Raw genomic sequence first — 53681 nt, forward strand, 5'->3', positions numbered from 1 at the left:
CAAAGAGCAAACGCGGACATGATCACGGCAAAGAAGAAGAACATTACCAGGATGAGCGGAATTGGGTGCTGGCCAAACCACACCACGATGCCCGTTCCGAACATGCTGCTTCCTCTCGGGCCTGCACTGACACTGGAAGGTAAGGTCCCCGGCACGATAGGTCGAATTCACCGCCGGGTGAGGCCGGTCACTGACGCGGGATGGGCACCAGGCGGCGCTCCCGGGCGGCCGATGAGACGCCAAGCTCTGCCGCCTGCTTCGGCGAAAGGTTGACCAGCTCGGTTCCATCCTTGGTCTGACACACGAGTAGGACGCGCTTCGGCGGCTCTGACAGGGGGTCGAACACTTCTTCAACTCTGAGAATGCAGCAGAGATTGACCTGCGTTTCGCTCGGCATGCCGCACAGTTCTTCAACTCTGAGTTGTATGTAAATCAACAATCATGATCAGGTACTGCGCAGACGGTCGTTACCTAACTGAGTGTGTTCCCGGCGCAATACCCGAGCGCGCTGCTAGCGCGGTCCCGCTGAGCGCCGCCTGCGTCTAGGACGGCGGGATCTCTACCAGCCGCCCCGGGCACCAGGCGGTGAGCAGGTCAAGATCTCGGGCACGCTCCGGGGTGACCAGAACCAGCTGGTCGCCCGATGCGGTCTCATACTGCACAGCGGTCCATACTGGCCCTTCCTCTCTCGGGTCGAGCAGCTGGTCCAGGTACAGGATGCGAGCCTTATAGGCCGGTCGTGTGCTGGTCATGGGGCGGCGCGTCTAACGGCGCTGAGCCGGTCAGAAATTATCTCAGGATAAAATCCGTCGTCTGGCGGCCCTGATTTTCCTCATAAATCGGAGAACAAGGATGGACTGGACCCCCGTGGCCCAGGCGGCTGCTGGTGTGCTGGCGCTCGCCATCACCACGGCCGGCGGCCTGCTTATCCCGCTGGCCCGCGCCTGGCTGAAGGAGAAGATCCTGGCCAGCCAAAACGCCCGTCTGGCGGCTGCGGCCGAGACCGTGGCAGCCGAGCTGGAACGCGGCCTGATCCTCACCATGGACCAGGCCGTGGTGAACCTCCAGAACCGCCTGCCGGACACGATCGAAGACCTCGGTGGCGTCTCGGCTGACGTCCTGCGCGCCCTGATCACCAAGGGCCGGGAGAAGCTGGCGGCGGCCAAGGTCAGGCCCGCTAGCGCCGCGTGACCGGCATCCTCGTCCGCTGGGGCGCCGTCGCGCTGACCGTCCTCGGTCTGACGACGTGGGCGATCTGGGAGCGCGGCGAACGGGCGTGGGCCCAAGCCGACGCAGCTTCGGCCCGGATAGCCCTGGCTGCGAACGAGAAGGCCCTGGCCGAGCTGAAGGCCAACGCCGCGCGCAACGAGGAAGCCCTGCGCGCGGACGCCCAGGCCGCCCGCGAGCGCGCCGATGCCATCGCCGCCACCAGGAAGGTCATCTATGCGAGCCCGCCCTCTACGGCGTGCAGCACCAGCCCTGCTGTTGCTGCTGCTGTCCGCAGCTTGCGCCGCGCCCGTGACGCAGGTGCGGGTGCAGCCTCTCTCCCTGCCGGCCGGCCTGCTGGCCTGCCTGCCGCAGCCGGAACCCCCGCCCGATAGCGCCGACGACGCGGACCTCGCGAGTTGGGTGCTCGACCTCGCCGAGGCCGGGGCGGACTGCCGCGCGAAGCTCGATCGCGTGCGCGACCTGGTCGCGGCTCAGGCCGCGCCGACCAACCCTGACCACGTGATGGAGACAATGGAATGACCACTCCCCAGCTTCCCGACCTCGACATTTACGACCACTTTTTCGGCTATGCGCGCGGCACGACGGGCGGGGAGGGTGGCCGCATGGTCACCTGCAAGACGGCCGCCGAGGTGAATGCCCTGCTGAAGGACAAGCCGGCGGACGAGCCGGTCATCGTCTATCTGCCCGGCGCCATCTCCGCCGGCGGCGCGGACGAGATCGAGATCAAGGACACGACCAACGTCACGATCATGGGCGACGGCGCTTCCAAGACTATGGAAGGCTTCGGCGTGAAGATGATGCGCGCGAAGAACATCATCCTCTTCAACCTCTCCATCGGCAAAGTAAACCTCGGGCCGAAGGATGCCATCGGCATGGAGACCGATTGCGAGCGCATCGTCGCGCTACACTGCGACCTCTACGGCGATATGGCGAAGAGCAAAGACTACTATGACGGCTGCTTTGACGGTAAGCGCGGCACCGAGAAATATGCCATCGTCCTCTGCAACACCCACGACCATCACAAGGCCTGGTTGCAAGGGTATTCTGATTCGGACGTCACGCCAGATGCCAAGCGCGAGTTCACCGCGGCGCTGAACTTGGTGAAGAACGTCGGCTCGCGCTGCCCCTCCGTCCGCTACGGCGTGGCCCATGTCTGGGGCAACGTCTTTGAGGACGTCGAGACCAGCGTGGTGAATGCTCGCATGGGGGCTGAGATCGCGGTGGAGAAGAATACCTTCATCCGCTGCAAGAACCCCGTCATGGGCGACATGAGCAAGACGGTCGGGAAGTGGAACCTGATCGACAACCTCATGCAGGACTGCACCTGGGGCAAGGACGAGAACGGCCAGGACAGCGACAACGCGCAGGATGGCAAGTCCACGACGGACTACTACCCGCCCTATCGCATGCCCAACTGGACCCGCGAGCAGTGCGCCGCCTTCGCGCGCGAGTTCGCCGGCCTGCTTCCGCCCGGCAAGGCGGTGACGATGCCCGACGCCTCAGACCAGCCCATCCCCGAGCAGCCGCAGCAGCCGGTGGAAGAGCAGCCCGATCCGGTGGAGCAGCCCAGCGACCCCGAGACGCCGGCCGAGCCTGAGCAGCCCGAGACGGAGCAGCCTGTCGACGCCGGGGAGTTGCTCGACCGGGCCGTGGCATCCCTCCAGGCCCTGCGCCCGTTCCTGACGCCCGCACCGGGCGAGCAGGACCAAGCCCCGGCGGGTGGTGACGCCGATATTCTGGTCACCTTCGACGCCCTCGCCGCTGCCGTGGAGCAGGCGCCGGACAGCAAGAACGGGAACAAGAAGGAGGTCCTCTCCTACCTGAAGCGCGGCCGCGAGCAGGCGGTGAAGATGCTGGGCGGCGGCTGATGACCCCGGCCCTTCTTCTGCGCCTCACGGTCAACCCGACGCTGTCCTGGCTGGAGGAAATGGGGGTGCGGTCAGACGACCGCGCCCGCGTCATGCTGCTTGCCATCGCCGGCCAGGAGAGCGGCTTCACCGCCCGTGTCCAGGCCAACAACGGGCCAGCGCATTCCTTCTGGCAGGGCGAGAAGGGCGGGGGGATGGTGACGGGTTGCCTGACCCATGAGCGGCTCCGACCCCTCATGCTGGGCATCTGCAAGGAGCTGGTGGTGCCGCCGAACACAGGTGACGTGTGGCAGGCGATCACCTGGAACGACCACCTGGCCTGCGCGGCCGCGCGCCTGCTGCTGTGGTCGGATCCGCTGCCGCTGCCAGCGGTGGATCGGCCGGAGCTGGGCTGGGCGCTCTATCTCAGGACCTGGCGCCCGGGAAAGCCGCACTCGGAGAGGTGGGCCAAGCTCTGGAGTGCGGCAGTGGCGGCGGTGGCGGGTGCGGGGGCGTCGTTCAGCACCAACACCCTGGGCAGGGCCATAGCGCCCGAAATAACCTGATCGTGTCTCTTCCGGTTCGAACCTTTGTCATAGGCTTGCTAAAGGTTGCCCGTGGCGGGCCTGGAGGTAGGCCCCGCAAGCCTGTCCCCTTGGGGTTGCTCCCCTGCACGACACGACCACGGCAGCCTCATCGCCCTTTGGGCTGCGAATGTCGAATTCATCAGCGCAGTGGCGGGGGACCCGGTGTGCGCTTGCGGAACCCAGTAGCTTGGAGCCTGCTCGATGCCGCGCAGGTCGGGATTTATTAGGCTGGACCGAGCGGGGTTCCCCAAGGCTAGTCGGAAAATGAGTGATAACCCCAACGATCCACCAGGATGGTTCCAGGAAGCGAAGGGCGTCTGGACCAAGCTGTAGCTTGGCCGGGGCACTGGACTTGAATTGCGCCTCCGCATTTGGGCGGATCCTACGCTTCCAATCCAGCCGTGGACCTGGGAGGTCGTAGAGAGTTCCGAGGACGCACCGACCGAATTCGAAGTGGAGGTGGGTGGCGCCGAAAGCCGGGACGCGGCCGCGGAGGCCGCCATCGCGCGGACGGCAGCCTATCTGGAGAAGGGGGAGTGAGTGGGGCGTGGGAGTCCATCGTGGAGAGGGGGGGCGGGAGTTCGGTAGCGTGATCGCTTCGCTCAACAGAGCTCTAGCCCGAAGGCGCCTCACGCAGGCGTGAAGTCTCTCTGGAAATGCACGTGACGGTTGTGTAAAAGCGCAATGCTCCGGCCCTGATGGAGGCCGGAAAAGACTGTCGGCAGAGCGGTAGTCTTGCCGGCCGAGCTTGACCTTGCCGTAGCAACCAGGGGCAGAGAAATGCTCGAACGCTCTCTTGAGCGAGCACACATTGAGATGGCGGAGGCTGAAGCGCGAGTAGCTCGTCAAAAGCGCTTGCTGTTCGAGTTGATACGTGCTGGCGCTTCTGAAACCGACGCTGCCCGGCGAGCCCGGGAACTCTTGGAGGTCATGGAGCGGGCTCTCACCGCTTCGCGTGAGCGCGTCCAGGTGGAGCAGAAGTGGCTCGGGCAGTAACCGCATCGGAGGGACATCCCCGGAAAAAGCGGGATGGCGCGCATTCCGGAATGAACGGAACGTGTCTATGAGGCGCTGAGGTTTAACGTAAGTTAAGTGCGGAAGCTGTGGCGGGCCTGGAGGCAGGCTCCGCAAGCCTGTCCCCTTGGGGTTGCTCCCCTGTACGACACGGCCACGGCGGCCGCCTCAGCAACGGCTGAGCGCGAACCGTGGATGGTCCAAGGAGCCGCCCGTGACGCCGGAACAATGTCGCCGAGCGAGAGAACTGCTTGATTGGAAGCCGGAGCGGCTAGCTGCGCAGTCGTCAGTCAGTGGTTCGTCGGTAAGAAGGTTCGAAGGCCGCCGCGGGTTAATGCGTCCGTCTACGATCGCCGCCATCCGCGCCGCTTTGGAAGCCGCGGGAGTGATCTTCGGCGAAGAGGCGACCGAAGGCCCCGGCGTGTGCCGGCGGGAGGCTGTCCTGTCGGAAGCCCCTTGTGGGTAGGAGAGAGGTGGCGCTTGCGGATGCAAGGCGCCGGTTGCAGAAAGCAGAAGCCCGCTCGGCTGAGTTAGAACGGCAACTCCAGTCTGTGGACTGGGGCATCGTTTCAGTCGAGAGCGCCTCGTCTCTTCTTTTGCTTAAGAGCCCCCGAGGTGCTCTCGCGATGTCGCGGGAGCACTGCGACATGTTGGAAGAGGAGGGCGCTGAGTGAGCCTGCAGAACCCAGCAGCATAAACCCTGCCGAAAGCCCCCTAGAGCAGGCAGAACGACACGTCCGCGACGGAGAGGCACGGATGGAGCGGCAGGCCGAGATCGTGGTCCAGCTAATTCGGAATGGTCATGCAGATGTCGCCGAACTGGCGAACGATCTGCTGTAGCTCATGGAGAAGATCCTGGCCCTGGCTCGCGAGCATCTGCGGCTGGCGTAGCAGAATTCTGTGTGATGGTGGCGAGGTCAAAACTTGTCCCGGTGGGCAGGGATAGGGCTGGATGCGCTGACTGACGCGCATTTTGGGCTAGCTCCACGGAACAGAGGCTCTGACGGTGGCGTTAAGGCTACCCGTACTGAGGCCGAGAGCAATGATCCTGGACGAGGCGCGGAAGCTTCGCGAGGAAGCAGCTATGTGTTTGAGGGTGGCGGACCAGATCAGCCTACCTTCAGACCAGGAAATGTTGAAGGACATGGCCCGACGCTGCCTCGAACAGGCTGAGCGCATCGAACACTCTTACAAGGTTCCGGGGCAGGCATCCCCTAAGGAAAGCAGTGGGCCAAGGTGAGACGCCAGAGGCCGGCTCTGGGGTGAACCTGCGGCCGGCGGCGCGGTAGTAGAACGGGGCTGTCCCCCAACTCACGGTTGTGTTATCTCGCGGGCATGGCAACGGAACTATACAGGGACGTACGCCGGGCCCGGCGGGAGGTCCTAATCGCGTGCGCCGTTACTGCGTTGATCGGGTCAGCATTGGCTTTCGCGGCGATATGGCTGTTCGCCCACGTGGTGCCTTAGGACGACCTGGGGCGCTCAGCCAGAGGGATGGACGCGCTACTCCTGCTCCGGGGGGCAAAGCGGGTGAGTGCCCTGCTGTAGCGAGACAACTACGTCCGGCCGGCCAGCGAATGAGGCCAACGCACCCGGAGCAGGCTCTGAAGGCAGCCGATCGAAGATGGAGAGCGCCGCGGGGCATGCGCGCGGTCCAACCCTTGAAAGCTCCTCGATCTGTCGCTTCGTCCGCGTAGCGATGTAGTTCCGGAAGTCCTCGGCCGAGCCGAAGTGCTGGATGCTGAGCTGCTTCGTAGCGCGTATCTCCGGCATATGCGGCGCGAGGGCCACGGGCAGCCGGCCCGGTTCGTTGCAGAACATCGCGATGTTCATCAGGTATGCCCGGAGCAGGCTGACCTTCAGAGCCTCCCTTTCCTCCCGCTGGGCACAGTGGGCCCAAGCCGGGGCTGAGCTAGCCAGGAGGCAGGCGATCAGAATGGCAGCCGGAGCTAGACGTCGCGGCAGCATCGCCGGGTCCTCTGTTCTCACGAAATCGTGGGCGAGTGTAATCGGGCCGTATAGGGCGATCAACCTTGCGGCTTGGCGTCGGAGACAGCCGGGACCGAGGTCCGTCCGCGGGTCAACCTCATCGGTCCGAGGTCGGTCCCAACCAGCTGCGGGGCAGCCCGCAAGAGCTCGTCAGACGCCCGCAAGACGGAGCGCGCTGCGTCTTCAAGGTCCGACCGATAGAAGGCGGGATCGCACCTGAAATATTCGCCGCCTGTTTGCCTGGCCATATGCATCAGGCCTCCCGCTAGCGTATTCAGTGCCTCGGCCTGCGACACGGCGAGCTCCGCGACGATCCCCTTTATGCGTTCAACCTCGCTGGGCTTCTCAATTTCGCTCACCTCTCCTCCTCCGTCATCGCCCTGACCAGCGCCAGAACACGAGCGTGCTGTTCCGGGCTTTGCTTCTTCCACCAAGCCGCCAACTCCGGCGCCAAGGTGCCGCTTCCCTTGGCCAAGGACCGGACGAAGAACATGACCATCTCTCGTTCGTCGGGGCTCAGGCTGTCCCATAGGTCCAGCAGCTCGGCGCGTTCGTTCAGGCTAGGGCGCTGACTGGACGCGCGGGGATGGAGGGTCACCGCCACTCCCCCTCCACGATCGCCTTAACCAGCTTCAACACCAGGCTCCGTCTGTTCGCTGGCAACCGCTCCCAGAGGGCTAGAAGGTTCTGCACCTCCACGACGGCAGGGACGATCCTGGTTTCGATCTCTAGATCGGCGACGGGAGGGCTTGTCATTGCTCCGGCTCTGTTACGGCCCCGGATCAGCGCCATCATTCCCGCCACTTGGCCTCGTCCATCTCCCGTGCCAGGAGCAGCAGTTCCCTCCGGCGGTGTTCCGGCAGGCGCCACCAGTGGCGAAGCAGTTCAAGCACCCCGAGCAGGCCGCCTCTCGGTGGGTGGGCCATCGGTCGGCTCCATGCCGCCATGCGGGCTCGGCGCATTCGTTCCGCCTGGGACGTGCCGGTGTATCCGGTCACCACTACCCCTCCGACATCGCCCTAACCAGCGCCAGCACCACACGCCGCTTCTCCGGCTGCAGGTTCGTCCAGAGAGCCATAATCTGCTCCCCCTCAATTACGACCGAGAGCGGGTCCGGATCTCCTTGAGGCGGGGCTGGCTGAGGCTTGGCCGCATTTGAAGCCTCCTTGTCCAGCATCCTAAGTAGCGCCGAAGCCATAGTCCGCTCCTCGGGTGTCAGCTGTTCCCACATGCCTAGCAGACGCCGAACCTCCTTCAGGATGGCTGCCGTCGTGCTGGATCCAAGCGAGCGAGGAGGCCGGGTCACCCTTGCGCTCGCCGGTTCATTCGCCACGCCACCTGGGCCCGCGCTGGATCGCTTCTGTCCATGCGCGGCGGACCATTATCCGACCTGCTCTAAAGATCAGGTTGCGCGGCGGTCATTGGGAGCCGGAGCCGCCCTGGCCGGATGGGTTCGCGATGCCGGGCTCGCCAGCTTGCGGGTTTGGCGGGCCGCCAGCCGTGCCGCGAGGCGCCGCTGGCACGGCGGTGGCACCGGGCGAGCCGGCGCCGCGGTCGGTGGTCACACCACTGGGATGCTGTGGCGTCGGAGCGGTGGTGACGGCACCTGGTGCATTGGGAGATTGGGCAAGTGCGGGGCCTGCGATCAGGCCGGCGGTGAGGGCAAGGGCGAGACAGGCCTTCATCGTGCATCTCCTAAGCGGGGAGTACCAGCGGGAGGCGAACGCGGCGCTCTATCCGGTGTTGCGCCGAGTAAACCATCTTTAACCGGCTGACTGGTTCTAGGGTTCAGGCTTTAGTTGCTCGCCCTGCGGCCGGGAGCAAAGCGGATGAGAGCCGATCCTCAAAGGGGTGCTCTCTCCTACACGTGTGGCGAGGGCCGCCAGCACCTCCGGGCCAGGCGTCGCAGGCAGTTCAGAGAAGACGGAGAGCCTCTTGGGACAGTCGCCCGGCCCATGCCTCATTAGCTCCTCGATTTGAATTATCGTCAGCCGGGCCATGTAGCTTCGGAAGGCATCATGCGAATGCATGTACTCGATGACCGTTCGTTCGGCGGTTCGGATCTCAGCCCCATGCGGCGCGATGGCTTGGGCGAACCTGTCCGGTTCGCCGCAGAATGTTGCGATGCTCATCAGGTAACTCCGAAGGCCGCAGACGTTGAGGGCGTCCAGTTGGTCCTGCCGTGCACAGGGGGCCTGCGCGATGGCCGAAACAGCGAGCAGAAAGGGCGCCAGAGCAGCGGCCGGAACGAGGCGCCAGAGCGGCATTTCGGTCTCCAGTAAACCTCCGCCCAGAGTGTGAGCGACGGCTATCTGGCACAACGCCGCGCGAGAAACGAGAAGGCCGGCGAGCCTTGAAGCGTTTCAATTCTTGCAACACCCCTCCAGATCGGAGCGCAGCTGCGCGAACCCGACCCCGGAGCGGTTCGAGTGGGGGCAGGTCAAGCGGGCACTGGGCTCGGCGGACCTCGTCTCGTGAACCCCTGGCGCCGGCCGCGTGGGTCGGGGATTGTAAGGGATGAACGAGGCTCCTCTCGAAGACGAAGCCCTCCAGCTTCGGAACCTTTATCTTGGCAGCGACTTCCCAGAGGTCCCATGGCAGGACGCTCCCGAGAGTGAGCGAGCTGCCTGGATCCAGGTGGCGCGCCTTCAGGCCTTGGTAAAGGCTGCCTACGAGGAAGGTGTAAGCTTTGGCCTTTCTGCGTCTGGACCCTTTGGGCCGCGCGATGGGTGGAAGGAAAGCAAAGCCTTCAATACGCTGAATGAAGGTCGCTATGCCTGACCTCCTCCCCGAGCCCACCCGCCACGAGCCGCGTTTCACCGACCAGCAGGGTAAGTTCGGCGGCACGAACTGAGCGGGCCAGCGTTACAGCTTCATGCCCCGTTTTCTCTTCGATATCCATGATGGCGTGCGCCTCACCCGGGACGACGAAGGGTCGGAACTGCCTGACCGGGAAGCGGCAAGGAAAGAAGCTCTCTCAGTCCTTCCCGACATCGCCCGAGACCGATCGCCAGACGGCGACCGGCGTGACTTCATTGTGGACGTGCGGGACGAGACTGGACGGGTGATCTACACCGCGACCCTGTCGCTGGTTGGGAGGTGGATCGACTAGGGCGCCCACCTTCTTCCCAGCCGGCCGAGAGATGCCGAAAATGTGGGGTGACGGGTGTTCCTGGCCGGCACAAGCTCATTGCACTGCGGGATCGTCCGGGGCGCTGCAACGTGTTCTGCCTGCAAGACTGAGCGGCCGGCGGGTGAGGTGTCTCCTCAGCCCCGGCCGCTTTTTTGTGCCTGGGCATTGGAGCTAAGATCCACGGGCCGATGGTCGGTGCCTACATCTAGGCTTAACCGGCTGGGCATGGCGGCTGGTGGGTGAGGAGGCCTATTCCTCATCGCCGGCCGCTTTTTGCGTTTTCAGCCGCCAGTCGGCGCTCATCGCGGATGCTGGTTGGCGGCTTTTCGGCGGATGAAACACGTTACACAAAGCTTCAACTGGAGTGCATTGCGTGCAGCGCACAATCAATCTTAGGTTGAATGCATCCTAAGTCTTCCGATCGAACTAGGCCCCGCCAGGATCATCCGGCGGGGTTCTTTTTATCGTGCCTACGCCAGGCGAAGGCGCCGATTGCCCCAGGACCAGCCTCGCGTGTGGTCCGTGTCGCTCATCAGACGGCCAGTGGAGTGCGGCGGCGTCGGCGGTCCCACCATCACGTGGAAATTCGCCCGGGCTAGGTGGGCCACGATGTGCTGGACCATCCACTCAGCGTCTTCCCGGATCTTCTTCCCGTGCGGCTTGCCGTTCAGGCCGAAGCGCAGGGCGTAGTGCACGGCGCCGGCCAGGTCAGCGGGGTCGGCCGGGGCCAGCTCGTCCGGTGGCGGGGTCATGCGCGCCGATCCTCGGGCCGCGGCACTCGGCCGGTGACCTCGGCGACGGCGCGCGCCTGGGCAAGCAGCATCCTGTGTCCCTCCCGATCCAGGCCATCCTAGATGGAGGCCAACTCGGTGCGGCCCTTCTCGGCCGTGACGGGATCTGGTGGGGAGGGGCGCAGAGTGAGCATCAGGGCGTCACCCCTCTCCTACGTGCACATCGAGGCCGAACGCCTCGGCAATGCCGAGCAGCGCGACAACCTCATCATCGCAGCCGTCCGCGACCTCCGGGGCCCCGTGCCTCCGGAGACTGGCAGCGAAGGCTATCGTGGCCTCGATGTCGCGCTGGATGGCTCGGGTCAGCAAGTAGCGGTGCTGCTCGGTCAGGACGAAGAGGGGAGCTTCGTCGGTCTGAGACGGCACTGACAGGGTCACGCCGCCACCGGCGCGGCCAGATGTCGGGCAAAGGCATCGCGGCAGGCCGCCATAGCGCGAGCTGCATTCTCGGCCGCGCGGCGGGCGGCCTTCTCGGTGCTCTCCACCTCGTCCACGGCCTCCAGCGCGGCCTCGGCGCTCTCGGCGAACCCGTCGCGCATTTCCTCCAGCCAATCCTGGACCTGCTCTGGGTCACCCTGTTCGCGCAGGGTGACCACTACGGCCTCGACCTGTCGGACCATGCGGTCGGGCGTCGCGCCCCGGGCCATGGTCTCCATCAGCCGGGTCATGGCCTGGCGCTGGGGGGAGGGCGGTCGCTTCTGGGCCATCTGAAATCCTCGGTTGCTGCCGGGGAGGGTCGCCGGGGGAGCGCCGGGATTATGGCCGATGTTCCCTCGATGTTCTAGTTCTTCCGCAAGCAGCAGGGGAGGGGAGCCGGCCCAGCGGCATTCCTGCCAGAGAGTACGTGCCCTAACTTAGGGAGTGCTCCCTTGGGCAATCCTCACTCCTGACGCGGAAAACCTAGAACACAGCGGCAACGTGCGGAGGTTTTCTCTTGAGCGCAGCGAAGTAAAACAACGTGTTGGATAGGGTGCACTCCCTTGGTAAGGGAGAGGTCGAGAGTTCAATCCTCTCTGGCAGCACCATCTTTTGTCCACTGAAGACAAAGATCCGGCCGCGAAGCAGTCGCCTGGGCTGGTTTCCTTCATCTCGCTGCTACACCGGAAATGGCGTGCCTGTTCTGTGGCCGCCATCGCTGCTGGGTCCTTCGGTGAAGGACGCCCGATGGCATCCGGACACTTTTCTGGATCTGCTACCGGTTTCTCTACCCGGCCCGGTGCCGGGGCCGCAGCAGCCGGATCGCGACCGCAGCAACGCAAGCCCCACTCGCCCCATGCAGCAGGAGGTAGCCCGGGGAGGACAGGCCATGCCACGCCAGGATCAACAGGAGATCCCCGGCCGGAATCACCAACGTGGCGGCGAGAACGATTCCGATGGCGCGACGGGAGGAGAAGCGGAGCAACCCGAGAAGGTAAAGCCCAAGCGCCAGGTCGCGGAGAGCCAGCGCCCGCACATAATCGAGGCCGCCGGCCTCCTCGGTCGGGATGCCGAACACGGCCGCTCCCAGCTTCGGCGCGAAAAGAAACACCGCCGCGATCAGGAGAAAGATCCCGGCCAGCACCAGGACTGCAGCCGCGCCGGCGCCACGCAGCGCCTCTTCCGGAGAAGCGGCCCGGGTCACCTGCGTCACGCTCTTCGACACTCCCGATAATGACCAATTCGCGAGATCGGTTCCACGCTGCGTGTCCCGTGGTGGCACTGGCTTGATAGGCGAATCACGCGGCCCAAGCTGCTCTGGCGGCAACGGCGCCAGCGGAGGGGGCTCTCTTGGGTCCAAGGACGAACAGCGATATGCCGCCCGATGACGATGAGCGGCGTTGGACTGAGGGCATAGCAATTGCCCTATGGAAGGCGGTTGAGCGCGTCGAGGCGGAAGGCCCTGCGCTGCAAGAACTCTGGGGCGGGTTGCCGGCCGACCATCAGGCCTTTTGGCATGCCCGGGCGAAGGAGGCGGTCAGCGCCTGGCAGGAGTTGCGGGGGCGCGGCTAGGCCCTCATGTCGCCAAAGCCCCGCCCCCGCTTAGGCATCGAACGCTGCGTTACACGGTCCGGCGGCCGGCGACCATGCGGTAGATGGCCAGCACGATAATCGCGCCAACCACCGCGCCGATGAAGCCTGCGCCTTCGCCGGCCCGGTACCAGCCGATCGCCTGGCCGAGATAGGTGGCGACCAGCGCGCCGATGATGCCGAGGATGGTGGTGATGATGAAGCCACCGGGATCGCGGCCGGGCATGAGAAACTTGGCCACGATGCCTGCCAGCAGGCCGATAATGATGGTCCAGATAATGCCCATGGGGCGTGCTCCCGAAAGGTGTGACAAGGGAGCGCCGGGCTTCGTTGAGGGTTTCATACGAAAGGCGGGGGTAACTGACCGGAACGACATGCGGGATATGCCGTGTTGCCGCCGGTCAACAATCTGTCCCGGTGCTCGGGGCATGTGACTCCAGGACGGACGATCAACCGGGAATCGCATCACGAATCTGTCATTGAGGAAGCGTGGATACCTTCATGGGCTGCCGCAGTTACACGCCCGTCGAAACCTACAAAGGAGGTTACGCATGAAGGTACTTCCCATTCTGGCGGCCGTGGCTGCGTCTTTTGGCCTGGCTGCCTGCACGCTGAACACGGCCCCGCAGAATCCGCCCCCGCCGCAGACGGTGGTCACGCCCGCGCCAACCGTCATGACGCCCGCTCCTTCGAGCCCCGCCGTCATCGTGCGTTGATCTGACCCGGCGGGCGGCTTCGCCACCGGGCGGAAGCCGCCTCCTAGGCTGCCAGGGCCGTGGGGGGGGGGGGGGGGGGGCCCCCCCCCCCCCCACGGCCTTTTGCCATATGGCCCATTCCGCCTGTGATGAGTTCCGGCCCGGCCGGCAGGCCGTGATGGGCCGAACCAGCGGGACGAGTGCTCCGGGCTGACCACCACTCCATCGCAATGCTACGCCGGTCCGATGGACAGATTGCCCGAATCCACCATGTGGTCCGCGCTTCGCCCGCCCTTGGCGCATTGCTGAGGCCCCGGCATGACCCGAAACGGCCGACCGGTGCTGGCCTGGGCCCTCTATGATTGGGCCAATAGCGCCTTCCCCACCATCGTCTCCACCTTTGTCATCGCCGCCTATTTCGCGCGGGGTGTTGCGCCGGATCCGGCGACGGGCCAGGCCCAGTGGGGCTGGATGCAGGCGGCGGCAGGGCTCGCCATTGCCATTCTCTCGCCAGTGCTCGGCGCGATCGCGGATGCCGGGGGGCGGCGGCGGCTGATGCTCGCCCTTTTCACCGTGCTTGCGGCGGCGCTGACGGCGCTGGTCTGGTTCGCGCGGCCCGATCCGGCCAACACCCTGTTCCTGCTGGCCTGCGTCGGCGCAGCGACCGTGGCCTACGAGATTGCCACCGTCTTCTACAACGCCATGCTTCCGCAGGTGGCGCCGCCGGAGAAGATCGGGCGGGTATCCGGCCTGGGCTGGGGGCTCGGCTATGCCGGTGGCCTGACCTGCCTCGCCCTCTGCCTCCTGCTGCTGATCAGGCCAGACCCATCGCCGCTCGGGCTGGATCGCGCTTCGGCCGAGCATGTGCGTGCCACCGCGGTGCTGGCCGCTCTGTGGATGATGGTCTTCGCGCTGCCTCTCCTGCTTGCTCTGCCGGACCCGCGCGGCCCGCGTCCTGGCTGGGGTGAGAGTGCAGCGCGCGGCCTGGCCGAGATCGCGGGGCTGCTGCGTGCGCTGCCCCGCGCCCCGCGTCTTGGCCGCTTCTTGCTGGCGCGGCTTTTCTATACCGACGGGCTGAACACGCTCTTTGCCTTCGGCGCCATCTATGCGGCCGGCGCCTTCGGCATGGGCCTCGACCAGATCCTGATTTTTGGCATCGCCATGAACGTCACGGCGGGTCTTGGCGCCGCCGGCTTCGCGCTGGTGGAGGACCGCATCGGTTCCCGCACCACCGTCCTCCTGGCACTGGCCGCCATGGTGGTGCTGGGTGCGGCGCTGCTGCTGGCGGAAAGCGTGACCTGGTTCTGGATCTTCGCCCTGACGCTTGGCCTGTTTTTCGGTCCGGCCCAGGCAGCCAGCCGTGCCTTCATGGCCCGCATCGCGCCGCCCGGGGAACTCGCGGCGCATTTCGGACTGTTCGCCGTGTCCGGCCGGATTACCGGCTTCATCGGCCCCGCCGCGCTGGCGGCCGTGACGGCGGCCACCGGCAGCCAGCGCGCGGGCATGGCAACGATCCTGGTCTTCCTGGCCGTTGGCGCGCTGATCTTCGCGACGGTGCGGGAGGCGGAGCCGGAATAGCGCTGCAATGCCCTGCCGGCATCAATGCGTGGCGGTGCCTTCCGGCAGCCAGGCCCAGGGGCGATGTGCCTGATCAGCCCGGGCAAAGGCATCAATGGCCTCAGCATGGCTGAGGGTCAGATCCACATCGCTCCAGCCGTTCAGCAGCTTGGTCCGCCACACCGGATCGATGCTGAACGCCCAGCGCAGTTCCCCGGCCGAGACGCTGCACGCCTCCAGATCGACCGTGACCTGCTGGCCGCCCGCTTCCAGCCAGGCGAGCAACGCCTCGATGGCGTCCTCCTCCAGCCGTGCCGGCAACAGCCCGTTATTGATGGCGTTGCTGCTGAAGATGTCGCCGAAGCTCGGCGCCAGCACGCAGCGGATGCCGTGATCCACCAGCGCATAGGCCGCCGCTTCCCGCGACGAGCCGCTGCCGAAATTGCGGCGTGCCACCAGGATGCCGCTGCCCGCCCGCTCCGGCCGGTTCAGGGGGAAATCCGGCCGCGGCGCGCCGTCCGGGCCGAAGCGCAGGTCATGCAGCAGGAAATCGCCATAGCCGGCGCTGCGCGGGCGGCTCATGAATCGTGCGGGGATGAGCTGATCCGTGTCCACATTGGCCATGGGCAGCGGACAGGCGGTGGCGGTCAGGATACGGAAGGGTTGCATCAGGCGCGGCCCTCCAGCAGCGGGCGCACATCGGTCAGATGGCCGGTGACCGCCGCGGCGGCGACCATGGCGGGGGACATCAGATGCGTCCGCGCGCCCTTGCCCTGGCGGCCCTTGAAGTTGCGGTTGGTGGTGGAGGCGCAGCGCTCGCCCGCCGCGACGAGATCGCCATTCATGCCGACGCACATGGAGCAGCCGGATTCCGCCCATTCCAGTCCGGCCTCGCGGAAGATGCGGTCCAGCCCTTCTTCCTCCGCCTGGCGCTTCACCGGTGTCGATCCCGGGGAAACAAGGCCGGGCACCCGCGCGCGGCGCCCCGCCAGCACGGCGGCGGCGGCGCGCAGATCCTCGATCCGGCTGTTGGTGCAGGAACCGATGAAGACGCGGTCCACCGGGATGTCGGAGAGCTTCTGCCCGGGGCGCAGGCCCATATAGTCCAGCCCGTCCCGGATCTGCGCGGCGCGCGCGGGATCGGCGGCACGGTCGGGATCGGGCAGGGTGGCGGTGACGGGCAGCGCGTCCTCCGGGCTCACGCCCCAGGTGACGACCGGCACGATCTCGGAGGCGTCCAGTGTCACCTCGCGGTCGAATGCCGCATCGGGATCGCCGGGCAGCTCAAGCCAAGCCTCCGCCGCGCGGTCGAAATCAGCGCCCTTCGGCGCGAAGGAACGGCCGCGCAGGAAATCCAGCGTCGTCGAATCGGGCGCCACCATGCCGCAACGCGCGCCGCATTCGATGGAGAGATTGCACAGCGTCAGCCGCCCCTCCATCGAAAGGACGCGCACGGCGGAACCCGCATATTCCACCGCATGCCCCTGTGCGCCACCGGCGCCGATCCGCGCGATGATAGAGAGCGCCATATCCTTCGCGCCGATCCCGGCGCCAAGCGCGCCTTCCACCGACACGCGCATACGGCGTGGCCGACGCTGCCAGATCGTCTGGGTCATCAGCACATGCGCGACCTCGGAGGCGCCAATGCCGAAGGCGAGGGCACCGAAGGCCCCGTGTGTGGAAGTGTGGCTGTCGCCGCAGACAATGGTCAGCCCCGGCAGGGTCAGGCCCTGTTCAGGCCCCACCACATGCACAATGCCCTGGCCCGGATCGTCCAGCCCGAACAGCCGCAGCCCGTGCTGCGCGGCATTGTCGGAGAGCTGGTCCACCATGCGCCGCAGCGTCTCGTCGGCGATCGGGGCGCCGCGGCCGCGCGTCGGCACATAGTGGTCGGCCACGCCGATATTGAGGTTGGGTCGTGCCACGCCCGCGCGCCGCGCGCGGAGCTGGTTGAAGGCATGGTGCGAGCCTTCATGGAAGAAATGCCGGTCGATCCACAGCAGGGCCTGCCCATCCTCGCGCGTCAGGATGACGTGCCCGTCCCAGATCTTGTCGAACAGCGTGCGCGGCGCCTGCCCGGCCATCTGCCATTCCTCCCGATACGGCCGGAACGATAAGCGTGGGACAGGCCTGTTGCAATCTTCCTGTTCTATATCCTAGACAGGAAGCTGTCTGATACGATGAACAGGTGGGGCAGGGAGGGGACGGTTGAGCGCGTCGGTCGAACCCTTCAAGGCGCGCCGGATCTATCTCGTACTGCGCGACCGGATCGCGGCTGGCACCCTTCCGGCCGGTGCCCGCCTGCCGGGTGAGCCTGACCTGGCTGCGGAGCACGGTGTGGCTCGCGTGACCATGCGCCGTGCCCTGGACCAGTTGGCGCAGGATGGGCTGGTGGAGCGCCGCCCCGGGGTGGGCACCTTCGTGCGTGGCACATCGGCGTTGCCGCCCACCGTCGTCGACCTCTCCGATGTCCTCTCGCATCTGAAGGAAATGGGACGCCGTACAGAGGTGCGTCTTCTCTCCTTCAGCTACGTCACCCCGCCGCCCGCCGTGGCGGAGACACTGCACCTGCCGCCCGGCGAGGCGGCACAGCGGGCCGTGCGCGTGCGCCGCATGGCCGAGGGCCCTTTCTCTCATCTCACGACCTATGTCCCCGCCCGGATCGGCCGCACCTATTCGGAGGCGGATCTGGCGAGCCAGCCCTTGCTGGTGCTGCTGGAACGCTCCGGCCTGCGCATGGGACGCGCGCGGCAAAGCATTGGCGCGACCCTTGCCGGGCCTGAACTGGCGGAAGCGCTGGAGGTCGAAATCGGCGCGCCGCTGATCGAGCTCACCCGCCTCGTGCAGGATGAACAGGGCCGTCCTGTCGAGCATCTGCGTGCCCTGTACCGTCCCGATCGCTTCTCCTTCGAGATGCATCTCCAGCGCATCGGCGCGGATGGTGACCGCCGTTGGAGCCCTATGGCCCCCAGCGAGGCAATCCCGGCCAGTGAGGAGCAAGAATGAGCATGGCATCCCTGAAGCGGCGCCTCGCCGAACCGCGTGCCGTCACCGCCCCCGGTGTCTATGACGCGCTGACCGCGAGCCTGGCCGAGGCGGCGGGCTTCGAGGCGGCCTATGTCTCCGGCGCCGCCGTCGCTTACACGCGCCTCGGCCGTCCTGATATCGGGCTGGTTTCCATGACCGAGATGGCCGAGACCGTCGCGCTGATCCGCGACCGCGTGTCGCTGCCCCTGGTGGTGGATGCCGATAACGGCCACGGCAACGCGCTGAACGTGCAGCGCACTATCCGCATGTTCGAGCGCGCGGGCGCCACCGCCCTGCAACTCGAGGACCAGACCCTGCCCAAGCGCTGCGGCCATCTGCAGGGCAAGTCGATCGTCCCGGTTGGCGAAATGGTGGGCAAGATCAGGGCCGCCGTCGATGCGCGCGCGAGCGATGAGACGGTGATCATCGCCCGCACGGATGCTGTGGCGACGGATGGCTTCCAGGCCGCGTTGGACCGCGCCGCGCTTTATGCCGAAGCGGGCGCCGACGTGCTCTTCATCGAGGCACCACGTGACCTCGCGCAGATGCAGAAGATCGTCGAGGCCCTGGGCGCAACGCGCCCGTTAATGGCGAATATGGTGGAGGGTGGCGACACGCCCATTTCGACCTCCGCGGAGTTGAGCGAGTTGGGCTTCCGTCTGGTGATTTTCCCAGGTGGCATCGTGCGTGCCATCGCCCATACAGCGCAGGACTATTACCGCTCCCTGGCAGCCAACGGGTCCAACAAGCCCTTTGCCAGCCGCATGTTTGATTTCGGTGCGCTGAATGCACTGATCGGCACGCCGGAGATGCTGGAGCTGGGCCGCCGGTACGAGCATCGGGAAGCTGCGGAGTAGCGCCCAGGCCAAAAGCGATGCGGGCCGGAAGGAACGCCTCTTCCCTGGGCTTCCTCTCCTTCTTCCAGCGACGCTGATCTCCTGATCCGCTCTCGGCCCGCAGCGCCGTCGCGAACAGAAGGATGACTCAGTCGTCCTGCTCCGCATACAGAAGGGCCAGAAGATCCGTCAGCACCTCGTCAGCCTGGTAGAGGCCATAGGCGCGCACGTGATCGGCCAGTTCGCTGATGGCGGAGATGACGTCCGAGTGCGGCCGCCTCGGTCGCCCGGTTGGGGGCGGTGATGGCAGGCCGGGGACGGAAAGACCTCTCTCGGTCATGTCGTCTTCCATGGAACGTGGAGCACAGCGTCTCGGTGAATGCCGAAGACCCGGTCCGGACAGCAGATTAGCGCGCTGAAAACCGGAACGGGAGAGAAAACAACGCATGAGCGCCAGGAAGGACGCAATATTCTCACGCATGTGGAAGCTTGTTCGAAAGAGTGTGGAACTCCTGACATTGGCAATTGCCGTATGGTAGGCTCAGGATGTCACGTCGTGCCGGGAGCGGTGACAGGCCACGCCGTGGCGGCGACGTTCACGCCGAGGTCATAAGCAAGGCGGCCTGGAGGAATGACGCTTTGGAATCCTTGTCTTCCACGCAGTCTGCTGACGCGGATGATGTCCTGGAGCACGCCGTGACGGAGGCGTTGGACCGAATCCTGTCTCGTATGCCGGCCGAGATGCGGGCGGCTGCGTTGCGGTCCCTGCGCATGGAGCTGGAACGTTGCCTGGCCGAGGCGCCCATCAGCGGTTCGCCGCTGGATGCTGTCCGGGTGCGTGCCCGTCTCTCCGCTGCGGTGGCGGCGTTTGGGCCAAAATAGGCGCCCTCTGATTCTTTAGAAGTTCCTTCGGGAGGTTTTGACAGGGCGCTTGCCATTCGGCGTTCTGGAAAGAACATTTGGCGAACAATGCCCCCCGATTCGGTCCGTTCCGCCCTGCCTCGGATTCGCCTTTGCTCCGGAAGGGGGCAGCGGTGAGGCGGCGTTTCTGTCGGCCGCCCCGGTTGCGGGAAGCCTTTCCGCCCATCCGGCCCGCGCCGGAGCAGCGGGCTGAATTCTTCAATTCCACGGGGAACCCCACGGGCACCCGGATCCTCGCCCTGCACCTGCCTGGGCTCGCGACGGAGATCCTGCGCGTTCCCGGTCCCGTCCTGACCTGGCGCATGGAGAGAAACCGCCGGGTAGTGGCCGCGGCTGATATACAGGCCATGGCCCTGGGGGTGCGGCCCGGCCAGGCCCTGGCGGACGCCCAGGCGCTTGCGCCACAGGTCGCTGTGCATTCCGACGCGCCGGAGACGTCCGCATCGCGCCTTACGGCGCTGGCCCTCTGGGCCCTGCGGCTGGCCCCGCTGGTGGCGCCCGACCCGCCGGACGGGATTCTCGTGAACATCACCGGCACCGGGCACCTGTCCGGCGGCGAGGAGGCCATGATGCGGCGGGTGCTGGCGGGGCTGGCCCGGCTGGGGCACACGGCCTACGCCGCCGTGGCAGGCACGGCTGGCGCTGCCATGGCCCTGGCCCGCTGCGGCGGGTCATTCCCCGTGCCACCGGGTGGCGAGGCGGTAGCCATCGCCACCCTACCCATCAGCGTCCTGCGACTGGAGGCGGAGGTGACGACCGGGCTGCGGCGGCTCGGCCTGCACCAGATTGGCGATCTGCTGGCGCAGCCGCGCGCCCCGCTGGTACGGCGCTTCGGGGCGGGGCTTTCCCTGATGCTGGACCGGGCGACGGGCGATACCGCCGAGCCCTTCCGCAGCATCCGCCCCGTGCCGGAGTGGAGCGTCGCGCTGGATTTCGAGGAGCCGCTCATCACCCGCGCCGCCATTGACGGAGTGGTGGAGCGACTGCTGACGCAGCTCTGTACGCAGCTGGCCAAGGAGGGGCAGGGGCTTCGCCGCCTGGTCCTACGCGCGCACTGCGTGGACGGCGGTGTGCAGGAGGCCGAGACCGGCCTCGGCCTGGCCAGCCGCGACCCGCATCACCTGGCACGGCTGCTCGCCCCGAAGCTGGAGAAATTGGCACCGGGTTTTGGCTTCGACCGCATCGCGCTTCTGGCAGAGCGGATGGAGCCGCTCGCCGCCGCGCAGGCCGGGCTGGTGGAGGAGGATGAGCGGCTCGCGCTCTCGGCCCTGCTGGACCGCGTGGCGCAACGCCTGCCCGCCTGGCGCCTGCGCCCGCGTGAGAGCCACTGGCCCGAGCGCGCGGTGGAGCGGGCCGATCCCCTCTCACCCGCGCCGGTTCCAGAGGGCTGGGCCGCGCGCGACCATCCCTTGCGCCTGCTGCGCCGTCCGGAACGGCTGGAGGCCGTGGCGGTGCTGCCGGATGCGCCACCCTTCCGCATCCGATGGCGGGGCCAATGGGTTCTCGTGCGCGCGGCGGAGGGACCGGAACGGCTGGAGCCGGAATGGTGGCGCGACCGCGCTGATCGTCCGGTACGCGACTACTACCGCGTGGAGATGCCGGATGGCCGCCGCCTCTGGGTCTGCCGTTCCGGCGGCCCCGGATCGCCGCGCTGGTTCCTGCATGGATTGCTTCCGTGACCGTCCATGCCGGACCCGGCTTCGCCGAGTTGGGCGCGATGTCGAACTTCACCTTTCTGGAAGGTGCGTCGCATCCATGGGAACTGGTGCTGGCGGCTCGGTTGCTGGGCCATGCCGCCATCGGCATCGCGGACCGCAATTCCTTCGCTGGCCTGGTGCGCGGCATGGCGGCGGCGGAGGATGAGGAACTGGGTGGGGGCATCCGTTTCGTCCCGGGCTGCCGCGTGGCGCTGGAGGACGGACAGGAATACCTGGTCTGGCCCACGGATCGCGCGGCCTATTCGCGGCTGGCCTCCATGCTCTCGGCCGCGCGGATGGTGGGAGAGAAGGAAGAGTGCCGGATCACCCGTGATGCCCTGATCGCCGCGGCGGAGGGACAGGTGATGGCGATCCTGCCGCCGGATGCGCCGGGTGATGATTTCGCGCGTCGCCTGCGCCGCGATGCCGAGGCGATGCGTCGCATGCTGGCGTTGCCTCTCTTTATTGCCGCGCATCACCGCTTCAGGGGCGATGACCGGCGGCGCTTGCGCGTACTCTCGACCATGGCGGGCTCGGCCCGGGCGGGGCTGCTGGCAGCAGGCGGGGTGCGGATGCATGCGGCGTCACGCCGGCGGTTGGCAGATGTGGTGACGGCGATCCGCCTGGGCGTGACGGTGGACAGGCTGGGCTTCCATGCTGCCGCGAATGCCGAGGCGCATCTGAAGCCACCCGCCGAGATGCTGCGCCTCTTCGCTGGGCATGAGGAGGCGGTGGAGGCGACACTGCGCGTGGCAGAGGCCTGCCGCTTCAGCCTGCGCGACCTTTCCTATGAATATCCGGACGAGATTCTGGAACCCGGCCTGACCGCGCAGGAGACGCTGGCACGACGCGTGGCGGAGGCGGTGCGGGAGAGATGGCCGGAAGGCCCGCCGCCGAAGGTAGCCGCGCAGATCGCCGAGGAGATGGCACTGATTGCGCGCCGGGATTACGCGCCCTATTTCCTGACCGTGCATGAAATCGTGCGCTACGCGCGATCGAAAGGAATACTCTGCCAAGGGCGCGGCTCGGCGGCGAATTCGGCGGTATGCTATGTGCTCCGCATCACCTCTGTCGATCCATCCAAGCATCGGCTTCTCTTCGCCCGCTTTCTCAGCGATGCGAGGGGTGAGCCGCCGGATATCGACATCGATTTCGAGCATGAGCGGCGCGAGGAGGTGATTCAGCACATCTACAAGCGCTATGGCCGCGACCGCGCAGCGCTGACCGCGACGCTGATCCGCTATCGTACCCGAAGCGCGGTGCGGGAGGTGGGGAAGGTTCTGGGGCTGTCGGAGGATATCACCGCGCGATTGGCCAAGGCCTCCTGGCATGACGGCGCGGAGACGCTGCGCGACGTGGCACGCAGCGAGGGGCTGGATCCCGAGGCGGATCCGCGCCTCGGCATGGCAATGGATCTGGCAGATGAACTGCACGGATTTCCGCGCCATCTGGCCACGCATGTCGGCGGGTTCGTCATCACGCGCGGAAAGCTGACAGAACTGGCTGTCGTAACAAAAGCGGCGATGGAGAACCGCCATACCGTCGAATGGGACAAGGACGATATCGGCGATCTTCAGATGCTGAAGGTGGATGTGCTGGGCCTGGGGATGCTCTCCTGCCTCAAGCGCGCCTTCGACCTGCTGCGGCGGTACGAGGGTTTGAACCACGATCTGCAATCAGTGCCGCAGGATGACGCGGACACCTATGCGATGCTGTCGAAAGGCGATTCCCTCGGCGTCTTCCAGGTGGAAAGCCGCGCACAGATGAACATGCTGCCGCGCATGCGGCCCAGCAAATATTATGACCTGGTGATCCAGGTTGCGATCGTGCGGCCGGGCCCGATCCAGGGTGACATGGTCAACCCCTATCTCCAGCGGCGCATGGATCCGGACAAGGTGGAATATGCGAAGCCGGAGCTGAAGGCCGTTCTGGAGAAAACACTCGGAGTGCCGCTTTTCCAGGAACAGGCGATGGAGATGGCGATTGTCGCGGCCGGCTTCACGCCCTCCCGCGCGGATGAGCTGCGCCGCTCCATGGCTTCCTTCAAGCACGATGGAAAGCTCGACACGTTTCGTGGCGAGTTCGTGGGGGGCATGATCGCGCGCGGCTATGCGCCGGACTTCGCGGAACGCTGCTTCCGGCAGATCCAGGGCTTCGGCGGCTATGGATTTCCCGAAAGCCACGCGGCCTCCTTCGCGCAACTCGTCTACATCTCCGCCTGGATCAAGTGCCATCACCCCGCCGTCTTCGCGGCGGCGCTGCTGAACAGCCAACCCATGGGCTTTTACGCGCCGGCACAGATCGTGCGTGACGCGCAGGCGCATGGCGTGACCGTGCGCCCGCCCGATGTGACTGCCAGCGACTGGGATTGCACGCTGGAGCGGGACGGGGCGGGATGGGCGCTGCGGCTGGGGCTGCGTCTCGTCTCAGGCCTGCCAAAGGAGGAGGGGGAGCGCATCCCCGCGCTGCGCCCGGATGTCTCCCCGGCCGCCCTGGTGAAGGCTGGGCTTGGCCGCCGCGCGCTGGATGCCCTGTCGCAGGCCGATGCCTTCCGCGGCCTCGGCCTGGATCGCCGCCGCGCCCTGTGGGAAGCGGCGGCGGTGGAGCGCGCGGCGCCACCCCCGCTGCCCCTCTTCGTCGCGGCTGAGGCCGCCCCGCGCTTGCCCGGGGAAACACGCGGCGAGGAAACGGTACTGGATTACAGCGCCACGGGCCTGACGCTCCGCACGCATCCGGTTGCACTGCTGCGGGATGCATTGCGGCAACTCGGCGCTCGGGACAGCCGCGCGGTGGCGGCAGCGCGCCAGGGGCAGCGTCTTCGCGTGGCGGGGCTGGTGCTCGTGCGGCAGCGGCCGGGCACCGCGAAAGGCATCGTCTTCTTCACGCTGGAGGATGAGTTCGGCACGATGAACCTGGTGCTGCATCCGCAGGTGATCGAAACGAACCGCGCAGCCGTGGTCGCGGCGCGGCTGCTTCTCGTGGAAGGACGGGTGGAGCGGTATGACGGTGGCGCAGTGCCGGTCGTGCATCTCGTCGGCGAGCGGCTGTCGGACCGCTCCGCCCTGCTGGACAGCTTGCACCGGATGGGCGAGGTCCGCGTGCCGACGGCCCGCGCAGACGAAGTGACGCGCGGCACCGACCATCGGCCCGATACGCGCGCTTCCTCCTTCCCGGGCAGCCGCGACTGGCGGTAGGCCGCCAGTGGCGGGAGTTTTCCCGCCACTGGCATGGATCAGCTGGGGTTCACCACCAGGCTTTCGGCCGCCACCGTCACCGTTCCCGCACCGGTCATCGAGACGGGCGCGTTGAGCGGGGAAACGAGCAGTGGATTCCCACCTGAGGCCGCGTCATACAGCCCCACATGCGTCAGCGTGCCGGCAGAGGCGGCGAAGACGAAGCGAAGTGCCTCGGCATTGCGCTGGGCACCGGTGCCCGTGAAGGTCACACGCTGCCGTGCATAGCCAAGGCCCGCCGGCTCTCCCGTCAACCCAGCGGTGGCGCTGCCACCCGTGCCGAGCGCAGCATAGACGGTGGTGGGCAGGCTGGGCCCCCGGCCGCAGACGGCGCGGGCCAGCAGGTTGCGAGCGTAATCGGTCAGGTCGGACATGGGATCTCCTGTCGGGAAGGGGAAAGGTCCGCGGGGCTTGTCAGGCGAAGACGCCAAGGATGAGACGGGACAGCTGCGGCCCCGTCTCCGTCAGCTCCTCGGGTACGGGGCGCAGCACATGCTCGCGCCGGAGCACATAGGCCACCTCGTCAAGCAGGATTGGCCCCACCTGTCCCTCGGGCACGGGCAGGGCCGCGAGCGCGGCATCCATCGCCTCCGCCGGCCCGTGCCAGCGCATGTCGACATATTCGGGCATGGTCTGATCCTCAGAGGGAAGTGGTGAGCGCCTGCAGGGCGGCGTCCGGCAGGCGAGCCCCGTGCAGATCGAGCGGGCCGACTTCGCCGAACATGGCGCGCTGGCCGAATACGTCATTGCCGATGCGCAGACGGTCCATCGGTGGTAGGCCAGCGATCCAGGACACAGCGCCGCCAGCTGCGCAGAATGCGACGCCTGAAGCGTCCCATGCGATAGCGGCCTTGAATGGCACTCCAGGCGTTACCGTCGTCAGGACCGGCGTGTTGGTCGTGGTTCCACCGGTGATCGTAAGGCCACGGACCGTGCTGCCATTCGAGTTGTTCTGGATGGATATCCGGTTATTGCCGTTTCCGGGATCCATCGATAGCAGAGCCTGCACGTCCGCTGCGGCAGCCTGGGGAATCATGAAGGTGCCCACCAGCGTTCCCCGCTGCTGCTGGGCTGCGGTAAGCATGAGGGTCGCCGCATCGGCGGCGCGGCTGGCCGCAGCCAGGCTGCCCGCTGGGGGCAGGATCGGCGTCGATGCGAAGCTTCCCAGTTCGGCCTGCGGCACGGCAAGCCGGATCACCTCGTTGCAGACCGTGCCCTGCGCCACGCTGAGCCGGAGGTTGGGCGTGAGATTCGCCGTCGCCGCCTGGTTCATCGTCGCCGACATGACGAAGCGGGTCATCATGCCTGGCAGCATGATGGTGTCGCCGTAGAAACCGGTACCGTTGACGTCGTTATTCGACGCGTCGCGCGGTCGGATGTTCAATGTCGTGACGTAATTGGTCGCGCTGCCAGACATGAGGGCCAGGAACAGGCTGAAGGCCCAGCTCTGGCCGCTGCTCGCCACGATGCCGGCACTCTCGAAGCTGAGCGTCAGCACCGTGGCGGTTGCCGCCGTGCCGGTGATGGCAAGGTCGATATAGGGCAGGCCGCGCCAGTTGCCCGAGCCCAGGATCGTGCGGGTCAGACCATTCCCCGTGCCGCCGAACCCGGTCATGTAGGTCGGCGAGGCGCCACCCTCGAAGCCCGGGTTCCGGATGGCGTTGGTGCGCGCACCTTCGATGAGCAGGCGCCGTGCAGTGCCGGTATGGCGCGGCACGTCCGGCGCCGTCGATGACCAGGACTGGCCATCTGCGCCCAGGCTCATGGCAGAGGAGGCGCGCTGGAAGCTGGCCGAGGCGAGGAGGCCACCCGGGGAGACCAGGCGCAGCGGCCCACCTTCCAGCGTGTGGATGGCCGGTGTCGTGCCCAGCATCAGGGAGCCCCCGCGCCGGTGAGCTGGCAGAGCTTCGTCGTCCCTCCATCCGGGGAGTAGACGAGGAGGCTGGCCACGCCGCCCGCCCGCAGCTTCGTGTAGCCATCCGGATTGACAAGGGGCGAGGAGAAGCCAGTGAGGGTAACCGTCAGATCCGCCCCGCTGCGGTTTACCACCATGCAGGAGAAGCCGCTGCCGGTGGCCGCCCAATCCAGGGACAGCGTCGTGCCGGCACTGGCCACCAGCATCCGTGCGTTATGGGCGGCGAAGGTCAGCGCCGTGGCTGCGGCGACTCCCACCACCGGTATGGTGCGCTGGGTGAAGCTGTTGTCCACGTAGTTGCGCGTGGCCGCCTGCATGGCGGTGCTCGGGTCGGCCGCCAGGGTCAGCGGGCCGGTCAGCGTCACAGCGCCGGAGGCGGCGATCCGCAGCCGTTCCGCCAAGGTGCCGGCCGAGCGGGTTTCGACGATGATCGCGCCCGATTCCGCACCGGCGGCCACGCCTTCGGCCAGGGCTGCAATCCGGCCGAAGGTGACCTCGGATGAAGCGCTATTGTTGCCATTTGCCTCCAGCACGAAAATCCGGTCATTCGCCGCCGGCGTGGTGGAGAGGCGACGCAGGCGCAGGGTGAGGGGCTGCGTCATCCCCGTGCCGCCGAAGGCGAAGGCGGCGTTCGGGTTCAGTGTGGAATCGCCGGCCAGGGCCAGATCGGTGCCGTTGATGCTGATGGAGGCCGCCGCCGTGTCGCCGCTTCCATGCAGACGCAGCATCGCGCCCGCGCTGGCGTTCCGGCGGTGCAGCGCGACGATGCCGTCGCTGCGTGCCGAGACGCGCGTCTCAATCGCGCCGGCCGAGGAGATGGCCGCCAGTTCCGACTGCCCGCCGATGGAGCGGGCGATGCCGACTGCGGAGGCCATGCGGCTGCCGGAGATCTGCAGCTTCTGCAACGCCGCGCTGCTCTGCCCGGTGAAGCTTGCGGTCTTCAGATCGCAGCCGAGGACCTGCAGGCTGTCCGCGCCGTCGGCCAGGTGGATGGCGCCATAGATGTCGCAGCCCAGAAGTACCAGGCCACCATCCACCAGTTCCACGGAGCGGCCCGCGCCAACAGGCAGCATGACACCCGCGATGGTGTTCTGATCGGCTGCCTGCACATTCACGACCAGCGCGCGGCCCTTGCTGGACCAGAAGCCGCCATACCACTTGTTGCGATTGGCCAGGCCCGAGATTTGCACGCCGATCGTGGTGGGGTCCACGATACCACCATCAAGGCCGCAATTCACGAACTGGCCGGAATGCGTCTGGTCATCCAGGTGCCAGCCAATGTCGTGGCCATATTCGAAGCAGTTGACGAAATTCGGCATATCGGCGTCGTAGATGTGGAAGGCCTTGCCGCGGCGGTGGTTGACCACGGGATCGACTGAGCCGCCGCTGGTATAGGTGCCGGAGAAGGCGCTGCCGGCCAGATCGAGCGTCGTCGTGCCGGGCACGGCGGCCACGGTGAAGCGTCCGTTCGCAGCCGTGACGCCACCCACGCCGCTGACCACCACCACATCGCCCGCCTTCAGCACATGCGCGGTGCTGGTGGTGAGGCGGATGAGGCCGGAGCCGTTATTGGCGCAGCCGCTGACGGTGTAGGTCGTGCCGGTGAAGCTGCGGCTCGTGGTGGCCAGCGGGTGCCAATTGATGCGCTCGTTATGCGCGATGTCGTAGGACTTGCCGAGATAGAGGCCGTTGGTGCAATCCCCGAGCACGTCACGGATGCGCGTGCGGCTGGACCCGTCGCTGCGGATGCCCCAGGCGAAGCCGATGATCAGCAACCCGCGCACGGAAGCATCAGTGGCATTGGTGCTGCTGCTGCCAGTGGTGCCGTCGCCGATGCTGACTGCAGTGCCGGCGAAAGCGGCGGCGGCATCCAGCGCCTGGCGCAGCGTGGCGGGCGTGGTGAAGCCCTTGCGCAGGATGGCCATCTGCTCCAGCGCCGCATTGCGCCGCAGCCGGATGGTGCGGGCGGAATTCAGTAACAGGCAGTAGGGCAGGGCAGCGAAATTGCCGTCCACGCGCCAGCCGCCCGGATCGCTACCGCCCTGGAGCGTGACATTGGCGGGGATCACCAGATCGGCGCTGTCGATGAGGTAGCGGCGCGGGCCGACCAGCACCACGCCACCCCCCGCCGAGGCTGCGGCGTTCAGCGCGGCCTGGATGGCGGCGGTATCGTCGGTCGTGCCATTGCCCACTGCGCCGTAGTCGCGGACATGCAGCGGCCGGTCAGCCATGATGCTGGTGCGGATCTGGCCATAGGTGGTCCGCCGCGTCTCCGCAGCTCCCCCTATCCCCTGCACGAAGGGCGCAATATCGGTGTCGGAGAGGGAGGAGGCGGGCGGAAGATCGCTGATCTTGCTGTCGGGCATCGGCGCGGGCAGCTCCGTTGAGGGGGGGGCGGAAGGCGTTGGGGCGGGGAGGGGGCGCTACAGGATCAGGCGGCCGCCAGCTTCCAGCAGGAGGCTCATCCCGCTCTCGATCAGCAGCGCGAAGGCGGCGAGCACGACGAAGCTGGGAGAGATCTGCACGACCAGCGGATCGGCCTCGTCCTCGACCTTCAGCCGGTAGCCGTTGCCGGGGATGGGGGCGGTGAAGGTCGCGCTGGCGCTGCCTGCGGAAACGGCGGCGCTGGTTGGGCCGAGCACGACGGTGCCCGCCGCATCCAGCACGCTGAATTTGAGGCTGGTGACGGCGCCAGACGCCGCGGCCTGGACGGTGAATGTCTCGCCCTGGTTCACCCCAGCGGGGATCGCGCCAAGGGCGACGCTGCGTGCCACGGCGGTTGCGGTCAGGTCCGCGTCGAAATCGAGCGACCCCGCCCCGGTCAGGCGCAGTGGTGAGGAGGTGGCATCGATGACGATGCCGTTGCCGACCTCCGCGTTGCTGCGCACGGGCAGTATGGCGGTGGCGTCGGCCGCCTGCAGCACGATCATGTGACCCGGCAGCAGGCGGTTGCCGGCCGCGGCGAAATAGCCGGCCGAAAGCACGGTGGCCCGCGTATCGGTGGTCTTGTAGAGCCAGAGGGTGAAGCTGTCCGCCGCGATCAGCGGAAGCAGGTTGCTGGCGATGTAGGGCATGCGGGCATGGCTCCTGCAGAACGGGCGGGGCTGGCGGGTGGAGAGAGGCGGGGCGAACGCGAAAAGCCCCGCACCGGCGGGGCCGGGCGGGGCTTCGGATTCGGGCTGTGGTTTGGCGGCGGGCGCAGCTGGCCCGTTGATGCAGCGGGAGCTACAGGACGGCTACCCTTATGTCAAGAAAGACTTCCTATATTGCACCAGAAAAGATGCCCAGGCTGTGCATCGCCGCCTGCACCATGGCCTCTTCTGCCTTCGGTGATTCCACCACAGGCCGGCAGGGGCTAGGGAACAGGCATGAGATCTTTCCGCTCCCTGCTGCTCGCCCTGACCGCGGCGGCGCTCCTGACCCTGCCCACGGCCGCGCAGGAGCCGGTGCTGAACGTCTATAACTGGACCGACTACATCGATCCCCAGGCGATCGAGGGCTTCCAGCGGGAAACCGGCATCCGTGTGCGCTACGACGTCTTCGACAGCCTGGAGACGCTGGAGGGCAAGCTCTCCGCCGGCCGATCCGGCTATGACGTGATCGTGCCGACCAGTGAGCCGAGCTTCGCCCGCCTGGTGCGAGCGGGGGCGTTGCGCACGCTGGATCGCGGGCAGATCCCGAATTGGGGCAACCAGGATCCGGCGCTGCTGGCGCAGGTGGCGCGAAGCGATCCTGGCAACACACATGGCGCCATCTATCTCTGGGGCACGATCGGCCTGGGGCTTCGGCCTGACCGGATCCGCGCCGTCGCGCCCGATGCACCGCTGGACAGCCTGGACCTGCTGCTGAAGCCGGAGAATGCGAGCCGGATCGCGCGCTGCGGCATCGCCATCATGGACAGCGGCATCGACGTCATTCCTTCCGTGCTGCGCTGGCTGGGCAAGGACCCCAACAGCGCCGACGCCGCCGATATGCGTGCGGCGGAACAGGCGCTCCTGGCCATCCGGCCGCATATGCGCGCCATCATCTCCTCCGCCGCCATCACCGACGCGCTGGCCCAAGGGGAATACTGCGCCGTGCTGACCTATTCCGGCGACGTGGTGCAGGCGCAGACACGCGCACGCGCGGCGGGACGAGACCAGGGCCTGACCTATGTCCAGCCAAAGGAAGGCGCGCAGCTCTGGTTCGACATGCTGGCCATTCCCGCCGATGCGCCGAACCCTGTGGCCGCGCAGAAGTTCATCGACTACATGCTGCGGCCGGAGGTGATCGCGGGCGTGACGAACCAGGTGCGCTATCCCAATGCCGTCCCGGCCTCCCGTCCGCATCTGAGTGCCGAGGTGGCGGCGGACCCGAATGTCTATCCGCCACCCGAGGCCATTGCGCGCAGCTTTGCCGTCTCTGCCCCCGGCCCTGTGGCGGAGCGCGCGCGTTCCCGCTCCTGGTCTCGCTTCAAGGCCGGCCGTTGAGCCCACGTCTTTCCCTGCGCGGCATTACGCGCCGCTTCGGTTCCATGACGGCGCTGGATGGCGTCTCGCTCGATGTGGCGGCGGGCGAGTTCCTGGCGCTGCTCGGGGGCTCGGGTTCCGGCAAGTCCACGCTGCTGCGCGTGGTGGCGGGCTTCGAAGTGCCGGATTCCGGAACCATGTATCTGGACGGCGCCGACCTGGCCGGCGTGCCGCCGCACCGGCGGCCGGTGAACATGATGTTCCAGTCCTACGCGCTGTTCCCGCATATGACCGTGGCGGCGAATATCGGCTACGGCCTGCGGCGCGAGGGACGCCCGCGCGCGGAGATCGCCGACCGCGTCGCCCAGGCCATCGCCATGCTGCGGCTGGAGGGGATGGAATCCCGCCGGCCTCACGCGCTCTCCGGCGGCCAGCGCCAGCGCGTGGCCCTGGCCCGCGCCCTGGTGAAGCGCCCCCGCCTGTTGCTGCTGGACGAGCCGCTCGGCGCCCTCGACGCCAATCTGCGCGAACGAACGGGCTTCGAGCTGCGTGCCATTCAGCGGGAGAGCGGCGCGGCGTTTATCATGGTCACGCATGACCAGGCCGAGGCGCTGGCCCTGGCCGACCGCGTGGCCGTGATGGATCACGGCAGGCTGGTGCAACTGGGCGCCCCGCGGGAGGTCTATGACCGCCCGGCGACCCGCTTCGTCGCCCAGTTCCTTGGCGCCGCGAATGTGCTGGAGGGCACCCGCACCCCAGATGGCGCGCTGGACTGCCCCACCGCGGCCTGCACGCTGCGCGCGGAACTGCCGTTGCCGGAGGGCGCGGCGGCTGTCGCCCTGCGGCCGGAGCGTATCCGGCTCGGCCCCGCCATCGGCGACAACACCGCCGCCGGAACGGTGGAGGAGGCAGCGTTCCGCGGCGAGAGCAGCCTCATCCTCGTGCGCCTGGCCGGCGGCGCCACGCTGCGCGTCTCCCATGCCGAGGAGGACGGAGCCCCGCCCCCACGCGGCGCCGAAGTGCGCCTGAGTTGGGACGCCGACGCGGTCGTGCCGCTGCACGGATGAGGATCGCGCTCCGATTCCTTCCCGGCCTCTGGCTCGCCCTGCTGGTGGCGGTGCCTTTGGTGCTGGTGGGCATCATCGCCCTCTCCTGGCAGGCGGAGGGCGTGCCTCCTTATGCGCCGCCCTGGGCAGGGGAGGGGATCAACCCCGATAATCTCCGCCTGCTGACCGAGGACCCCTATTACCGGGACTCACTCCTTCAATCCCTGGCCGTCGCCGCCCTTACCGCCGCTCTTTGCCTGCTCATCGCCGCCCCGATGGGCATTGCCATCGCCCGCGCCGGCCGGGGGCGGGATGCCTTGCTCGCCGCCGTGCTGCTGCCCTTCTGGACCGGCTTCCTGATCCGCATCGGCGCCTGGATCGGGCTGCTGCGTGACGAGGGCTGGATCAACGGCATCCTTCGTGCCCTCGGATGGACCGATCAGCCGCTACCGCTGCTCTACACGCACGGCGCCATGCTGCTGGGCATGGTTCATGCCTATCTGCCCTTCGCTGTGCTGCCGGTCTTCGCCGCCGCCACCAGGCTGGACCCGGTGCTGGAACAGGCGGCGGCTGATCTCGGCGCCACGCCAGGCCGGGCCTTCATCAGCATCACCCTGCCGCAGCTCTTCCCTGCCCTGGCCGCCGCCTTCCTGCTCGTCTTCATCCCGGCGGCAGGGGAATACGTGATCCCGGAGCTGCTCGGCCCACCCGAGGCAACCCTGGTCGGCCGCGTTCTGTTCCAGGAATTCTTCCAGAACCGCGACTGGCCCGTGGCCTCCGCCCTGGCGGTGGCGCTGCTCGCCCTGCTGATCGGCCCGATCATCCTGTTCCAGCGCCTGGGGCGCGACGCATGACGCCGCGCTGGGTCAGGGCCACGATGTGGGCCGGGATCGCCTTCCTCTGGCTGCCCGTGGCCCTGCTCGTCGCCTATGCCTTCTCGGCGGACCCGGTGCCCTTCCGCTGGGGTGGTTTCTCCTTGCGCTGGTTCTCCGCCCTGGCCGCGAATGAAAGACTGCTGGAGGCCGCCTGGCTTTCCCTTCGCGTCGCCGCCGGTTCCGCCACTCTCTCGGTGCTGCTGGGCGGCACCACCGGTTGGGTGCTGGCCCGCCACGGTCGCTTCGCTGGCCGCGCCGCGCTGGGCGCCCTGGCTGGCGCGCCGCTGGTCCTGCCCGAGGTGGTGACGGGCCTCTCCCTCCTCCTTCTCTTCGTCGCCCTGGAAGGCGCCACCGGCTGGCCCGCCGGCCGGGGCGCCCTGACCGTCCTGCTGGCCCATGCAACCCTTGGCACCGCCTATGTCGCAGTGGTCGTCCAGTCCCGCCTCGCCGCCCGGGACCGGGATCTCGAGGAAGCCGCCCTGGACCTCGGCGCCAGCCCGGCCACGGCCTTTGCCACGGTCACCCTGCCCCTGATGCTCCCGGCCCTGGTTGCCGGCTGGCTCCTGGCCTTCACCCTCTCGCTCGATGATGTGGTGCTGGCCTCGTTCACGTCGGGACCGGCCGGCACCACCCTGCCAGTCGCCCTCTTCTCCATGCTGCGCTTGGGCATGACACCCGAGGTGAACGCCCTGGCGACCCTTTTGCTGGCCGCGGCCGGTCTCGCCCTGGCCCTGATGGGCCTGTTGTTGCGGCGGCGGGACTGAAATGCACATTCCGGCGGTTTCGCCGCGCGCCCAAGGGAGCTAGGTTCCGACCCCTCCGCCAAACCCGGAAGCCCAGGAACGATGTCCCTCACTGCCGAGCGCCTGAACAAGATCTCCCCGTCCCAGACCATCGCCATCTCCACCAAGGCGCGCGAGATGAAGGCGGCGGGGCGGGATATCATCAGCCTCTCGGCCGGCGAGCCGGATTTTCCCACACCGGGCAACATCAAGCAGGCCGCTATCCGCGCGATCGAGGAGGGCCAGACCCTCTACACCGACGTCTCCGGCACGCCCGCGCTGCGCAAGGCCGTGGCCGCCAAGTTCAAGCGTGACAACAATCTCGACTACAAGCCGGAGGAGATCATCGTCTCTACCGGCGGCAAGCAGGTGATCTTCAACGCGATGGTCGCGACGCTCGACAAGGGCGACGAGGTGATCATCCCCGCCCCGTGCTGGGTCTCCTACCCCGACATCGTCTCGCTGGCTGACGGCACGCCGGTGACCATTCCCGCCGGCCCCAACCAGGGCTTCAAGATCACGGCCGAGCAGCTTGAGGCCGCGATCACGCCGAAGACCAAGTGGCTGATGCTCAACAACCCGTGCAATCCCACGGGTGCGGCCTATACGGCCGAGGAGCTGAAGGCGCTGACCGACGTGCTGCTGCGCCACCCGCATGTCTGGATCTTCACCGACGACATCTATGAGAAGCTCGTCTATGGCGGCTTCAACTTCGCGACCGTCGTTGAGGTCGAGCCGCGCCTGCGGGACCGCACCGTGACGATGAACGGCTGCTCCAAGGCCTATGCCATGACCGGCTGGCGCATCGGCTTCGCCGGCGCCCCGGCCGCGCTGACCAAGGCGATGGACAAGCTGCAGAGCCAGTCCACCTCCAACACTTCCTCCATCTCCCAGGCCGCCGCCGTCGAGGCGCTGAACGGCCCGCAGGAGACGGTGGAGGAAATGCGCCAGGCTTTCGAGCGCCGCCGCGACCTCGTCGTCTCCATGCTGAACGAGGCGCCGGGCATCCACTGCAACACGCCGGAAGGCGCCTTCTACGTCTTCCCTTCGGTCCAGGGCTGCCTCGGCAAGACCACGGCCGGCGGCAAGAGGCTGGAGACGGACGAGGATTTCGTCCTGGCGCTGCTGGAGGAAGAGGGCGTCGCCACCGTGCATGGCTCGGCCTTCCTCTTCCCTGGCTATATGCGCATCTCCTACGCGGCCTCTGATGAGTCCCTGAAGGAAGCCTGCGCCCGCATCCAGCGCTTCTGCCAGGGCCTGCACTGAGCCCGGACTGATCGAACCCGGGGCGCGACGCCCCGGGCCTTACGGCGTCAGCCCATGCTGACGCCGTACTGGGCGCAGATCACCACGATCTCCGGCGGTGTCAGCCCATCGGGCGCTGCGCGCCCCGCCCGGTCGAAATGCCGGAACATCTCCAGGCTTTGCAGACCGGGGCGGGACATCACGAGAAAGCGGACCATCTCCGCCGTGTCATTGCGGAACCCGTGGCGCGACCCGGCCGGAAGCTGCGCCGTGGCGCCCTGCCCGATGCGCCGCTCACCGGATGCACCGAACACCGTCAACTCGCCCTCCAGCACGAAAAACACCTCGTCATCCTCCGCATGACGATGGGGCGGCACGAGGAAGCCCGGCGGAATCACATGTTCCCCCAGGAACAACCCGTGCAGGACCGGGTCGGCCTTCATGACCATTCTGGCACCGAACACCTCCAGCACCTCGCCCGCGCCGGCCTCCAGCGTGCCGACATCCTTCTCCGTTGTCTCCAGCATGTGTCCTCCGCTCCTCGATAGGGTCTCTGCCCGGCGCTATCTTCCGGCGTCGTCCCTGGGCCCGGGAGCCGGTCCTTGTGGACATTCCGTTCGCCCTGGTGAACAATGTCACCATGCGGGCCTTTCTGGGCATCGAAGCCTTCATCCGGGTGGTGGAGACGGGCAGCATCACCGCCGCTGCCGAGCGCCTTCAGACCGCCAAATCCTCGGTGAGCGAAACGGTGCGCGCGCTGGAGGAACGGCTTGGCGTGCGGCTGCTGGACCGCAGCACGCGCCGGGTGCAGCCCACCGAGGCCGGGCGCGCCTTCTATCTCCGGTGCCGTCGGCTTTTGCAGGAGGAGGAGGCCGCGCGGCTGGAGGTCCAGGCCTGGCAGCAGGCCCCGTCCGGGCGCCTGCGGATCGCAGCGCCGGAATGCTTCGTCTCCCGCCACCTCATGCCGGGTCTTCCCGCCTTCCTTTTGGCCCATCCGGCGATCGAGATCGAGTTCGTCGAGGCAGCCACATCCGTCAAGCTGGTGGAGAACGGCTTCGATCTTGCAATCCGCGTCACGGAAGCGCCGGCGCCGGGTCTCGTCGTGCGCCGGCTGGCCACCTCGCGCGTCCTCATCGTCGCCTCCCCTGGCTATCTCGCGCAGCAGGGCCTTCCAGCAGTACCGCAGGATGTGGCGCGGCACCGCTGCATCGGCTTCTCTCCGCTTCCCTGGCGGGAGAGCTGGCGCCTGGGGAACGAGGTCGTGGCGGTTCGGCCCGTGCTGCTGACCGACAATGCGGAATCCCTACGCGCCGCCGCCCTGGCCGGCATCGGCCTGGCCGCCCTGCCGGACTGGGCCGTGGCGGACGCGCTCGCCTCCGGCCAGTTGCAGCGCGTGCTACCGGATTGCGAGACGCCCGTGAGCGGCATCTTCGCCGTCTATCCCACGAACCGCCTCATGGCGCCGAAGGTGCGGGCCTTCGTGGATCATGTGGCCATCATGCTGCGCGACCACGGCCTTCCGGCCTGACGGCGGATGCACGGCCAGCCCTGCCAGCCCCCCAGCGGAACGAGCACCGGAGGGCCGCGTGCCCGCAGGGTTGGCACCACTTCCCCCCGGGCCTAGTTTCCGGCCCGAACGACCTGCCACCAATGGAACTGCCCAATGCCCGCCCTCGCCCAGAGGCTGCAGGAGATTTTCGTCTCCGGCTCCACCCGCATGTCCATCCGCGCACGCGAGCTGCGCGAGGCCGGCCACAAGGTCATCAGCCTGACGGTCGGCGAGCCCGACTTCGCCACCCCGCCCCATGCGATTGAGGCCGCACACGAGGCCGCCCTGGCCGGCAAGACCAAATACCCGCCCAATGATGGTTGGCCCGAGCTGAAGGCCGCCGTGCAACGCAAGTTCAAGCGTGAGAACGGCCTGGACTACACGCTGGACGAGATCATTGTCGCCAATGGCGGCAAGCAGATCATCCTCGACGCCATGCTGGCCACCGTGGACAAGGGTGACGAGATCGTCATTCCCACGCCCTTCTGGTCCGCCTATGCGGATATCGGGAAGCTCTCCGGCGGCGTGCCCGTGCTGGTGCCCTGCCCACAGAACAACGGCTTCAAGCTGCGCCCGGAGGATCTGGACGCCGCCATCACCCCGAAGACGAAGTGGGTGGTGCTGAACTTTCCGAACAACCCTTCCGGCGCGGCGCTGACGCGCGAGGAGGTCGCGGCACTGGCCGCGGTGCTGATGCGCCATCCTCATGTCTGGGTGATGTCGGACGAGATGTATGAGCACATCAGCTATGTCGATACCGGCTTCCACAGCATCGCCGCCGTGGAGCCCGGGCTGAAGGACCGCACCCTCACCGTCAGCGGCGCCTCCAAGACCTATGCGATGACGGGCTGGCGCGTCGGCTTCGGCGGCGGCCCGCGTGCGCTGGTCAAGGCGATGACGAATATGCAGAGCCAGACGACGAACGGCATCGCCACCGTGTCCCAGGCCGCGACGATTGCCGCCCTCGACGGCCCGCAGGATCTGGTGGAGGAGCGTCGCCGCATCTATCGCGAGCGCCGCGACCTCGTCGTCTCCATGCTGAACGAGGCGCCGGGCCTACAATGTCACAAGCCCGAGGGCGCCTTCTACGTCTATCCCAGCGTCGCCGGCTGCCTTGGCAGGACCAGCGCCGGCGGCCGGAAGCTGGAGACGGACGAGGACGTCGCCATGGCCCTGCTGGAGGAGAACCATGTCGCCACAGTTTCCGGCACCGCCTACAGCATGAGCCCCTATATCCGCCTCTCCTACGCGACGGATACGGAGACGTTGCGCGAGGCCTGCGCGCGCATCCAGGATTTCTGCCGGGGCCTGAAATGAGCTTCGCCATCCGCCCCGGCACCGACGCCGATGCGGAGGGCTTCATCAAGCTGATCGGCGACGCATGGGCCGAGTACCCCAACTGCATCCTGGACGTGGATGCGGAGGTTCCCGAACTCCGCGCCCTCGCCACCCATTTCGAGAAGGTCGGCGGCGCCCTCTGGGCTGCGGAGCAGAATGGCGAGCTGGTCGGCATGGTGGCCGCCCGCCCCCTGCGCGACGATGATGAGGCCTGGGAAATCGGCCGCATGTATGTGGCGAAGGCCGCGCGCGGCACTGGGCTCGCCCATGCCCTGCTGGACGGCGCCGAGCGTTATGCCGTGGAGCATGGCGCCAAACGCATGATCCTCTGGACCGACACGCGCTTTGAGGCGGCGCATCGCTTCTACGAGAAGCGCGGCTATGTCCGGGCCGGCTCCATCCGCATTCTCGACGACATCTCGAAGTCGCTGGAATTCCGCTATGCCAAGCCCGCGACGGGCGTGGTCGTGGAAGTATTGGACGCTGCTGCCGCGTCCAGCGCGGAGCGGCGCCTGGCGGAGATCCTGGTCGCCTGCGTGGAAGCCGGCGCCTCGGTGAATTACCTGCCACCGCTCTCGCGTGAGGTCGCGCGTGCCTTCTGGCGCGGCGTTTCCGCCGATGTCGCGACAGGTAGCCGGGTTCTCCTGGGCGCCTGGTGCGACGGGCAACTCGCCGGCACCGTCCATCTCGCCCTGGCCGCGCAGCCCAACGCGCCCCATCGCGCCGAGGTCTCGAAGCTGCTGGTCGACCCAGCCTTCCGCCGCCGGGGAATCGGCCGCGCGCTCATGCTGCGGGCCGAGCAGACGGCGCGGGGCATCGGCCGAAAGCTCCTGGTGCTCGACACCGAGGCGGGCAGCGATGGCGAGCGCCTTTACCGTAGCCTCGGCTGGCAGGCGGCCGGCATCATCCCGGGCTATGCCGTGGCTGCCCATGGCAGCCCTGTGGACACGGTGATCTTCTGGAAGCGACCCTGATGATCTCGCCGGACTGGTGCCGCATGATGGCAGCCTACAATGCCGAGATGAACCGGCGGGTCTATGCCGCCGCATCCCGCCTGTCCGACGAGGCACGACGGCAGGAGCGGGGCGCCTTCTTCGGTAGCCTGCACGGCACGCTGAACCACCTGCTCTGGGGCGACATGCAGTGGATGTCGCGCTTCGATGGCGGCGAGAAGCCGCCCGTGGGCGGCGGCCAAGCCAGCAAATCCATGATGGCCGATTTCGAGACCTTGGCCACCAAGCGTATGGAGATGGACGCCCGGATCACCGACTGGGCCGCCCGCCTGACTCCCGAATGGCTGGACGGCGGCCTGACTTGGTACAGCGGTGCCGCCAAGCGTGAGGTGACCAAGCCGCGGGCCCTACTGGTGACGCATTTCTTCAATCACCAGACGCATCACCGCGGTCAGGCCCATGCCCTGATCACCGCCGCCGGCGAGGACACCGGCGACACGGATCTTTTCCTGGTGCTTGACCCGGCCTGACCTATTCAGTCCAGGGCGATGTTCAACTCCTGGACCTTCTGTTTCCAGAAGGCGCTCTCCTCGCGGATGGCGGCGGCGAAGCTGGCGCGCGGCTTTTCCCCTACCACCTCCATCCCGTCCAGACGCATGCGTTCGATGAAGCGCGGCTGGCCCATGGCGCGCTTGGCTGCCGCCTCATAGCGGTCCAGCAGCTCTGGCGGCGTGCCCGTTGGCGCGAAGATGCCGTTCCAGGCGTCGATGGTGATCGCGGGGTATCCCGCCTCCCGGAAGGTCGGCACATTCGGCAGCTGTTCCACCCGCTTCGCCCCTGTCACGGCCAGGGCCCGCAGGCGCCCGTCCCTCACCAGCGGCAGCGCGGGGGTGACGGAGCTGACATTCAGCTCCACGCGCCCGGCGATCGTGTCCAGCAGGCTCGGCCCGGTGCCGCGATAGGCGGCATGCTCCATCCGCACGCCGATCGCCTCGGCAAAGAGGAGTGCGGCGAGGTGATTATTGCTGCCGACGCCGCTGGAGGCATAGGTCATGCTGCCCTGCGGGCGCGACTTCGCGAGCTCCACCAGTTCGGCCAGCGTCGTCACGCCCAGCTCCGGTGGAACCACCAGGACATACTGATAGGTGGCGAGCTGCGCGACCGGCGTCAGCGCCGCCACGAGATCCACACGGTCCCCACGCTGCAGATGCGGATTCACCACGATGTTGGTGTTCACGGCGAAAAGCAGCGTCTGCCCATCCGGCCGTGCCTGCGCCGCCGCCATGGCGCCCACATGCCCGGCCGCACCGCCCCGATTCTCGATAACGATGGCCTGCCCGCCAAGCTCCTGGCTGAACACGCTGGCGAAATCCCGGGCCACGGGATCCGAGGCCCCGCCGGGAGCATAGGGCACTATCAGCGTAATGGGACGCGCGGCACCCTGTGCGCGCCCCGCGCCGGGCCGCGCGGCGGCCAGGATCAGCGGGAGGCCGAGCGCAGCGCGGCGCCTGAGCCCGATTTCTTCCGCTTCCGTCCTGTCTGCCATGGCGTTTCCTCCCTGTTATTTCCGGGCCGCCCGCTTGCCGGGGCGTTGCCAGTCTTCTGGCAGGCGCACCGTGAGCGGGACCCGGCACAACAGGATGAAGATTCGCACAGGGGCGCGAAAGGTCCCGTAAGCGGGCCGGTCAGCCCGTCCCGCTTACGGAAGCGTCAGCTCAGCTACGCTCCAGCAGCTCCACCCGCACATTCTCCGGCCCCTCGATGAAGGCGATCCGGGTGGTCGGGTTCGGGTTGTTCGGCTCCATCACGATCCGCACGCCCTTGCCACGCAGCTCCTCGACAATGGCGTCGATGCCCTTCACCGCCAGTGCCAGATGCTCGATGCCCATGAAGGGGGCGGGGGGCGGTGACGGGGTGTTGGGCGGCACGCGCTCGATGAACAGGTTCAGCCCGCCGAAATCCAGTATCACGCGCAGGCTGTTTGGCCCCTCCAGCCGCCGAACCTGCTTCGCCTCCAGCATTTCGACGAACCAGGCCCCGGTCGCGTCGGGATCGGGGCTGCGGAGATGCACATGGTCGAAGGCGAAGCGGGTCACGGATGTTTCCTCAGCGAAGGACGTTCACTCCGCCACTACCACCCACATAGGGACCGCGCGAGCCCTCACGCTGCTCGCAGGCGGCCAGACCCAGCACGGCCAGGAGCACGACCGCGATGCGGATCATACCGGCTGCCCCCCATGGTTCGGCAGGTCGTTCAGATGGCAACGGCTCTTATGCCCTGGCGCGACCTCCTTCAGCGCCGGGATCTCCGCCCGGCAGCGGTCAAAGGCATGCGGACAGCGCGGGTGGAAATGGCAGCCCGAAGGCGGGTTGAGCGGGGAGGGAATTTCCCCCTGCACCGTCGCGAAGGCCTTCTTGCGCGCCTCGATCCGCGGCACGGCCGCGAGAAGGGACTGGGTATAGGGATGGTTCGCGCGGGCGAAGACCGTCTCGGTCGGTGCCTCCTCCACCACGCGGCCCAGATACATGATCACCACCCGGTCGCTCAGGTGTTCCACCACGCCCAGGTCGTGCGAGATGAAGAGGTAGGTAAGATTCAGCTCCTGCCGGAGCTTCATGAACAGGTTCAGGATCTGCGCCTGGATAGACACGTCCAGCGCGGCGACCGATTCGTCGCAGACCAGGAATTCCGGCTGCACGGCAAGCGCCCGCGCGATGCCGATGCGCTGCCGCTGTCCGCCCGAGAACTGGTGGGGGTAACGGACCTTGAACGCGGGATCGAGCCCCGCGCGGCGCATCTGGTCATCGACATAGGCGCCGAGTTCGGATCGCGTCGTCAGCCCATGGAACAGCGGCGCCTCGCCGATGATCTCCGCGACCTTCAGCCGTGGATTCAGCGATGACATCGGATCCTGGAAGATCATCTGCGCCTGCAGGGTGGCGGCACGGGCTTCCTTCCCGTGCATCCCCGTACGGTCCTTCCCCTTCCAAAGGATGGTTCCGTCCGAGGGGGGCATGATGCCGGCCACCATGCGGCCGAGGGTGGACTTCCCGCAGCCGGATTCGCCGACCAGCCCGACCACCTCGCCGCGGCGGATGGTCAGGTCCACCTTGTCCACGGCATGCACCACCTCATCGCGGAGGGGGGCGCCGAGCTTGGCCAGGATCTTCCCGGCGAAGTCCAGCCGCTTGGCGAAGCGGCGGGAAACGCCCACCACCTCGATGATCTTGTCCGCGCTAGGCCTCGCGGCGGGCGGCACCGCGGCCGGGGCATTCATTGTCACGCTCATGCGGCCACTCCCGCATTCTCAAGATGGGGCCGGAAGCAGCGCGCCTCATGGGCGGGCAGGATCTCGGCCATGGGCGGGGGCTGCCGGCAAACTTCCGCCGCACGCGGGCAGCGGGTCTGGAAGGGGCAGCCCGGCGGCAGGCTCAGCAGGGAAGGGGTCGTGCCCGGGATCTGCCGCAGCGGCTCCCCCCGCTTGTTGCGGCTGGGCACGGAGCCTAGCAGCCCGTGGGTATAGGGGTGCAGCGGATGGTCCAGCACGTCCTCCACCGCTCCGTATTCGGCGATCTCGCCCGCATACATGACGGCGATATCGTCCGCGAGGCCGGCCACGACCGAGAGGTCGTGGGTGATCCAGATGATGGCGGTGCCAGTGGTCGCCGCAAGCTTCTGCACTTCGGCCAGGATCTGCCCCTGGATCGTCACGTCCAGCGCCGTCGTCGGCTCGTCCGCCACGATCAGTTCGGGCTGGTGCAGCAGGGCGATGGCAATGGCCACACGCTGCCGCATACCGCCCGAGAACTGGTGCGGGTAGGCCTTCAGCCGCTCATCCGGGGAAGGGATGCCGACCATGCCCAGCGTATCGCGGGCGCGTTGGCGGGCGTCCTCCCGGCTGATCTTGGTATGGGCCTGCATCGTCTCGATCATCTGCGTGTCGATGCGCAGGACCGGATTCAGCGTCATCATCGGGTCCTGGAAGATCATGGCGATCCGGTTGCCCCGGAGCTGCCGCATCTCTTCCTCGGACGCCTTCACAAGGTCCCGGCCGCCGAACAGGATCTCGCCGCCGGTGATCCGCCCGGGCTCATCGACCAGGCGCATGATGGAGAAGCCGGTCACGGTCTTGCCTGAGCCGGATTCCCCCACCAGCCCGAGCACCTTGCCGCGCCCGACATTGAAGGAGACGTCGTTGACTGCCGGCACCACGCCGGCCCGGGTGAAGAACTTCGTCTGCAGGTTCCGCACCTGCAGGGTGGGGGGCGCCGCCGAGGCGGGGATGCTCGGTTCCACTGTTACTTCTTGAGCCTCGGATTGAGGACGTCGCGCAGATGGTCGCCGACCAGGTTGATCGAGACGATGGTGATCAGCAGCGCGATACCGGGATAGAAGGAAATCCAGTACTTGCCCGAAAGCATGTACTCGTAGCCATTCGCGATCAGCAGCCCCAGCGAGGGTTCCGTGATCGGCACGCCCAGGCCGAGGAAGGAGAGGGTGGCCTCCAGCGCGATGGCGCGGGCGATCTGGATGGTCGCCACCACGATCAGCGGCGGCATGCAGTTCGGCAGCAGGTGGCGGAAGATGATCCGCCGCGTCGGCAGCGCCAGGCACTGGGCGGCCTCGATATACTCCCGCCGCCGCTCCACCAGCGCCGTGCCGCGGACGGTCCGGGCGTAATAGGCCCATTCCACCACGATCAGCGCGATGACGACATTCATGATGCCCTTGCCCAGGAAGGCGAGGATCATCAGGGCCGAAAGGATGGTCGGGAAGGAGAGCTGGAGGTCGACCAGCCGCATGATGAGCGTATCGGTCCGGCCGCCCGCATAGGCCGCGAGCATGCCCAGCGAGGCGCCCACGAAGGCCGCGACGATGGCGGAACCGGCGCCCACGAGCAGACTGATCCGCAGCCCGTACATGATGCCCGAGAGCATGTCGCGCCCCTGGTCATCCGTGCCGAGCCAGTAGGTTATGCTTCCGTCGCCGCTCTGCGACCCCGGTTCCAGCCTACCATCCATGATGTCGAGCTGGGCGAGGTCATAGGGGTTCTGCGGCGCGATCACCGGCGCGAGAATGGCGACCAGCACGATCGCCAGGAAGACGAACAGGGCCCCGAGCGCCAGCTTGCTCTCGGCAAAATCCAGGACAAAGCGGCGCAGCGGCGTCTCGACGCGCGGCGTGGCCTTGGCGGGCGGGGCGGCGGGCGTCGGCCCGGCGGTGGTGGCGCTCATCACTTGCTCTCCAGCCGCACGCGAGGATCAAGCACGGAATAGAGCAGGTCCACGACGAGATTGATGACGATGAACATCAGCACGATGCTCATCAGATACGCAACGATCACGGGCCGATCGAGCACGTTGATGCTGTCGATGATCAGCTTGCCCATGCCTGGCCAGGCGAAGACGCTCTCCGTCACCACCGAGAAGGCGATGGTCGAGCCCAATTCCAGCCCGACCACCGTCACGACGGGGATCAGGATGTTCTTGAACACATGCACGCCGATCACCCGGCGCGGGGAGAGGCCCTTGGCGCGCGCGAACTTCACGAAGTCCATCAGCATGGTCTCCCGTACGCCCGCGCGGGTCAGGCGGATCACCAGGCTGATCTTGAACAGCGCCAGGTTCAGCGCCGGCATTGCCATATGGGCCAGCCCATCCCAGGTCAGGAAGGACCAGCGCATACCCAGCACTTCCACCGTCTCGCCGCGCCCCGTGCTGGGCAGCCAGCCCAGTTGCACCGCGAAAACCATGATGAGCATCAGCCCGACCCAGAAGGTCGGCAGGGAGAAGCCGAGGATGGAGCCGGCCATGATCGTCTTGGCGCCGAGCCCGTTCGGCCGCAGCCCGGCATAGAGGCCCAGAGGCAGCCCGACCAGGATCGCCAGGAAGGTGGCGCCGAAGGCCAGTTCCAGCGTTGCCGGGGCCCGCTGGCCGATCAGCTGCAGCGCCGGCTCGTTGAACACGAAGGACCGGCCGAGATCGCCATGCAACGCCGCGACGAGGAAGGAGAAATACTGCTCCCACAGCGGCTTATCGAGGCCCAGCGCGGCGATCGCCCGCGCACGCTCTGCCTGGTCCGCATCCGGGGAGATCAGGATCTCCACCGGATCGCCAATGGCATAGACGCCGACGAAGACGATGATTGACATCGCCAGCATGACCAGCGCCGCCTGGATCAGCCGGCGCAGAAGGTAAACGCTCATCTCTCGGCTCCTATTGGGCCGGCCGCACGTCCTGCGCGCGTGTCAGCTCATCGGCCCGCGCCTCGTGCTGCAGCCCGCGGCGCATGGCCCAGATGTTCTTCTGGATGTGGATCGGGATGATCCCGACATCATCCATGGCAATGGTGGTTGCCTCGCGCAGAAGCTGCTCGCGCTTGCCGTCATCCAGCGTGCGCAGCGCCTCATCCAGCTTCGCGTCCATCGCCGGGTTGGAATAGCGCCCGCGATTGGAGCCGCCCCAGCCGCGCGGCGGGGTGAAGGTGGCCAGCAGCGAACGCAGCGGGCTGGTCGGCTCGCCGGAGGAGGTACCCCAGCCCACCAGCATCGCGGAAAGCTCCTGCCGTCCCGCGCGCGCCACGAAGGCCGCCCAGGGCTGGCCCTCGACGGAAGTCCGCACGCCGATCCGGGTCCACATCTGCCCGATCGCCTGGATGATCCGGGCGTCGTTCATGTAGCGGTCGTTCGGCCCGCTCAGGGTGATGCGGAAGCCATTGGGATAGCCGGCCTCAGCCAGCAGCTTCTTCGCGCCGTCGAGATCGGCCGGACCCACGCGGCGGTCGGGCAAGGCGCCATAGGCGGTGGGCGGCAGCAGCTGCGTGGAGGGGAGGGAGGCCCCCTCCATCACCCGGTCCGTGATCGCCTGGCGGTCGATCGCCATGGAAAGCGCCCGGCGTACCCGCACATCGCGCAGCGGGTTCCGGCCCAGCGGCTTGCCGTCATTATCGGTGATCAGGGGCGAATCCCCCTCATGCGCGTGGTCCAGCGCCAGGAAGATCAGCCGCAGCCCATTCGCCTCGCTCAGCTGCACGCGGTTGTCGCGGCGCAGCTTGGTGATATCGCTGGTCGGCACCTGGTCGATGAAGTCCACATCCCCCGAGAGCAGCGCCGCCGTGCGGGCCGCGTCATTGGTGATCATGCGGTAGTTCACGCGCTGCCAGGCCGGCTTGGGGCCGAAATAATCCTCGTTGCGCGTGTACTCGATCCGATCGCCGCTGCGGTAGCTGACCATGCGGAACGGGCCAGTGCCAATTGCAAGCTTGCCGGAATTGAAGTCCTCGGTCAGCGGATTGGCGTGCGTCTCGCTGTCCAGCATCTGGATCTGCCCGAGATCGACGGGCAGGAGCGGGTAGGGGCCATTGGTGTGGAAGCGCACCGTCAGCGGGTCCACCACCTCCACGCGCTGGATGGCGCGGGTATAGATCCCGTAGGAGGACGGGCTGTTCGGCACCGTCGGCACCCGGGCGATGGTGAAGGCCACATCCTCGGCCGTGAAGGCATTGCCGTTGTGGAACTTCACGTTGGGACGGAGCTTGAACTCCCAGACATCCTCCGCGACCGGCTTCCAGCTCTCGGCTAGCCGTGGCTGGATGCGAGCCTGGGCGTCGAAGGCGGTCAGGCTGTCGAAAAGCATGTCCGCCACGGCATAGTTCGGCGACAGCGCGTGGTAATGCGGGTCGATCGAGGTGACGGGGGCGCCAACCGCGAGATTGAGTGTTTGCGCCCGGCCAGGCGTGGCCGCGCCAGTCGCCGCGAATGCCGAAAGGGTGGCCGCCAGGGCCACCGACCTCATTGTCTTCATCTAATTCCCCGGATTTCCCGATGGCGCCTTCCCAAAGCGCTTCTAGCAGTCATGCCGAGCTGCCGCTAGTTTGCCACGGACCTGTATTACAATCAGGAGAGCTTCACCTTGACCGCTGCCATTACTCGCCGCCTGTTTGTGTCGGCTCCCGCCGCCATGGCTGCCATCGCCGGCGGCCTCGCCCCCTCTCTTGCGGAGGCCCAGGGCACGCCCGCGCCGGCGGACCGCCCGCTTACCATCGGCATCGGCGGCTCGGTGACCTCGCTGGACCCGCATTTCTACAACGCCGCGCCCAATAACAGCCTGGCGATGCATGTTTTTGACCGGCTCGTGGAGCGCGATGCCGCCAACAAGCCCTATCCCGGCCTTGCCCTGAGCTGGACGCCTGTCAGCGAAACGGTGTGGGAATTCAAGCTGCGCCCTGGCGTGAAGTGGCATGACGGCAAGGACTTCACCGCCGACGACGTGGCCTTCACCATCGAGCGTGTGCCGAATGTCCAGGGCTCACCGGGCGGCTTCGGTGGCTTCATCCGGGCCATCCGTCGTACCGAGGTCGTGGATCCTCTGACGGTGCGTTTCCACACCGCCGCGCCGCACCCGTTGCTGCCGACCGAGCTGGCCGGCGTCGCCGTCATCTCCCGCCATGCGGGCCAGGGCGCCAACCCCGAGGACTACAACTCCCTCAAGGCGGCCATCGGCACCGGCCCCTACAAAGTGGCCTCCTATTCGCCGGGCGATCGGACGGAACTGGTCCGCAACGACGCTTGGTTCGGCCCCAAGCAGCCCTGGAGCCGCGTTTCCTACCGCTTCATCAGCAATGACAGCGGCCGCACCGCTGCCCTGCTGGCCGGGGACGTGGACATGATCGATCAGGTGCCGACCAGCGACCTTGCCAAGCTTCGCCGCGACAACCGCGTGAAGCTGGCCGAGGTGCAGGGTGTCCGCGTGATCTATCTGTTCCCTGACTATTCGCGCGACGGGAACGTGCCCTTCGTCACGGACAACAACGGCCAGCCCCTGCCGAAGAATCCGTTCAAGGACCTCCGGGTCCGCCAGGCACTCTCGATGGCGATCAACCGCGAGGCGATTTGCCGCCAGATCATGGAAGGCACCGCCCAGCCGACGGGCCAATGGCTGCCGCCGGGCTCCTACAGCTACAACCCGGATGTGAAGCCGTCGCCCTACGACCCGAACCGCGCCAAGGCGCTGCTGGCCGAGGCCGGCTATCCCAACGGCTTCAAGCTTACCCTGCACGGCCCGAACGATCGCTACCCGAACGACGCCCGCACGATTCAGGCAGTCGCTCAGATGTGGCAGCGGATCGGCATCCAGACCGAGGTGGAAGCCCTGCCCTGGGCCAGCTTCTCGGTCCGTAACAGCAAGCAGGAATATGCCATCCGCCTGCTCGGCTGGGGCAGCACGACCGGTGAGGCGTCCTATACCCTGGTCAACATCCTCGGGACCTGGAACCCGGCGAAGCGGATGGGTGCCAGCAACAATGGCCGCTACAGCAACCCCGAGCTGGACGCGCTGACCGACCGCGCGGTCGCTACGCTGGACGACAACGAGCGCGAGAAGCTCCTTCAGCAGGCGGTGAAGATGGCCATGGACGACCTCGCCTTCATCCCCCTCCATCAGCTCGTGAATGTCTGGGCGCTGAAGCGCAACCTGAACTACGACGCGCGCGCCGATGAGCGTACGGTCGCGATGGGGGCAAGCCCGGCGGCCTGATCTGAAGGCGGCGCCCCGGTTTTCGGGGCGCCGCCTTCCGCGGCCCCCTAAAACCCTGGAAGCCGGGGGTGGAACGATTACGTCGCCCCGGCTCGCCTACTCCTCGTCGGCCTCGGCCACAGGAAGGATCATTGTTTCCTTCACGGAGGTCAGTGCCACCACCACCTCCGTCCGCTCCACGCCAGGCTGCCCGCGCAGTTCATCTGCCACGAAGCGCTCCAGCGCGGTTAGGTCCGGCAGGCGCAGCTTCAGCATGTAGTTCCAGGGGCCGCTTACCGCGTGGCACTCCAGCACCGCCTCAGCCCGGCGCATCGCCTTGCGGAAGGCGGCATCATCGCGGCCCGGCTTCAGCGCCACCATCACGAAGGCCAGCAGGGCGCAGCCCACGGCGGTCGGGTCCAGCGCAGCGTGCCAGCCGCGGATCGTGCCGCGCTCCTCCAAGCGCTTTACGCGCTCCGCGGTCGCGGAGACGGAGAGGCCGGCCACCTTGGACAGCTCGGCAAGCCCTGCAGCGCCGTCCTGCTGCACGGCGATTAGGATATTGCGGTCGATCTCGTCCATGAGGTGCAGCCTAAAGCCTGATCGGCCCTTGGGGAATCACCGGCACAGCACGTGATGGCGAGAGCGGGACGGCCGGCGACGCCGGCGGCCCCGGATAGCGGGCCCTGTGGCCCGCGGGCCCGGACAGCTTCAGAGAGCCACCGCCGTCCGGGCCAGGCGGCGTTTGCGGTAGAAGCGGCGGAAGAGAAACAGGGCCAGCAGCAGCAGGGCGCCGCCAGCAATGAAGTGGAACAGCCGTTCCGGCCCGATCAGGGCGCCCAGATACCAGCCTGCCACGACGAAGCTGCCGGCCCAGACTCCCGCTGCAATAAAGTTCAGCAAGGCGAAGCGCAGCCGCCCAATCCCGGCGAGCCCGCAGGCTGCAGCGGCCACGTTCCGGATGCCATAAAGAAAGCGGAAGGTGAGGATGAAGAGCGTGCCGTATTGCAGCAGCATGGCCGTGGCCGTGGCCATCTTCGCCTCGGCCTTGGGATAGCGTTTCATGATGCGCGGGCCGTAGCGCCGCCCGAGGGTGAACCAGGTCTGGTCCCCCAGGAAGGAGCCGAGCCAGACAGAACCCATCAGGATCCAGGGGTCGACCGCACCCGTCATGGCCCCCACCGCGGCAGCTGCCAGGACGAAGGTCTCACCCTCGAAGAACGCCCAGAGGGCGGCCAGCAAATAGGCAGCCGCGCCCCAATCAGCCCAGAACTCCGCCACGCAAGCCCCCGGTCTTTTGTGGCATTGTTACCGATGCTCCATCTCCAAGGAAGCAGAATCGACACGCCGTCGCACCGTAGGAGACAGATTCTTTCTAGTCGCTTCCGCAGCACAAAAACGAGAAGGGCGCCTCGCGGCGCCCTTCGGATCAGATGTAGTGCTCGGCCAGAGGTGCGAAGCCGTTGAAGCCCTGGCTGGCATAGGTGGTGACATAAGCCCCCGCCGCCAGGATCTCGATCCGGTCGCCGGACTGGAGCTTGGCCGGCAGCCGGTAGTTCGACTTCTCGTACAAGGTGTCGGTGCTGTCGCAGGTCGGGCCCGCGATCGTCACCGGCCCCTCCTCCGTGCCGTCATGCGGGGTGCGGAAGGCGTATTTGATCGACTCCCCCTCCGTCTCCGCCAGGCCACCGAAGCGCCCGATGTCCAGGTACACCCAGCGCACCGGATCGTCCTTCGCCTTGCGGGAGACAAGCACCACCTCGGAGGACACCACCGCCGCATCGGCCGCGATGAAGCGCCCGGGCTCAATGACGATATCGGGCAGGGCATTGCCGAAATGCTCGGCCATGGCACCCATGATCGCATCGCCGAAAGCGTCGATCTCCGGCACCTCGGCGCGGTAGCGCACGGGGTAGCCGCCGCCGAGATTCACCATGCGAACCTTCACCCCGGCCTCCTTGAGGTCGGTGAAGAGCATGGCAACCTTGGCGATCGCCGCCGCATAGGCCGCTGTGTTGGTCTGCTGGCTGCCGACATGGAAGGAGAGGCCGAAGGCATCGAGCCCCAGCTCCTGCGCGCGGATCATCAGATCGCGCGCCATCTCGACCTCGCAACCGAACTTGCGCGACAGCGGCCACTCGGCACCGTCATTTCCGACGAGGATGCGGCAATAGACGCGCGAGCCCGGCGCGGAGCGCGCCAGCTTCTCCAACTCGCCTTCGGAGTCGAAGGCGAACATGCGCACGCCACGCGCATAGGCGGCCTTGATGGCGCTCTCCTTCTTCACGGTGTTCCCGTAGGAGATGGCCTCGGCCGGAGCGCCGGCATCCAGCACCGCCGAAACCTCCTCCCAGGAGGCCGCGTCGAAGCAGGAGCCGAGACCGACCAGCCGCTCCAGAATCGGGCGCGCCGGGTTGGCCTTCACGGCATAGTAGATGCGGGCGAGGGGCAGCGCGGACTGCAGGCGCCGGTAATTCTCCTCGACGCGATCCACGTCGAGAACCAGGCACGGCGTCGCCGGCTGAACATCGGCCAGGAATTGAGCGATCTTGGGTGTCATCGCACCACCCTCCCCATGCGAAGCGGCAAGGCGTCCGCCTTTGGCGGAGCGGCCCTGCTCAGGTTGACGAACGGTCGAACGAACCAGCGACCAAAGTGAGAGCCTGTCGGCTTGCGCCGGCAGGGGTTGCCAGAACGCTTGACGTCGTTGCGTAACCTTGCGGGCCAGAGGCACGTGCGTACTGCGTCTGCGGCGGCAGATAGCCCCCCTAACCCTGGGGTGCAAGGCCCATCTTGTCCCGGCGCTGATTTTTTTCGTGAGGTGCCGGAAGGGCAGGAAAGCTCCCGGATGAAACCTTTGCCCGCCCGCCGAATCCAGGGCGGAAAGCGGCCTTCACCGGCCGGATTACGGCGCCGACATGGCGGCTGGCGCCCCATAGGCGCGCAGGAAAACCTCCACCGCCTGGTCGATCGCAGCCTGGACCGCATGCTCGTCCGGCACCGGCCCACCCAGAACCGTCCGCAGGTAGAGATCACCCCGCAGGAGACCCATCAGGTGATCGGCCGCGATCTCCGGGGCGGCATCGGCGCGCAGACGGCCCTGGCGCTGCTCTTCCGCCATCCAGCGGGCCAGCCAGGCACGGCCGGTGGCGGGTCCGGCCTCGTAGAAGGCGCGTGCCAGATCCGGGAAGCGTGCGCATTCCGCGATGACGGTGCGGTGGATGGCCATGCTGTCGGGGTGCAGCAGGAACCTCATCCAAAGGCGCCCCACCTCGCGCAGGGCTCCGCCTGTGGAGGGAGCATGTGAGGCCACCTGCTCGGCCTGCGCGGCGATGGCGGTGCAGCCTTCCGCCACGATGGCGCTGAACAGCGCCTCCTTCCCGGTAAAATGGGCATAGAGCGTAGCCTTGGATACCCCGGCCTCGCGGGCCACCGTGTCCATGGAGACGGTCGCATAGCCCCCGGCCAGGAAGAGCCGCTTGGCCGCGGCCAAAATGGCAGCGCGCTTGGGCGAGGCTTCGGCGGAACTGAGGGCAACGGACAAGGCGGAAAACTCCAGTAGGCGGCAGCACATATCTGATACTGAACCGTTCAGTTTTCCATGGACAAATAACGGCAGAGAGACCATCTAATGCCCTAAACTGAACGGTTCAGTTGAGATGAACGCCCGGACTACCCCCGCAGCCGACCCTGAGACCCGCTCCAGCGCGCCTGCCATGCCAAAGCCGTCCCGTTCCCGCTTCCGCCGAATCCTGCCCCTGATCGGCTTTCTGGTCCTGGCCGGCGGTGCTGCCGGCGGCTCCTGGTACTGGCAGGTCGGCCGGTTCCTTGAATCGACTGACGACGCCTATGTCGGCGGCGACATTGCCGTCCTCTCCTCGCGAATCGAGGGCGACGTGGTGCGCATCCTCGTGGCCGATAACCAACTGGTGGAGGCCGGCCAGCCGCTGATCGAGCTGGACCGCCGCGACTGGCAGGCCCGCCGCGACCAGGCCGCCGCCGCGCTGGCAGAGGCCGAGGCGAATATCGGCACACTTGCCGCCCAGCGCGCTCAGGCCGAGGCCCAGGTCGCTTCCGCGGAGGCCCAGATCGCCCAGGCTGAGGCCGACCGCGTTTACGCCGTCGCCAGTGCCGGCCGTGCCGGCTCCCTGGCCCAGGGCGGCTTCGGCACGCGGGAGGCGGTGGATCGCACCCTCGCGGATCGCCAGAAGGCCGAGGCAGCAGTGACCGCCGCCCGGGCCGGCCTTGAGGCTGCCCGCGGCGCCCTTCCGGTGCTGGACGCACAAGCCCGCTCCGCCCTGGCCCGCCGCGACGCCGCGAAGGCGGCTCTGGCCCTGGCCGAGGCTAATCTCGAATACACGGTGATCCGCGCTCCCTTCGCGGGAGTGGCCGGAAACCGCGCCGCCCAGCTCGGTCAGCATGTCCGCTCCGGCCAGAACCTGATCGCCGTCTCCCCCATGGCCGACCGCCTCTATGTCACGGCCAACTTCAAGGAGACGCAGCTCCGCCGCATCCGCGAGGGGCAGCCAGTGGAGCTCTCGGTCGATGCCGGTGGCGTGCTGCACGGCACGGTGCAGAGCCTGGCCCCTGCCACGGGTGCGCAGTTCTCCTTGCTTCCGCCGGAGAACGCGACCGGCAACTTCACCAAGATCGTGCAGCGCGTGCCTGTCCGCGTCGCGGTCGATGCGGGCCAGAACGTGGCCAATCTCCGCCCCGGCCTGTCGGTCGAGGCTGAGGTCGACACGCGCGACGATCCCCATGCTCCGCGTTCCGTCCTGGGCGTTGCCGCGGCGATGCTTCGCGGCCACTGAGGCCACCTCCATGTCCGCCACCGCCAACCCCGCCGCTATTCCGGCCGCTTCCCAGGGCGGAGTGGCGGGCGTGTCCACGAAGCACTTCCTCGGCTTCATGACGATGGTGCTGGGCATGTTCATGGCGATCCTGGATATCCAGATCGTCTCGGCCAGCATCACCGACATCCAGGCAGGCCTCGCCGCCAGCCCGGATGAGGCCTCCTGGGTGCAGACCTCCTACCTGATCGCGGAGATCGTCATGATCCCGCTGTCGGGCTTCCTTTCGCGCCTGCTCTCCACCCGCGTGCTCTTCACCATCTCGGCTGCGGGCTTCACGATCTTCTCGCTCGCCTGCGCCACCGCCACCTCGCTGCCGATGATGATCGTCGCCCGCGCGATGCAGGGTTTCCTCGGCGGTGCGATGATCCCGACGGTCTTCGCCACCGCCTTCCTGCTCTTCAAAGGCCCGAAGCGCGGCTCGGTCAGCGTGCTGATCGGACTTACCGCCACCCTCGCCCCCACCATTGGCCCGACCCTTGGCGGCCTGCTGACCGAGAGCTTCTCCTGGCACTGGCTCTTCCTCATCAACGTGCCCATCGGCGCCTTCATCGCCGTCGTGATCTGGAGCACGATGGATATCGACCAGGGCGATAAAAGCCT

60 protein-coding genes (1 of these 60 running past the window's edge) are annotated in these 53681 nt (G+C 67.2%); 28 read left to right on the plus strand and 32 right to left on the minus strand.

Features of this window, described 5'->3' with window-relative positions; translation table 11 throughout:
* Positions 1 to 187: 187 nt before the first annotated feature.
* Together ACO1BU_RS15040 and ACO1BU_RS15045 are read right to left on the minus strand one after the other, a co-directional pair.
* A complete protein-coding gene (locus tag ACO1BU_RS15040) occupies positions 188 to 397 on the minus strand; it encodes a hypothetical protein (RefSeq protein WP_424136777.1) in 210 nt (69 codons plus the stop codon).
* Between the two features lie 145 nt (positions 398 to 542).
* Positions 543 to 752, minus strand: coding sequence for a hypothetical protein (locus ACO1BU_RS15045; protein WP_424136778.1), 210 nt, complete (start codon positions 750 to 752; stop codon positions 543 to 545).
* 100 nt (positions 753 to 852) lie between these two features.
* Here ACO1BU_RS15045 and ACO1BU_RS15050 point away from each other — a divergent pair, with 100 nt between their 5' ends.
* From ACO1BU_RS15050 to ACO1BU_RS15070, 5 genes are all read left to right on the plus strand, one after another.
* Positions 853 to 1191, plus strand: a complete 339-nt coding sequence (locus ACO1BU_RS15050; RefSeq protein WP_424136779.1) for a hypothetical protein — start codon at positions 853 to 855, stop codon at positions 1189 to 1191.
* Positions 1192 to 1443: 252 nt separating this feature from the next.
* Positions 1444 to 1749, plus strand: coding sequence for an Rz1-like lysis system protein LysC (lysC, locus tag ACO1BU_RS15055; RefSeq protein WP_424136780.1), 306 nt, complete (start codon positions 1444 to 1446; stop codon positions 1747 to 1749).
* Positions 1746 to 3098 carry a pectate lyase family protein gene (locus ACO1BU_RS15060; protein WP_424136781.1) on the plus strand — a complete coding sequence of 451 codons (1353 nt, stop codon included), beginning with the start codon at positions 1746 to 1748 and terminating at the stop codon, positions 3096 to 3098. The genes lysC and ACO1BU_RS15060 overlap by 4 nt, the downstream gene beginning before the upstream one ends.
* Positions 3098 to 3643, plus strand: a complete 546-nt coding sequence (locus ACO1BU_RS15065) for a hypothetical protein (protein WP_424136782.1) — start codon at positions 3098 to 3100, stop codon at positions 3641 to 3643. The genes ACO1BU_RS15060 and ACO1BU_RS15065 overlap by 1 nt, the downstream gene beginning before the upstream one ends.
* Before the next feature lie 378 nt (positions 3644 to 4021).
* Positions 4022 to 4204 (plus strand): hypothetical protein, encoded by a 183-nt coding sequence (locus tag ACO1BU_RS15070; protein WP_424136783.1) that lies wholly within the window; start codon positions 4022 to 4024, stop codon positions 4202 to 4204.
* 1977 nt (positions 4205 to 6181) lie between these two features.
* On the opposite strand, the gene ACO1BU_RS15075 is transcribed toward ACO1BU_RS15070, so the two are convergent.
* From ACO1BU_RS15075 to ACO1BU_RS15100, 6 genes are all read right to left on the minus strand, one after another.
* The gene (locus tag ACO1BU_RS15075) at positions 6182 to 6511 is read right to left on the minus strand and encodes a hypothetical protein (protein ID WP_424136784.1); all 330 of its coding nucleotides are present in this window, start codon (positions 6509 to 6511) and stop codon (positions 6182 to 6184) included.
* A 511-nt stretch (positions 6512 to 7022) separates the two neighbouring features.
* Positions 7023 to 7265, minus strand: coding sequence for a hypothetical protein (locus ACO1BU_RS15080; protein WP_424136785.1), 243 nt, complete (start codon positions 7263 to 7265; stop codon positions 7023 to 7025).
* Positions 7262 to 7462: a hypothetical protein gene (locus ACO1BU_RS15085; RefSeq protein ID WP_424136786.1), complete on the minus strand. Its 201-nt coding sequence runs from the start codon at positions 7460 to 7462 to the stop codon at positions 7262 to 7264. The genes ACO1BU_RS15080 and ACO1BU_RS15085 overlap by 4 nt, the downstream gene beginning before the upstream one ends.
* On the minus strand, positions 7459 to 7593 hold the full coding sequence (locus ACO1BU_RS15090; protein ID WP_424136787.1) for a hypothetical protein: 135 nt from the start codon (positions 7591 to 7593) through the stop codon (positions 7459 to 7461). The genes ACO1BU_RS15085 and ACO1BU_RS15090 overlap by 4 nt, the downstream gene beginning before the upstream one ends.
* 492 nt (positions 7594 to 8085) lie before the next feature.
* Positions 8086 to 8352, minus strand: a complete 267-nt coding sequence (locus ACO1BU_RS15095; RefSeq protein WP_424136788.1) for a hypothetical protein — start codon at positions 8350 to 8352, stop codon at positions 8086 to 8088.
* A 96-nt stretch (positions 8353 to 8448) separates the two neighbouring features.
* Entirely contained in the window at positions 8449 to 8799 is a 351-nt protein-coding gene (locus ACO1BU_RS15100; protein ID WP_424136789.1) for a hypothetical protein, read from the minus strand.
* Between the two features lie 385 nt (positions 8800 to 9184).
* On the opposite strand from ACO1BU_RS15100, the gene ACO1BU_RS15105 reads away from it, so the two are divergent.
* Together ACO1BU_RS15105 and ACO1BU_RS15110 are read left to right on the plus strand one after the other, a co-directional pair.
* Positions 9185 to 9448: a hypothetical protein gene (locus ACO1BU_RS15105; RefSeq protein ID WP_424136790.1), complete on the plus strand. Its 264-nt coding sequence runs from the start codon at positions 9185 to 9187 to the stop codon at positions 9446 to 9448.
* 94 nt (positions 9449 to 9542) lie between these two features.
* Complete coding sequence (locus ACO1BU_RS15110; protein WP_424136791.1) at positions 9543 to 9779, plus strand: DUF6894 family protein; 237 nt, start codon at positions 9543 to 9545, stop codon at positions 9777 to 9779.
* A 491-nt stretch (positions 9780 to 10270) separates the two neighbouring features.
* Here the strand turns inward: ACO1BU_RS15110 and ACO1BU_RS15115 are convergent, their stop codons facing one another.
* On the minus strand, positions 10271 to 10552 hold the full coding sequence (locus ACO1BU_RS15115; RefSeq protein WP_424136792.1) for a hypothetical protein: 282 nt from the start codon (positions 10550 to 10552) through the stop codon (positions 10271 to 10273).
* 165 nt (positions 10553 to 10717) lie between these two features.
* On the opposite strand from ACO1BU_RS15115, the gene ACO1BU_RS15120 reads away from it, so the two are divergent.
* Positions 10718 to 10960, plus strand: a complete 243-nt coding sequence (locus tag ACO1BU_RS15120) for a hypothetical protein (RefSeq protein WP_424136793.1) — start codon at positions 10718 to 10720, stop codon at positions 10958 to 10960.
* A gap of 5 nt (positions 10961 to 10965) precedes the next feature.
* On the opposite strand, the gene ACO1BU_RS15125 is transcribed toward ACO1BU_RS15120, so the two are convergent.
* Positions 10966 to 11298 carry a hypothetical protein gene (locus tag ACO1BU_RS15125; protein WP_424136794.1) on the minus strand — a complete coding sequence of 111 codons (333 nt, stop codon included), beginning with the start codon at positions 11296 to 11298 and terminating at the stop codon, positions 10966 to 10968.
* A 497-nt stretch (positions 11299 to 11795) separates the two neighbouring features.
* Complete coding sequence (locus ACO1BU_RS15130) at positions 11796 to 12221, minus strand: DUF4267 domain-containing protein (protein ID WP_424136795.1); 426 nt, start codon at positions 12219 to 12221, stop codon at positions 11796 to 11798.
* Positions 12222 to 12382: 161 nt separating this feature from the next.
* On the opposite strand from ACO1BU_RS15130, the gene ACO1BU_RS15135 reads away from it, so the two are divergent.
* Positions 12383 to 12580 (plus strand): hypothetical protein, encoded by a 198-nt coding sequence (locus ACO1BU_RS15135; protein WP_424136796.1) that lies wholly within the window; start codon positions 12383 to 12385, stop codon positions 12578 to 12580.
* Positions 12581 to 12629: 49 nt separating this feature from the next.
* Here ACO1BU_RS15135 and ACO1BU_RS15140 read toward each other — a convergent pair whose 3' ends face one another.
* Positions 12630 to 12884, minus strand: a complete 255-nt coding sequence (locus ACO1BU_RS15140; protein WP_424136797.1) for a GlsB/YeaQ/YmgE family stress response membrane protein — start codon at positions 12882 to 12884, stop codon at positions 12630 to 12632.
* Positions 12885 to 13149: 265 nt separating this feature from the next.
* Between ACO1BU_RS15140 and ACO1BU_RS15145 the strand changes: the two genes are divergently transcribed.
* Together ACO1BU_RS15145 and ACO1BU_RS15150 are read left to right on the plus strand one after the other, a co-directional pair.
* Complete coding sequence (locus tag ACO1BU_RS15145; protein ID WP_424136798.1) at positions 13150 to 13314, plus strand: hypothetical protein; 165 nt, start codon at positions 13150 to 13152, stop codon at positions 13312 to 13314.
* Between the two features lie 297 nt (positions 13315 to 13611).
* Positions 13612 to 14871: an MFS transporter gene (locus ACO1BU_RS15150; protein ID WP_424136799.1), complete on the plus strand. Its 1260-nt coding sequence runs from the start codon at positions 13612 to 13614 to the stop codon at positions 14869 to 14871.
* Between the two features lie 21 nt (positions 14872 to 14892).
* On the opposite strand, the gene leuD is transcribed toward ACO1BU_RS15150, so the two are convergent.
* The gene (leuD, locus tag ACO1BU_RS15155; protein WP_424136800.1) at positions 14893 to 15519 is read right to left on the minus strand and encodes a 3-isopropylmalate dehydratase small subunit; all 627 of its coding nucleotides are present in this window, start codon (positions 15517 to 15519) and stop codon (positions 14893 to 14895) included.
* Positions 15519 to 16934, minus strand: a complete 1416-nt coding sequence (gene leuC, locus ACO1BU_RS15160) for a 3-isopropylmalate dehydratase large subunit (protein ID WP_424136801.1) — start codon at positions 16932 to 16934, stop codon at positions 15519 to 15521. Before leuC ends, leuD begins: the two co-directional genes overlap by 1 nt.
* 124 nt (positions 16935 to 17058) lie before the next feature.
* Between leuC and ACO1BU_RS15165 the strand changes: the two genes are divergently transcribed.
* Entirely contained in the window at positions 17059 to 17856 is a 798-nt protein-coding gene (locus ACO1BU_RS15165) for a GntR family transcriptional regulator (RefSeq protein WP_424136802.1), read from the plus strand.
* The gene (locus ACO1BU_RS15170) at positions 17853 to 18734 is read left to right on the plus strand and encodes an isocitrate lyase/PEP mutase family protein (RefSeq protein ID WP_424136803.1); all 882 of its coding nucleotides are present in this window, start codon (positions 17853 to 17855) and stop codon (positions 18732 to 18734) included. The genes ACO1BU_RS15165 and ACO1BU_RS15170 overlap by 4 nt, the downstream gene beginning before the upstream one ends.
* A 127-nt stretch (positions 18735 to 18861) precedes the next feature.
* On the opposite strand, the gene ACO1BU_RS15175 is transcribed toward ACO1BU_RS15170, so the two are convergent.
* On the minus strand, positions 18862 to 19053 hold the full coding sequence (locus tag ACO1BU_RS15175; RefSeq protein WP_424136804.1) for a hypothetical protein: 192 nt from the start codon (positions 19051 to 19053) through the stop codon (positions 18862 to 18864).
* Positions 19054 to 19409: 356 nt separating this feature from the next.
* On the opposite strand from ACO1BU_RS15175, the gene ACO1BU_RS15180 reads away from it, so the two are divergent.
* The 3 genes from ACO1BU_RS15180 (at position 19410) to ACO1BU_RS15190 (ending at position 24525) form a co-directional block, all read left to right on the plus strand.
* On the plus strand, positions 19410 to 19595 hold the full coding sequence (locus ACO1BU_RS15180; protein ID WP_424136805.1) for a hypothetical protein: 186 nt from the start codon (positions 19410 to 19412) through the stop codon (positions 19593 to 19595).
* Between the two features lie 152 nt (positions 19596 to 19747).
* Positions 19748 to 21313: a Y-family DNA polymerase gene (locus ACO1BU_RS15185; RefSeq protein ID WP_424136806.1), complete on the plus strand. Its 1566-nt coding sequence runs from the start codon at positions 19748 to 19750 to the stop codon at positions 21311 to 21313.
* A complete protein-coding gene (locus tag ACO1BU_RS15190) occupies positions 21310 to 24525 on the plus strand; it encodes an error-prone DNA polymerase (RefSeq protein ID WP_424136807.1) in 3216 nt (1071 codons plus the stop codon). The genes ACO1BU_RS15185 and ACO1BU_RS15190 overlap by 4 nt, the downstream gene beginning before the upstream one ends.
* Before the next feature lie 38 nt (positions 24526 to 24563).
* On the opposite strand, the gene ACO1BU_RS15195 is transcribed toward ACO1BU_RS15190, so the two are convergent.
* From ACO1BU_RS15195 to ACO1BU_RS15215, 5 genes are read right to left on the minus strand one after another with little or no spacing between them, the layout of a single operon-like run.
* A complete protein-coding gene (locus ACO1BU_RS15195) occupies positions 24564 to 24938 on the minus strand; it encodes a phage tail fiber protein (RefSeq protein WP_424136808.1) in 375 nt (124 codons plus the stop codon).
* Positions 24939 to 24978: 40 nt separating this feature from the next.
* Positions 24979 to 25194 (minus strand): hypothetical protein, encoded by a 216-nt coding sequence (locus ACO1BU_RS15200; RefSeq protein ID WP_424136809.1) that lies wholly within the window; start codon positions 25192 to 25194, stop codon positions 24979 to 24981.
* 10 nt (positions 25195 to 25204) lie between these two features.
* Positions 25205 to 26437 (minus strand): hypothetical protein, encoded by a 1233-nt coding sequence (locus tag ACO1BU_RS15205; RefSeq protein WP_424136810.1) that lies wholly within the window; start codon positions 26435 to 26437, stop codon positions 25205 to 25207.
* Entirely contained in the window at positions 26437 to 28845 is a 2409-nt protein-coding gene (locus ACO1BU_RS15210) for a glycosyl hydrolase family 28-related protein (protein ID WP_424136811.1), read from the minus strand. Before ACO1BU_RS15210 ends, ACO1BU_RS15205 begins: the two co-directional genes overlap by 1 nt.
* A 57-nt stretch (positions 28846 to 28902) precedes the next feature.
* Positions 28903 to 29553: a hypothetical protein gene (locus tag ACO1BU_RS15215; RefSeq protein ID WP_424136812.1), complete on the minus strand. Its 651-nt coding sequence runs from the start codon at positions 29551 to 29553 to the stop codon at positions 28903 to 28905.
* A gap of 294 nt (positions 29554 to 29847) precedes the next feature.
* Between ACO1BU_RS15215 and ACO1BU_RS15220 the strand changes: the two genes are divergently transcribed.
* From ACO1BU_RS15220 to ACO1BU_RS15240, 5 genes are all read left to right on the plus strand, one after another.
* Complete coding sequence (locus ACO1BU_RS15220) at positions 29848 to 30948, plus strand: extracellular solute-binding protein (RefSeq protein ID WP_424136813.1); 1101 nt, start codon at positions 29848 to 29850, stop codon at positions 30946 to 30948.
* On the plus strand, positions 30945 to 31994 hold the full coding sequence (locus tag ACO1BU_RS15225) for an ABC transporter ATP-binding protein (RefSeq protein WP_424136814.1): 1050 nt from the start codon (positions 30945 to 30947) through the stop codon (positions 31992 to 31994). The genes ACO1BU_RS15220 and ACO1BU_RS15225 overlap by 4 nt, the downstream gene beginning before the upstream one ends.
* Complete coding sequence (locus ACO1BU_RS15230; RefSeq protein ID WP_424136815.1) at positions 31991 to 32827, plus strand: ABC transporter permease; 837 nt, start codon at positions 31991 to 31993, stop codon at positions 32825 to 32827. Before ACO1BU_RS15225 ends, ACO1BU_RS15230 begins: the two co-directional genes overlap by 4 nt.
* Positions 32824 to 33612 (plus strand): ABC transporter permease subunit, encoded by a 789-nt coding sequence (locus tag ACO1BU_RS15235; protein ID WP_424136816.1) that lies wholly within the window; start codon positions 32824 to 32826, stop codon positions 33610 to 33612. Before ACO1BU_RS15230 ends, ACO1BU_RS15235 begins: the two co-directional genes overlap by 4 nt.
* Positions 33613 to 33693: 81 nt before the next feature.
* Positions 33694 to 34896 carry a pyridoxal phosphate-dependent aminotransferase gene (locus ACO1BU_RS15240; RefSeq protein ID WP_424136817.1) on the plus strand — a complete coding sequence of 401 codons (1203 nt, stop codon included), beginning with the start codon at positions 33694 to 33696 and terminating at the stop codon, positions 34894 to 34896.
* A 47-nt stretch (positions 34897 to 34943) separates the two neighbouring features.
* Here ACO1BU_RS15240 and ACO1BU_RS15245 read toward each other — a convergent pair whose 3' ends face one another.
* Complete coding sequence (locus ACO1BU_RS15245; RefSeq protein WP_424136818.1) at positions 34944 to 35402, minus strand: cupin domain-containing protein; 459 nt, start codon at positions 35400 to 35402, stop codon at positions 34944 to 34946.
* Between the two features lie 77 nt (positions 35403 to 35479).
* On the opposite strand from ACO1BU_RS15245, the gene ACO1BU_RS15250 reads away from it, so the two are divergent.
* From ACO1BU_RS15250 to ACO1BU_RS15265, 4 genes are all read left to right on the plus strand, one after another.
* A complete protein-coding gene (locus ACO1BU_RS15250) occupies positions 35480 to 36403 on the plus strand; it encodes a LysR family transcriptional regulator (RefSeq protein WP_424136819.1) in 924 nt (307 codons plus the stop codon).
* A 135-nt stretch (positions 36404 to 36538) separates the two neighbouring features.
* Positions 36539 to 37741 (plus strand): pyridoxal phosphate-dependent aminotransferase, encoded by a 1203-nt coding sequence (locus ACO1BU_RS15255; protein ID WP_424136820.1) that lies wholly within the window; start codon positions 36539 to 36541, stop codon positions 37739 to 37741.
* Positions 37738 to 38736: a GNAT family N-acetyltransferase gene (locus ACO1BU_RS15260; RefSeq protein WP_424136821.1), complete on the plus strand. Its 999-nt coding sequence runs from the start codon at positions 37738 to 37740 to the stop codon at positions 38734 to 38736. Before ACO1BU_RS15255 ends, ACO1BU_RS15260 begins: the two co-directional genes overlap by 4 nt.
* Complete coding sequence (locus ACO1BU_RS15265) at positions 38736 to 39245, plus strand: DinB family protein (RefSeq protein ID WP_424136822.1); 510 nt, start codon at positions 38736 to 38738, stop codon at positions 39243 to 39245. The genes ACO1BU_RS15260 and ACO1BU_RS15265 overlap by 1 nt, the downstream gene beginning before the upstream one ends.
* Positions 39246 to 39250: 5 nt before the next feature.
* Here ACO1BU_RS15265 and ACO1BU_RS15270 read toward each other — a convergent pair whose 3' ends face one another.
* The 7 genes from ACO1BU_RS15270 to ACO1BU_RS15300 all read right to left on the minus strand — a co-directional run bounded on the left by ACO1BU_RS15270 (position 39251) and on the right by ACO1BU_RS15300 (position 46518).
* On the minus strand, positions 39251 to 40261 hold the full coding sequence (locus ACO1BU_RS15270) for a Bug family tripartite tricarboxylate transporter substrate binding protein (RefSeq protein WP_424136823.1): 1011 nt from the start codon (positions 40259 to 40261) through the stop codon (positions 39251 to 39253).
* Between the two features lie 169 nt (positions 40262 to 40430).
* Entirely contained in the window at positions 40431 to 40811 is a 381-nt protein-coding gene (locus tag ACO1BU_RS15275; RefSeq protein WP_424136824.1) for a VOC family protein, read from the minus strand.
* A gap of 123 nt (positions 40812 to 40934) precedes the next feature.
* Positions 40935 to 42005 (minus strand): ABC transporter ATP-binding protein, encoded by a 1071-nt coding sequence (locus ACO1BU_RS15280; RefSeq protein ID WP_424136825.1) that lies wholly within the window; start codon positions 42003 to 42005, stop codon positions 40935 to 40937.
* On the minus strand, positions 42002 to 43012 hold the full coding sequence (locus ACO1BU_RS15285) for an ABC transporter ATP-binding protein (protein ID WP_424136826.1): 1011 nt from the start codon (positions 43010 to 43012) through the stop codon (positions 42002 to 42004). Before ACO1BU_RS15285 ends, ACO1BU_RS15280 begins: the two co-directional genes overlap by 4 nt.
* Before the next feature lie 2 nt (positions 43013 to 43014).
* Complete coding sequence (locus ACO1BU_RS15290) at positions 43015 to 43950, minus strand: ABC transporter permease (RefSeq protein WP_424136827.1); 936 nt, start codon at positions 43948 to 43950, stop codon at positions 43015 to 43017.
* The gene (locus tag ACO1BU_RS15295; RefSeq protein ID WP_424136828.1) at positions 43950 to 44921 is read right to left on the minus strand and encodes an ABC transporter permease; all 972 of its coding nucleotides are present in this window, start codon (positions 44919 to 44921) and stop codon (positions 43950 to 43952) included. The genes ACO1BU_RS15290 and ACO1BU_RS15295 overlap by 1 nt, the downstream gene beginning before the upstream one ends.
* Positions 44922 to 44931: 10 nt before the next feature.
* Positions 44932 to 46518, minus strand: coding sequence for an ABC transporter substrate-binding protein (locus ACO1BU_RS15300; RefSeq protein WP_424136829.1), 1587 nt, complete (start codon positions 46516 to 46518; stop codon positions 44932 to 44934).
* 108 nt (positions 46519 to 46626) lie between these two features.
* On the opposite strand from ACO1BU_RS15300, the gene ACO1BU_RS15305 reads away from it, so the two are divergent.
* Complete coding sequence (locus tag ACO1BU_RS15305; protein ID WP_424136830.1) at positions 46627 to 48249, plus strand: ABC transporter substrate-binding protein; 1623 nt, start codon at positions 46627 to 46629, stop codon at positions 48247 to 48249.
* A 96-nt stretch (positions 48250 to 48345) separates the two neighbouring features.
* On the opposite strand, the gene ACO1BU_RS15310 is transcribed toward ACO1BU_RS15305, so the two are convergent.
* From ACO1BU_RS15310 to ACO1BU_RS15325, 4 genes are all read right to left on the minus strand, one after another.
* On the minus strand, positions 48346 to 48810 hold the full coding sequence (locus ACO1BU_RS15310; RefSeq protein WP_424136831.1) for an Lrp/AsnC family transcriptional regulator: 465 nt from the start codon (positions 48808 to 48810) through the stop codon (positions 48346 to 48348).
* A 129-nt stretch (positions 48811 to 48939) separates the two neighbouring features.
* Complete coding sequence (locus ACO1BU_RS15315) at positions 48940 to 49509, minus strand: DedA family protein (protein WP_424136832.1); 570 nt, start codon at positions 49507 to 49509, stop codon at positions 48940 to 48942.
* Between the two features lie 148 nt (positions 49510 to 49657).
* Positions 49658 to 50788, minus strand: a complete 1131-nt coding sequence (locus ACO1BU_RS15320; protein WP_424136833.1) for a type III PLP-dependent enzyme — start codon at positions 50786 to 50788, stop codon at positions 49658 to 49660.
* Positions 50789 to 51133: 345 nt separating this feature from the next.
* Positions 51134 to 51772, minus strand: a complete 639-nt coding sequence (locus ACO1BU_RS15325; protein WP_424136834.1) for a TetR/AcrR family transcriptional regulator — start codon at positions 51770 to 51772, stop codon at positions 51134 to 51136.
* 172 nt (positions 51773 to 51944) lie between these two features.
* Here ACO1BU_RS15325 and ACO1BU_RS15330 point away from each other — a divergent pair, with 172 nt between their 5' ends.
* Both ACO1BU_RS15330 and ACO1BU_RS15335 read left to right on the plus strand, forming a co-directional pair.
* On the plus strand, positions 51945 to 53039 hold the full coding sequence (locus ACO1BU_RS15330) for an HlyD family efflux transporter periplasmic adaptor subunit (RefSeq protein ID WP_424136835.1): 1095 nt from the start codon (positions 51945 to 51947) through the stop codon (positions 53037 to 53039).
* A gap of 10 nt (positions 53040 to 53049) precedes the next feature.
* Positions 53050 to 53681, plus strand: the beginning of a protein-coding gene (locus ACO1BU_RS15335; protein ID WP_424136836.1) for a DHA2 family efflux MFS transporter permease subunit. The gene runs 958 nt beyond the window's last position; 632 of the gene's 1590 nt are visible here — the first part of the coding sequence; it begins with the start codon at positions 53050 to 53052; the stop codon falls past the right edge of the window.

This window comes from Roseomonas chloroacetimidivorans, assembly GCF_049629625.1.
GTDB lineage: Bacteria > Pseudomonadota > Alphaproteobacteria > Acetobacterales > Acetobacteraceae > Roseomonas > Roseomonas chloroacetimidivorans.

Excerpts from the sequence above, each read along its gene's own strand:
- ACO1BU_RS15175 (WP_424136804.1), bottom strand. The coding sequence starts at position 19,053 with ATGACCGAGAGAGGTCTTTCCGTCCCCGGCCTGCCATCACCGCCCCCA.
- ACO1BU_RS15200 (WP_424136809.1), bottom strand. The coding sequence starts at position 25,194 with ATGCCCGAATATGTCGACATGCGCTGGCACGGGCCGGCGGAGGCGATG.
- ACO1BU_RS15145 (WP_424136798.1), top strand. The coding sequence starts at position 13,150 with ATGAAGGTACTTCCCATTCTGGCGGCCGTGGCTGCGTCTTTTGGCCTG.
- ACO1BU_RS15150 (WP_424136799.1), top strand. The coding sequence starts at position 13,612 with ATGACCCGAAACGGCCGACCGGTGCTGGCCTGGGCCCTCTATGATTGG.
- ACO1BU_RS15085 (WP_424136786.1), bottom strand. The coding sequence starts at position 7,462 with ATGATGGCGCTGATCCGGGGCCGTAACAGAGCCGGAGCAATGACAAGC.
- leuC (WP_424136801.1), bottom strand. The coding sequence starts at position 16,934 with ATGGCCGGGCAGGCGCCGCGCACGCTGTTCGACAAGATCTGGGACGGG.
- ACO1BU_RS15050 (WP_424136779.1), top strand. The coding sequence starts at position 853 with ATGGACTGGACCCCCGTGGCCCAGGCGGCTGCTGGTGTGCTGGCGCTC.
- ACO1BU_RS15170 (WP_424136803.1), top strand. The coding sequence starts at position 17,853 with ATGAGCATGGCATCCCTGAAGCGGCGCCTCGCCGAACCGCGTGCCGTC.
- ACO1BU_RS15295 (WP_424136828.1), bottom strand. The coding sequence starts at position 44,921 with ATGAGCGTTTACCTTCTGCGCCGGCTGATCCAGGCGGCGCTGGTCATG.
- ACO1BU_RS15290 (WP_424136827.1), bottom strand. The coding sequence starts at position 43,950 with ATGAGCGCCACCACCGCCGGGCCGACGCCCGCCGCCCCGCCCGCCAAG.
- ACO1BU_RS15040 (WP_424136777.1), bottom strand. The coding sequence starts at position 397 with ATGCCGAGCGAAACGCAGGTCAATCTCTGCTGCATTCTCAGAGTTGAA.
- ACO1BU_RS15065 (WP_424136782.1), top strand. The coding sequence starts at position 3,098 with ATGACCCCGGCCCTTCTTCTGCGCCTCACGGTCAACCCGACGCTGTCC.
- ACO1BU_RS15105 (WP_424136790.1), top strand. The coding sequence starts at position 9,185 with ATGAACGAGGCTCCTCTCGAAGACGAAGCCCTCCAGCTTCGGAACCTT.
- ACO1BU_RS15215 (WP_424136812.1), bottom strand. The coding sequence starts at position 29,553 with ATGCCCTACATCGCCAGCAACCTGCTTCCGCTGATCGCGGCGGACAGC.
- ACO1BU_RS15060 (WP_424136781.1), top strand. The coding sequence starts at position 1,746 with ATGACCACTCCCCAGCTTCCCGACCTCGACATTTACGACCACTTTTTC.
- ACO1BU_RS15140 (WP_424136797.1), bottom strand. The coding sequence starts at position 12,884 with ATGGGCATTATCTGGACCATCATTATCGGCCTGCTGGCAGGCATCGTG.
- ACO1BU_RS15220 (WP_424136813.1), top strand. The coding sequence starts at position 29,848 with ATGAGATCTTTCCGCTCCCTGCTGCTCGCCCTGACCGCGGCGGCGCTC.
- ACO1BU_RS15205 (WP_424136810.1), bottom strand. The coding sequence starts at position 26,437 with ATGCTGGGCACGACACCGGCCATCCACACGCTGGAAGGTGGGCCGCTG.
- ACO1BU_RS15095 (WP_424136788.1), bottom strand. The coding sequence starts at position 8,352 with ATGAAGGCCTGTCTCGCCCTTGCCCTCACCGCCGGCCTGATCGCAGGC.
- ACO1BU_RS15115 (WP_424136792.1), bottom strand. The coding sequence starts at position 10,552 with ATGACCCCGCCACCGGACGAGCTGGCCCCGGCCGACCCCGCTGACCTG.
- ACO1BU_RS15255 (WP_424136820.1), top strand. The coding sequence starts at position 36,539 with ATGCCCGCCCTCGCCCAGAGGCTGCAGGAGATTTTCGTCTCCGGCTCC.
- ACO1BU_RS15090 (WP_424136787.1), bottom strand. The coding sequence starts at position 7,593 with ATGGCCCACCCACCGAGAGGCGGCCTGCTCGGGGTGCTTGAACTGCTT.
- ACO1BU_RS15280 (WP_424136825.1), bottom strand. The coding sequence starts at position 42,005 with ATGAGCGTGACAATGAATGCCCCGGCCGCGGTGCCGCCCGCCGCGAGG.
- ACO1BU_RS15300 (WP_424136829.1), bottom strand. The coding sequence starts at position 46,518 with ATGAAGACAATGAGGTCGGTGGCCCTGGCGGCCACCCTTTCGGCATTC.
- ACO1BU_RS15075 (WP_424136784.1), bottom strand. The coding sequence starts at position 6,511 with ATGAACATCGCGATGTTCTGCAACGAACCGGGCCGGCTGCCCGTGGCC.
- leuD (WP_424136800.1), bottom strand. The coding sequence starts at position 15,519 with ATGCAACCCTTCCGTATCCTGACCGCCACCGCCTGTCCGCTGCCCATG.
- ACO1BU_RS15210 (WP_424136811.1), bottom strand. The coding sequence starts at position 28,845 with ATGCCCGACAGCAAGATCAGCGATCTTCCGCCCGCCTCCTCCCTCTCC.
- ACO1BU_RS15195 (WP_424136808.1), bottom strand. The coding sequence starts at position 24,938 with ATGTCCGACCTGACCGATTACGCTCGCAACCTGCTGGCCCGCGCCGTC.
- ACO1BU_RS15045 (WP_424136778.1), bottom strand. The coding sequence starts at position 752 with ATGACCAGCACACGACCGGCCTATAAGGCTCGCATCCTGTACCTGGAC.
- ACO1BU_RS15310 (WP_424136831.1), bottom strand. The coding sequence starts at position 48,810 with ATGGACGAGATCGACCGCAATATCCTAATCGCCGTGCAGCAGGACGGC.
- ACO1BU_RS15240 (WP_424136817.1), top strand. The coding sequence starts at position 33,694 with ATGTCCCTCACTGCCGAGCGCCTGAACAAGATCTCCCCGTCCCAGACC.
- ACO1BU_RS15135 (WP_424136796.1), top strand. The coding sequence starts at position 12,383 with ATGCCGCCCGATGACGATGAGCGGCGTTGGACTGAGGGCATAGCAATT.
- ACO1BU_RS15110 (WP_424136791.1), top strand. The coding sequence starts at position 9,543 with ATGCCCCGTTTTCTCTTCGATATCCATGATGGCGTGCGCCTCACCCGG.
- ACO1BU_RS15270 (WP_424136823.1), bottom strand. The coding sequence starts at position 40,261 with ATGGCAGACAGGACGGAAGCGGAAGAAATCGGGCTCAGGCGCCGCGCT.
- ACO1BU_RS15265 (WP_424136822.1), top strand. The coding sequence starts at position 38,736 with ATGATCTCGCCGGACTGGTGCCGCATGATGGCAGCCTACAATGCCGAG.
- ACO1BU_RS15100 (WP_424136789.1), bottom strand. The coding sequence starts at position 8,799 with ATGAGCATCGCAACATTCTGCGGCGAACCGGACAGGTTCGCCCAAGCC.
- ACO1BU_RS15230 (WP_424136815.1), top strand. The coding sequence starts at position 31,991 with ATGAGGATCGCGCTCCGATTCCTTCCCGGCCTCTGGCTCGCCCTGCTG.
- lysC (WP_424136780.1), top strand. The coding sequence starts at position 1,444 with ATGCGAGCCCGCCCTCTACGGCGTGCAGCACCAGCCCTGCTGTTGCTG.
- ACO1BU_RS15125 (WP_424136794.1), bottom strand. The coding sequence starts at position 11,298 with ATGGCCCAGAAGCGACCGCCCTCCCCCCAGCGCCAGGCCATGACCCGG.
- ACO1BU_RS15245 (WP_424136818.1), bottom strand. The coding sequence starts at position 35,402 with ATGCTGGAGACAACGGAGAAGGATGTCGGCACGCTGGAGGCCGGCGCG.
- ACO1BU_RS15330 (WP_424136835.1), top strand. The coding sequence starts at position 51,945 with ATGCCAAAGCCGTCCCGTTCCCGCTTCCGCCGAATCCTGCCCCTGATC.
- ACO1BU_RS15320 (WP_424136833.1), bottom strand. The coding sequence starts at position 50,788 with ATGACACCCAAGATCGCTCAATTCCTGGCCGATGTTCAGCCGGCGACG.
- ACO1BU_RS15260 (WP_424136821.1), top strand. The coding sequence starts at position 37,738 with ATGAGCTTCGCCATCCGCCCCGGCACCGACGCCGATGCGGAGGGCTTC.
- ACO1BU_RS15235 (WP_424136816.1), top strand. The coding sequence starts at position 32,824 with ATGACGCCGCGCTGGGTCAGGGCCACGATGTGGGCCGGGATCGCCTTC.